This window comes from Vibrio sp. 10N.261.46.A3, assembly GCF_041472995.1.
GTDB lineage: Bacteria > Pseudomonadota > Gammaproteobacteria > Enterobacterales > Vibrionaceae > Vibrio > Vibrio coralliirubri.
The window spans coordinates 1-45942 of sequence record NZ_JBFRRH010000057.1 but is presented as its reverse complement, the minus strand read 5'-3'; the positions used below and the strand labels follow the sequence as shown (position 1 = coordinate 45942).

The 45942-nt window shown below is 44.3% G+C and carries 35 protein-coding genes and 1 riboswitch; of the genes, 16 read left to right on the top strand and 19 right to left on the bottom strand.

Annotation, left to right across the window (positions count from 1 at the left end; all coding sequences use genetic code 11):
• Positions 1–2: 2 nt before the first annotated feature.
• The 4 genes from rsmS to dinG all read right to left on the bottom strand — a co-directional run bounded on the left by rsmS (position 3) and on the right by dinG (position 3717).
• Positions 3–173, bottom strand: coding sequence for a pleiotropic regulatory protein RsmS (gene rsmS / locus AB4484_RS13785; protein WP_017055021.1), 171 nt, complete (start codon positions 171–173; stop codon positions 3–5).
• Positions 163–711, bottom strand: a complete 549-nt coding sequence (locus tag AB4484_RS13780; protein ID WP_372078727.1) for a primosomal replication protein — start codon at positions 709–711, stop codon at positions 163–165. The genes rsmS and AB4484_RS13780 overlap by 11 nt, the downstream gene beginning before the upstream one ends.
• Positions 712–733: 22 nt before the next feature.
• Positions 734–1513 carry a TSUP family transporter gene (locus tag AB4484_RS13775; protein ID WP_017062114.1) on the bottom strand — a complete coding sequence of 260 codons (780 nt, stop codon included), beginning with the start codon at positions 1511–1513 and terminating at the stop codon, positions 734–736.
• Positions 1514–1641: 128 nt separating this feature from the next.
• Positions 1642–3717 (bottom strand): ATP-dependent DNA helicase DinG, encoded by a 2076-nt coding sequence (gene dinG, locus AB4484_RS13770; RefSeq protein ID WP_372078725.1) that lies wholly within the window; start codon positions 3715–3717, stop codon positions 1642–1644.
• Positions 3718–4230: 513 nt separating this feature from the next.
• Here dinG and AB4484_RS13765 point away from each other — a divergent pair.
• Entirely contained in the window at positions 4231–5268 is a 1038-nt protein-coding gene (locus AB4484_RS13765) for a porin (protein ID WP_372078723.1), read from the top strand.
• 134 nt (positions 5269–5402) lie between these two features.
• Here the strand turns inward: AB4484_RS13765 and AB4484_RS13760 are convergent, their stop codons facing one another.
• On the bottom strand, positions 5403–6131 hold the full coding sequence (locus AB4484_RS13760) for a pseudouridine synthase (RefSeq protein WP_372078721.1): 729 nt from the start codon (positions 6129–6131) through the stop codon (positions 5403–5405).
• Positions 6132–6452: 321 nt separating this feature from the next.
• Between AB4484_RS13760 and AB4484_RS13755 the strand changes: the two genes are divergently transcribed.
• Positions 6453–8678 (top strand): NADP-dependent isocitrate dehydrogenase, encoded by a 2226-nt coding sequence (locus AB4484_RS13755; RefSeq protein WP_048612733.1) that lies wholly within the window; start codon positions 6453–6455, stop codon positions 8676–8678.
• 329 nt (positions 8679–9007) lie between these two features.
• Here the strand turns inward: AB4484_RS13755 and cspD are convergent, their stop codons facing one another.
• Positions 9008–9229 (bottom strand): cold shock domain-containing protein CspD, encoded by a 222-nt coding sequence (cspD, locus tag AB4484_RS13750; RefSeq protein ID WP_004736548.1) that lies wholly within the window; start codon positions 9227–9229, stop codon positions 9008–9010.
• Positions 9230–9814: 585 nt separating this feature from the next.
• On the opposite strand from cspD, the gene clpS reads away from it, so the two are divergent.
• Both clpS and clpA read left to right on the top strand, forming a co-directional pair.
• A complete protein-coding gene (clpS, locus tag AB4484_RS13745) occupies positions 9815–10135 on the top strand; it encodes an ATP-dependent Clp protease adapter ClpS (protein ID WP_004737430.1) in 321 nt (106 codons plus the stop codon).
• Between the two features lie 39 nt (positions 10136–10174).
• Positions 10175–12448, top strand: a complete 2274-nt coding sequence (gene clpA / locus AB4484_RS13740; RefSeq protein ID WP_372078719.1) for an ATP-dependent Clp protease ATP-binding subunit ClpA — start codon at positions 10175–10177, stop codon at positions 12446–12448.
• 194 nt (positions 12449–12642) lie between these two features.
• Here the strand turns inward: clpA and infA are convergent, their stop codons facing one another.
• From infA to aat, 3 genes are all read right to left on the bottom strand, one after another.
• On the bottom strand, positions 12643–12861 hold the full coding sequence (gene infA / locus AB4484_RS13735; protein WP_001040192.1) for a translation initiation factor IF-1: 219 nt from the start codon (positions 12859–12861) through the stop codon (positions 12643–12645).
• A gap of 81 nt (positions 12862–12942) precedes the next feature.
• Complete coding sequence (locus AB4484_RS13730) at positions 12943–13641, bottom strand: arginyltransferase (protein ID WP_372078717.1); 699 nt, start codon at positions 13639–13641, stop codon at positions 12943–12945.
• Positions 13641–14351, bottom strand: coding sequence for a leucyl/phenylalanyl-tRNA--protein transferase (gene aat / locus AB4484_RS13725; RefSeq protein WP_372078714.1), 711 nt, complete (start codon positions 14349–14351; stop codon positions 13641–13643). Before aat ends, AB4484_RS13730 begins: the two co-directional genes overlap by 1 nt.
• A gap of 53 nt (positions 14352–14404) precedes the next feature.
• Between aat and AB4484_RS13720 the strand changes: the two genes are divergently transcribed.
• Positions 14405–14860 (top strand): glycine zipper 2TM domain-containing protein, encoded by a 456-nt coding sequence (locus AB4484_RS13720; RefSeq protein WP_004736438.1) that lies wholly within the window; start codon positions 14405–14407, stop codon positions 14858–14860.
• Between the two features lie 162 nt (positions 14861–15022).
• Entirely contained in the window at positions 15023–16303 is a 1281-nt protein-coding gene (aroA, locus tag AB4484_RS13715; protein WP_372078712.1) for a 3-phosphoshikimate 1-carboxyvinyltransferase, read from the top strand.
• Between the two features lie 61 nt (positions 16304–16364).
• Here the strand turns inward: aroA and AB4484_RS13710 are convergent, their stop codons facing one another.
• A complete protein-coding gene (locus AB4484_RS13710; protein WP_017062104.1) occupies positions 16365–16610 on the bottom strand; it encodes a YciN family protein in 246 nt (81 codons plus the stop codon).
• A 439-nt stretch (positions 16611–17049) separates the two neighbouring features.
• Between AB4484_RS13710 and topA the strand changes: the two genes are divergently transcribed.
• The 4 genes from topA (at position 17050) to AB4484_RS13690 (ending at position 23961) form a co-directional block, all read left to right on the top strand.
• Positions 17050–19680, top strand: coding sequence for a type I DNA topoisomerase (gene topA / locus AB4484_RS13705; protein ID WP_048612738.1), 2631 nt, complete (start codon positions 17050–17052; stop codon positions 19678–19680).
• 524 nt (positions 19681–20204) lie between these two features.
• On the top strand, positions 20205–21434 hold the full coding sequence (glgC, locus tag AB4484_RS13700) for a glucose-1-phosphate adenylyltransferase (protein ID WP_080582251.1): 1230 nt from the start codon (positions 20205–20207) through the stop codon (positions 21432–21434).
• Positions 21424–22878 (top strand): glycogen synthase GlgA, encoded by a 1455-nt coding sequence (glgA, locus tag AB4484_RS13695; RefSeq protein WP_372078710.1) that lies wholly within the window; start codon positions 21424–21426, stop codon positions 22876–22878. Before glgC ends, glgA begins: the two co-directional genes overlap by 11 nt.
• Positions 22879–23163: 285 nt before the next feature.
• Positions 23164–23961 (top strand): alpha/beta fold hydrolase, encoded by a 798-nt coding sequence (locus tag AB4484_RS13690; RefSeq protein WP_372078708.1) that lies wholly within the window; start codon positions 23164–23166, stop codon positions 23959–23961.
• 131 nt (positions 23962–24092) lie between these two features.
• On the opposite strand, the gene AB4484_RS13685 is transcribed toward AB4484_RS13690, so the two are convergent.
• The 5 genes from AB4484_RS13685 to torD form a co-directional block, all read right to left on the bottom strand.
• Positions 24093–24410 carry a DUF2007 domain-containing protein gene (locus AB4484_RS13685; RefSeq protein ID WP_017062099.1) on the bottom strand — a complete coding sequence of 106 codons (318 nt, stop codon included), beginning with the start codon at positions 24408–24410 and terminating at the stop codon, positions 24093–24095.
• Between the two features lie 64 nt (positions 24411–24474).
• Complete coding sequence (locus tag AB4484_RS13680) at positions 24475–25155, bottom strand: TVP38/TMEM64 family protein (RefSeq protein ID WP_372078706.1); 681 nt, start codon at positions 25153–25155, stop codon at positions 24475–24477.
• A gap of 134 nt (positions 25156–25289) precedes the next feature.
• The gene (locus AB4484_RS13675) at positions 25290–25880 is read right to left on the bottom strand and encodes a TfoX/Sxy family DNA transformation protein (RefSeq protein ID WP_019820997.1); all 591 of its coding nucleotides are present in this window, start codon (positions 25878–25880) and stop codon (positions 25290–25292) included.
• Between the two features lie 127 nt (positions 25881–26007).
• A riboswitch (cyclic di-GMP riboswitch) is annotated at positions 26008–26093 on the bottom strand.
• 170 nt (positions 26094–26263) lie between these two features.
• Positions 26264–27268 carry an HTH-type transcriptional repressor PurR gene (gene purR, locus AB4484_RS13670; protein WP_017062096.1) on the bottom strand — a complete coding sequence of 335 codons (1005 nt, stop codon included), beginning with the start codon at positions 27266–27268 and terminating at the stop codon, positions 26264–26266.
• 319 nt (positions 27269–27587) lie between these two features.
• Positions 27588–28232 carry a molecular chaperone TorD gene (gene torD, locus AB4484_RS13665; protein ID WP_372078704.1) on the bottom strand — a complete coding sequence of 215 codons (645 nt, stop codon included), beginning with the start codon at positions 28230–28232 and terminating at the stop codon, positions 27588–27590.
• A gap of 285 nt (positions 28233–28517) precedes the next feature.
• Here torD and torR point away from each other — a divergent pair, with 285 nt between their 5' ends.
• Complete coding sequence (torR, locus tag AB4484_RS13660; protein WP_017067841.1) at positions 28518–29231, top strand: two-component system response regulator TorR; 714 nt, start codon at positions 28518–28520, stop codon at positions 29229–29231.
• A gap of 166 nt (positions 29232–29397) precedes the next feature.
• Here torR and elyC read toward each other — a convergent pair whose 3' ends face one another.
• The gene (elyC, locus tag AB4484_RS13655) at positions 29398–30249 is read right to left on the bottom strand and encodes an envelope biogenesis factor ElyC (RefSeq protein WP_372078702.1); all 852 of its coding nucleotides are present in this window, start codon (positions 30247–30249) and stop codon (positions 29398–29400) included.
• Between the two features lie 115 nt (positions 30250–30364).
• On the opposite strand from elyC, the gene cmoM reads away from it, so the two are divergent.
• The 5 genes from cmoM to fdhF all read left to right on the top strand — a co-directional run bounded on the left by cmoM (position 30365) and on the right by fdhF (position 42412).
• Complete coding sequence (gene cmoM / locus AB4484_RS13650; protein ID WP_017063509.1) at positions 30365–31150, top strand: tRNA uridine 5-oxyacetic acid(34) methyltransferase CmoM; 786 nt, start codon at positions 30365–30367, stop codon at positions 31148–31150.
• A gap of 125 nt (positions 31151–31275) precedes the next feature.
• The gene (mukF, locus tag AB4484_RS13645) at positions 31276–32613 is read left to right on the top strand and encodes a chromosome partition protein MukF (protein WP_017055049.1); all 1338 of its coding nucleotides are present in this window, start codon (positions 31276–31278) and stop codon (positions 32611–32613) included.
• Entirely contained in the window at positions 32594–33412 is an 819-nt protein-coding gene (mukE, locus tag AB4484_RS13640; RefSeq protein WP_372078700.1) for a chromosome partition protein MukE, read from the top strand. Before mukF ends, mukE begins: the two co-directional genes overlap by 20 nt.
• Positions 33409–37869 (top strand): chromosome partition protein MukB, encoded by a 4461-nt coding sequence (gene mukB / locus AB4484_RS13635; protein ID WP_372078699.1) that lies wholly within the window; start codon positions 33409–33411, stop codon positions 37867–37869. Before mukE ends, mukB begins: the two co-directional genes overlap by 4 nt.
• A gap of 313 nt (positions 37870–38182) precedes the next feature.
• Positions 38183–42412 carry a formate dehydrogenase subunit alpha gene (fdhF, locus tag AB4484_RS13630; protein WP_372078697.1) on the top strand — a complete coding sequence of 1410 codons (4230 nt, stop codon included), beginning with the start codon at positions 38183–38185 and terminating at the stop codon, positions 42410–42412.
• 109 nt (positions 42413–42521) lie between these two features.
• Here the strand turns inward: fdhF and AB4484_RS13625 are convergent, their stop codons facing one another.
• The 3 genes from AB4484_RS13625 to AB4484_RS13615 are packed head-to-tail and all read right to left on the bottom strand — an operon-like array spanning position 42522 to position 45769.
• A complete protein-coding gene (locus AB4484_RS13625) occupies positions 42522–43502 on the bottom strand; it encodes an alpha-L-glutamate ligase-like protein (protein WP_372078695.1) in 981 nt (326 codons plus the stop codon).
• Between the two features lie 3 nt (positions 43503–43505).
• Entirely contained in the window at positions 43506–45011 is a 1506-nt protein-coding gene (locus tag AB4484_RS13620; protein ID WP_029235905.1) for an inactive transglutaminase family protein, read from the bottom strand.
• Between the two features lie 17 nt (positions 45012–45028).
• Positions 45029–45769 carry an ATP-dependent zinc protease gene (locus tag AB4484_RS13615; protein WP_372078693.1) on the bottom strand — a complete coding sequence of 247 codons (741 nt, stop codon included), beginning with the start codon at positions 45767–45769 and terminating at the stop codon, positions 45029–45031.
• Positions 45770–45942: the final 173 nt, after the last annotated feature.

Sequence of the window (45942 nt, the reverse complement as noted above, 5' to 3'; positions counted from 1 at the left end):
TGCTAGATGCTAGATGCTAGTTTGGCTTGTAAATCTTGCTGGACAATTTTGATTGCTTCTAACGCGACTTTTGGATCGATTTCGTTGCTTTCGAGCAGATAGATCAGGTCGACAGCTAACTTAACTTCTTCTGGTGCATTATCCAGTGGTGATGGTGTGTTATCAGTGTTCATTTCGCTTAGGGTTCTCTAAGTTAATCAGTCTCTCAATATTTTTCATTGAGTCGTCACAGCGTTCTAATCGCTCTTTTGCTAACTGCCAAGCCTCTTCCGCTTTTTTCTTACTGTGGCGAGGCGCAGAATCAAACGCTAACTTTCGTACTCGTACTAAATCGACCAATCGCTTTTGCCAGTCTTGGTGCTGAGCGAGTTCGTTGTATAGGTCATTAAGGGTTTTCCCTGACTTACTTTTTCGGTCCAAGCGTAAATCGTGGTTGGCTAACTCTCTTTGGATTGCTGCAATCTGATTTGTCAGCTTTTCCGTGAGGTAGTTGGCTCTGGACGCGGTCAGTTGATTTGTGGTTTGTTCACGTACAATGGTGCGGTACGTTGCCTGAGTTTCAAGTGCATAGGGAAGTAAAACCGAGGCGCCACATTTAAATAAGGCTCGGTCAAATAAGGCTTGATGATATGCCCCTCGAGATTTATCAACCTGAGAGCAATGGCCAATTAAGGTATCAATGACACTTTTTAGCTTTGAAAATTGATTCATTTCACTTCCCGTTGGCTACTGCCTATAAGTTCACAAACCAAGCTTCGTATGCCAGTTTAATTGCAAGTACGCTTACTACGGTAACAAACACAGGTCGTATAAATGTAGCACCGAAACGAATGGCAGAGTGAGCGCCAACGAACGCTCCAGCCATTAAACAAAGACCCATGGTTAAACCTAGAACCCAATCAATATGTCCAAGAATCGCGAAGGTCACCAAAGAGGTAAAGTTACTGGTAAAGTTCATGGCTTTGGATAGACCAGAGGCAAGTAAGATGTTTAAGCGATAAAGCGCCATAGAGCTTACCGTCCAAAACGCGCCAGTTCCTGGGCCTGCAACCCCATCATAAAAACCAAGAATGAATCCTTGGTACTTTTGTTTTCTCTTAAGTACAGGGCAAGGCTTGGGAGACACATTATGGCTCACATCTGGAGTTTTATGAAAAATGGTATAGACCGCAGCGGCAAGAATGACTAACGGCAATACCTTCTCTAACCACTCTGTGCTAATAGCATCAACAGTGAGTGTGCCGATTGTCGCACCGATTAAAGTAGATATGAATGCATTGACCCAACACTCAGGCTTGAACAGCTTTTTACGGTAGTAAGTGAATGCAGCTGTAGATGAAGCGAAGGTTGCTGCAAGCTTGTTAGTACCCAATGCGATGTGTGGCGGTAAACCAAGTGACAGTAACGCTGGAACGGTTAACATCCCTCCGCCACCTGCGACAGCATCAATAAAGCCTGCTGCAAATGCAACCAGAGCAAGTATGACCAACATGGTTGGCTCAATCATTTCCATAAATAGCTAGTGTTCTCGTTATCGGCTGATAGGGCAGCCACATGAAAAACCGATGGGTTAGTCATGTTGGGTTGTGAATGCAAGGGCCTAGCGATGAAGGCCCATAACTACCTCAAGGGCAGGGGATATTAGTATTTTATTGTTCTTTTAAAAGGCGGTAGTGAATCGAGTAGGGACTTTCCGTATCGCTTCGTTACTATGCGTCTATCAAGGATCGTGACTTTACCAGAATCTCTTTCCTTACGCAGTAGTCTACCCACAGATTGAATAAGCTTTTTACTCGCTTCTGGAACAGTAATCTGCATAAAAGGATTACCGCCACGTGATTCAATATATTCTGAATGTGCTTGTTCTACAGGTGACGTAGGAACGCCAAAAGGAATCTTGGTAATAACCAGGTTTTCAAGAAGCTCTCCAGGTAGATCAAGACCCTCTGAAAAGCTGCCAGTTCCAAAAAGAACGCTTGTTTTACCTTGGTCTATGAGCTTTTTATGTTTTTTTAGGATTTCGGTGCGTGAAGTATCACCTTGAACCTGTAAAGCCCATGACTTTTTAACGAAATCTGTTGCCAAAGCTTCTGCAACTTTATTCATTTGCCAGTAAGAAGAGAATAGAACGAGATTGGCTTTGTTGTCTTCTATTACTTTAGGCAAAATTTCAATAAGATATTCGGTAAACTGAGGCGCTTGCGGTTCGTATTTCATGGCTGGCACGATCAGCTCTGCTTGATTCTGATAATCAAACGGTGATGCCAAAGCCAGAAATTGCACGCCGTCGTCTTCTTTTTGACTGATTCCTGCTTGGTGACAGAAAAAGCTGAAGGAGTTGAGTGCTCTCATGGTCGCAGAAACAAGCACCGCACCGACACAGCGGCTCCAGATTTGTTGGTCAAGTTGCCAGCCAACCTCAAGCGGAGAAACATTGACAACAAAATCGCCTTCGCTCTCTTTATTGAGTTCAAGCCAGCGCGCCAAAGGGGCTCCTTTTTCTCGTTTAGGTTCGGCCATTAAGCGCCAAACCTGCGCAAGGTTTTCTGTTCTTTGTATATAGAAGCCGATTTCAGCAAGCGCGGGCTCGGCTAATTTTGCTGAAAGTTCTCCATCTTTAACACGTTCAGCAATAAGGTCTGCAATCTTCGCAACCGCTTGGCTCGCCTTTTGTGTGAGTTGCTTGAGATCTTTAGATTCATTCTCTAGCCACTCAGGTAAGTCACCATGTTCAAAACGGTACAATCCATCTTCAAAATGGGTGGCGTCAAACTGCTTGCTTAGCTGAGTCAGAGTAGGAATTAGCTGTTGTACAGAATCCTGCAATTCATTTCTAAATCGACCCACTCGCTTTTCATCCGCCAAGCCCGAAAGCTTGGTGATGGATTGATTCAAGCGCTCTAACCAAGATGCGGCACCTTTTAAGCTTGCCGCTGCAGAAGAGTGATCTCTGGCTACGTGTGGTAAGTGGTGAGCCTCATCGAATATATAGATGCTGTTTTCTGGCTCAGGCAGTATTACGCCGCCACCTAAGTCAGCATCAGCCATCACTAAACTGTGATTGGCGATAATCACGTCTGCTTTATCTAGCTCTGAGCGCGCTTTTTGGAAAGGGCAGTCTCTGTGAGTAGGCATACTGTTATTACAGCTGTGCTTATCACTGACAATCATTTGCCAAATCATGTTGTCGATTGGTTTCGGCCATGAATCACGGTCACCATCCCATTTTCCTTGAGTTAAACTGCGGTACATGGTTTGTAATTGTTCGATGTCCTTTTGCTTTGGCTTGGATTCGAACATAGCCATCTGACCACCATCAACCCCACAAGCAGCGGCTAGTTTCTCGGCACAGCAATAACGCTGTCTGCCTTTCGCCAATATAAAAGAGAACTCCCTGTCAGTAAGCCTTCTATATAGAGGGAGATCTTTGTTTACAAGTTGTTCTTGTAGAGCAACCGTTGCGGTTGAAATAACAATTTTTCGGTTGTTTAAAACGGCAACAGGGATCGCTGCCATTAAATAAGCCAGTGATTTACCGATTCCGGTTCCCGCTTCAGCAACGATCATGCGATTACTTTTGTGGTATTGACCACAGAGTGTCTTCGCAATCTCTGCGACAAGGTAGTTTTGTGCACGCCTAGGTACAAAGTTATCCAACTGTTCTTGGAGGTTTTGATAACTGGTGCGAATAGAATTTTGAATTTTAGTAGTTAGCATACTGTGACCTACGTAACGGAGCGAGGATAGTAGCACATATCACTAGCCGGTACATTTACCGCAAAATAGCTTGCTTTTGAATCAAAGGTAGATCTCGTTCACAAAAAAAAACTGAACCATCAGGAACTTAACGATTTTATTTATCTTGCGAAATATAAACATTAAAAAAGACTGGCTTGTAGGTGTTAAGTTCTGTTACTGGGTTGTTTTGTGACTCAATTTCAGGTTTAAATTCTGTTTGTCACATTTTTTGGATTATTATATTTGCTAATAAAACTAAGGATAAGCTGCTCGTAAAATGATGAAAAAAAATGTAAGTGTTTGATTTTGAATGTTTTGTGTTTTTTTTAGGTTTGTTTTTAGTTTATTTGACACGCAGGATAATCTTTTGCAATCTAGACCTCGAAATTTAGTGACGGTGATTAACCAACAAAGAGTGGTAATGACCAGTCATAAAAATAAAAGGGAACCGGGCAAGGATCTCCCATTCTTAGAAAAGGCAGTGGATTTATTATGAAAAAGACTCTATTAGCGCTAGCTATCGCAGCGGTATCAACTTCTGCATTTGCAGTTGAAACAAGTTCTCAAAACTCTAAGCCAATGTTTGAGTTTGAAGACATGCACAAAGACCAATTCTCAGTATCTGGTGCTTGGGGTGTTGGTGGTTACTACGATTCATACTCTGGTGCATTCTACGACGATTGGGCAACTGCTCTAACACTAGCTGTAAGCTACAAAAACAACCGTTGGGTTGGTTACTTTGAAACTGACTTAATGATGAACTACATCTCTGACACAAACGAGTCAGCTAAAGTTTCAGAAGTATACGGCGGCATCGAGTCTGGTCCAAATACTGATGTAGACAAAGCATGGTTAGGTTTTGACACTGGTTTTGGTGTTGCATCTTTCGGTTGGGAAAATGATACAGCTCTAGATAAAGTTGATGGTGCTGGTGATATGACTTACGAGTTTGGTGCTTCTGCTGGCGATGCTTCTGACGCATTCAACGTTGTTAAGTTCCAAGGCGCTACTTCTGGTTTTGCGTACGGTGTTTCTTACTTTGAAACAGACGAAAGCCACTCTGCTGCTGATAAAGGCGTGAACGGTTACGTTGGTTTCGAACACGAAATCTTCAACATCTACGCTGGTTACGAAGATCGTGACGAAGCTGAATACACAGTAACTTCAGTTTCTGGTAACGTTAAAGTTGCTGACACAGTTAAACTAGGCTTCAACTCTTGGATTGACGAAGGCAACAAATCTGGTCGCGACTTAACTGATAAGAAAAACACTGGTTACTACCTATCAGGCGCATTTGATGCTTCTGAGCAAGTAACTGTTGCTGCTGGTTACGGTGCGAACACAACAGAAACAAACAATGAAGCTGATAAAGATTACAGCTACATGAACGTTGCTGTAATGTACAAGCACAGCGATCGTATGGACATGGGTATCGATATCAAACAAGAGCTAGACGTACCACAAGGTGTTCGTGCTGAAAGTTCTGATGAAGAGACATTCGTATTCGCAGCTGCTTACTACTACTTCTAATAGTCTAACTCTTAGTTAAGTAACGCTGTAAAAGCCAGTCTTATGACTGGCTTTTTTGTATCTGATATTTGTCAACGCATATAAAAATGACCGCTCAAACTAGCGGCCATTTTTATATTCTCGGTATTTAGACTTTAAATCTCTTTCCACTCACCAGGCTGCAGCTGCCCCACATTCATATTTCCCATGGAATAGCGGATAAGACGTAGGGTAGGGAAGCCGATATTGGCTGTCATTCGTCTTACCTGACGGTTACGTCCTTCAATTATTGTAACAGCTAACCATGTTGTCGGTATCGCCGCTCTGAAGCGAACTGGAGGATTTCTATCCCACACTTCAGGTTCTTGCATCACTTCTACTTCTGCAGGTAATGTCATGCCGTCTTTTAGTTCGACACCTTTTCTCAATTTATCTAAATCTTCCTCAGAAGGTGCGCCTTCAACCTGTACCCAGTATGTCTTTGGGGATTTTGAGTTTGGTTGAGTTAGCTTAGCTTGAAAAATACCATCGTTGGTCAAGACCATTAACCCTTCGCTGTCGCGGTCAAGTCGACCTGCAGCATAAACGTCTTTCACTGGAATAAAGTCCGCTAGCGTTTTTCTCCCTTCGCCATCAGTAAATTGGCTTAGAGTATCGAAAGGCTTGTTGAACAGAATTACTTTGCGATCTTCGAGCGCTACCTTAGGTTTTGTATTGGTAGGCTTGCTTTTATATCGGTGTTTACTGGAGTGAGATTTCTTGTGCGAATTGCCAGTGTTATTCTTATCACTGCTTCGGCTTTGTCTATTACCGCTTTGTTTTAATGTTGCACCAGAACGAGCCGGTTTGTTTGAACGAGATGCGCTGCGTGAGCGAGTAGACATGTTAACTACCTTGCAAAAATGTAAACGAAGTGTGCTGAAAAGTTTTCACTGAAACGGAATTGAGCTATCATTTGCGCGCCTAAAAGGCACAAAATAGAACAAGTTGATGGACTCTTAAGCCTGATTTGTTTAATTATACCTTCGTGTTTTATTATAACAACGCACTCACGGATTTGGTTCATGCTGTCATCAAGATTGCATGAAAAATAAGATAGAGTACGACTATCGAGTAAGCAGTTTTCACTCTTAGAGTGGCTTACTGGTCAATTTATAACACGCTCACTACTTTAAATGAGCTTGTAAGAACTATAGGGAAATTTCATGCCTACTGAAAAACCAACGATCATCTATACCATTACAGACGAAGCTCCTGCGCTAGCAACTTACTCTCTGCTGCCTATCATTCAATCTTTTACAGCTTCTTCTGGTATTAACGTTGATACTCGCGACATTTCACTTGCAGGGCGCATTATTGCCAACTTCCCTGACTACTTGAACGAAGAGCAACGTATTGGTGATGCATTAGCAGAACTAGGTGAATTGGCTAAGACACCAGAAGCAAACATTATCAAGCTTCCAAACATCTCTGCATCTGTACCTCAGCTTCAAGCAACAATCAAAGAGCTACAGTCAAAAGGTTACGCACTTCCTAATTACCCAGAAGAAGCAAATACCGACGAAGAGAAAGCTGTTAAAGCGACTTACGACAAAATCAAAGGCAGTGCAGTAAACCCTGTGTTACGTGAAGGTAACTCGGATCGCCGCGCTCCACTTTCAGTTAAAAATTACGCGAAGAAGAACCCACACTCAATGGGTGCTTGGTCTGCAGATTCTAAGTCGCACGTTTCAAGTATGGACGACAAAGACTTCTTTGGCAGCGAAAAGTCAGTAACCATTGAAGGTGCTACAGAAGTTAGCATTGAATTCGTTGGCAAAGATGGCGCTAAGAAAACATTGAAGCCAGCTTTTGCACTGCAAGATAAAGAGATCATTGATGCGTCAGTGATGAATAAGGCCGCTTTGGTTGCGTTCTTCGAAAAAGAAATCGCATCGGCTAAAGAGCAAGGTGTACTGCTTTCTCTTCACATGAAAGCGACGATGATGAAAGTATCTGACCCAGTGATTTTTGGTCACGCGGTTAAGGTTTACTACAAAGACGTATTTGCTAAACATGGTCAACTGTTTGAAGAGTTAGGCGTTGATGTAAATAACGGCATCGGTGATGTCTACGCGAAGATTGCAGCGCTTCCTCAAGATCAAAAAGAAGCAATCGAAGCTGACCTGCAAGCGGTATACGAGACGCAACCACCACTAGCGATGGTTGATTCGGACCGTGGAATTACTAACCTACACGTACCAAGCGATATCATTGTAGATGCATCTATGCCGGCAATGTTGCGTTCTTCTGGTCAAATGTGGGATCCAGAAGGTAAGCAAAAAGATACCAAAGCAATGATCCCAGATCGTAGCTACGCGAGCATTTACCAGGCGGTTATTGATTTCTGTAAAGAGAACGGCGCGTTCGACCCTACAACGATGGGTAGCGTACCAAACGTTGGCTTGATGGCTCAAAAAGCCGAAGAGTACGGTTCTCACGATAAGACTTTCATCCTTGAAGCTGCTGGTCAGGTTCAAGTTGTTGACGCTTCAGGCGCTGTGCTTCTAGAGCAAGACGTAGAGGAAGGCGATATCTTCCGTATGTGTCAGGTTAAAGATGCACCAATCCAAGACTGGGTTAAGCTTGCGGTAACGCGTGCTCGTGCATCGGGTGTCCCTGCAGTATTTTGGTTAGATGCGTCACGTGCGCATGATGCTCAGCTTATTAAGAAAGTTGAAGCGTACCTTCCTGAATACGATACCGATGGTCTTGAAATTAAGATCCTTGCTCCACTTGAAGCGACTCAATACTCATTGGTTCGTATCAAAGAAGGCCTAGATACTATTTCGGTTACAGGTAACGTATTGCGTGATTACCTAACTGATTTGTTCCCGATTCTAGAGCTTGGTACATCAGCTAAGATGCTATCGATTGTTCCACTAATGAACGGTGGGGGTCTGTTTGAAACAGGTGCTGGCGGTTCTGCTCCTAAGCACGTTCAACAAGTAGAGAAAGAAAACCATCTGCGTTGGGATTCCCTAGGTGAATTCTTGGCATTAGCTGCATCTCTAGAGCACCTGAGCGTAGTAACAGGTAACGCTAAAGCACAAGTTCTTGCTGATGCGCTTGATAAAGCAACGGGTGAGTTCCTTGATAACAACAAGTCTCCTTCACGTCGAGTAGGTGAGCTTGATAACCGTGGTAGCCACTACTACCTAGCGGCATACTGGGCTAAGGCGCTTGCTGAGCAAACGGCTGACGCTGATCTTGCTGCTGAGTTTGCAGGTGTGGCAAGTCAACTGGCTGAAAGTGAAGAAGCGATCGTTGCAGAGCTAAACAACGCTCAAGGTGTGGCTGGCGACTTAGGTGGTTACTACCTACTGGACGATGCATTGGTTTCAACACTAATGCGCCCAAGCTCAACGCTAAACGCGTTTATTGATGCATAATGATTGGACTCATCGTTAGTCAGTCATGAACGTGATTTGCTAACGATTTGCTTAGTTTGAAAGCTAAGTCATAGATAAAGTCAAAACGAGAGACGCTTTAACGATAACGTTAAAGCGTCTTTTTTTGTTCTTTTTTAATCCCCCCAAGACCTAGCTTAATAAGAATACACCCGCGAACGAATGGTCTAGTGAGCAACCTTATAGCCCCAAAACGAAAAAACCGCTCACGTAATCCTGTGTTACAGGTATTAAATGAGCGGTTTCAATATTCTGTTTACCTGTCAGCCGTTAATGACGACTGACGGAGGTTAACATGAGTCGGCATTCGCCTATTTTGCGGCGCTGCCTTCTACAGGAACAACGGAGCTAGCATGCGAGCCTTTAGGTCCACTTTCTACTTCATAGTCGACCTGCTGACCAGCCTTTAAGGTTCGATAACCTTCCATTTGTATTGTGGAGTAGTGCGCGAAAATATCGCCGTCTTCACCTTCTGGACAAATAAAGCCAAACCCTTTGGCATTGTTAAACCATTTTACTGTACCTGTAGCCATGCTATACATCCCTCATGCATTTTGTTACTAACGTTGTTATATCAATTGTTGTAAGTGCGATTGATATCATTCCTACTAGCTAAAGAATTTCAGCTAATAGCTTGAATCTCGTACATTGCTTACGGAAATTAACGCTACCCTGCGTAATTATTCCTTATTGTTAATTTTTGAAGCGTGTTACTGATTTTAATTCATGTTGCAAAAATGTATTAAAAAACCTTTTAGCTCCAATGTAGCTAATGATTGAGCCCAGTCAATAGTAAATTGGTATAAAAGTGATCAATTTTAATAACAAATCACATTCGAGATTAACTGCAAACTATTAACTAAATAGTAACTTAGCGGTAATCTTATCGTTAGTATCAATAGTTATGGCGTCTTTTTAATCAATCACATATGTTAATCCTGTTAATCGAGATCTTTTATTTGCAGCGATGGAAATGGTGGATTAGGCTCAGTATAGAGGAATATTTTTTGGTACTGTTTCTCGGTGCAGTTTCTTAGTACACCGTAAAGCGTGAATGTGGTAAATTTGAGTTAGGTAAACACTCACGACTTCCGAAAAATAACCCTTAGCAAAGCGATATGAGCAGAAACTTTGAATGGGCATCTCCAGGCTCAGATTTACTGGAGAAAGAAGCAACAAAAGTAAAGCCACCGGCGATGTATAACGTTGTGTTGAATAACGATGACTACACGCCCATGGACTTTGTAATCGAGATCCTAGAGCGATTCTTCTCACTAGATATCGAAAAAGCAACGGAAGTGATGCTCAAGGTTCATTATGAAGGTAAAGCTATATGCGGCACATACAGTGCTGAAATAGCGGAAACAAAGGTAGCGCAGGTCACGATGTACTCAAAGGAAAATGAGCATCCGCTACTATGTACAATGGAGCAAGTATAAATTGCTCGAACAACACTGTTGTTCCCTTAGGAGGTACTTATGCTAAATAAAGAATTAGAGACGAGTTTAAATGGCGCATTTGCTCGTGCGCGAGACAAGCGACATGAATTCATGACTGTCGAACACCTCCTACTAGCATTATTAGAAAATGATGCGGCCAAGGAAGCGCTCCAAGCTTGTCAGGCTGATCTCGATGCTCTTCGCAATGAGCTCGATATTTTTATCGATCAAACGACCCCACTTATCCCTGAAAGCGACGAAACTCGCGAAACTCAGCCTACGTTGAGCTTTCAACGAGTACTTCAACGCGCTGTTTTTCATGTTCAATCTTCAGGTCGCAGCGAAGTAACAGGTGCTAACGTACTTGTGGCTATTTTTAGTGAGCAAGAATCTCACGCGGCATATCTTCTTAAGAAAAACGACATTAGTCGCTTAGATATTGTTAACTTCATCTCACACGGTATTACTAAAGCCAGCAACGAAGGCGACAGTCCTTCATCATCTGATTCATTTGGTGGTGCAGAAAATGCTGAAGAAGCTAATTCCGAAGACCGTTTAGAAAATTTTGCTACCAACCTTAACGAAGTAGCGAAGCAGGGCAATATTGACCCACTAATCGGTCGTGACAAAGAGCTAGAGCGTACTATCCAAGTTCTATGTCGTCGTCGTAAGAACAACCCTCTGTTAGTGGGTGAAGCGGGGGTCGGTAAAACTGCCATCGCGGAAGGTCTTGCATGGCGCATCGTTGAAGGGCAAGTTCCTGAAATCATTCAGAATAGCGTGATTTATTCTTTAGATATTGGCTCACTGCTAGCAGGAACCAAGTATCGTGGTGACTTTGAGAAACGTTTTAAAGCGATTCTTAAGCAACTGGAGAAAGAAGAAGACGCGATTCTGTTCATCGATGAGATCCACACCATTATTGGTGCGGGTGCTGCATCGGGTGGTCAGGTTGATGCGGCAAACTTAATTAAACCACTACTAAGCAGTGGTAAATTACGTTGCATCGGTTCAACAACGTACCAAGAGTACAGCAGTATTTTTGAGAAGGAGCGTGCTTTAGCTCGTCGCTTCCAGAAAATCGATATTATCGAGCCATCGCTAGACGATACGACCAAGATCCTGATTGGCTTGAAGCCAAAATACGAAGCTCACCACGAAGTGCGCTACACCAACAAAGCTTTGCGTGCCGCTGTGGAACTGTCAGCTAAATACATTAATGAACGTCACCTTCCAGATAAGGCCATTGACGTAATCGATGAAGCGGGCGCTCGTAGCCGTTTGGCACCTGCAAGCCGTCGTAAGAAAACTGTAAGCGTGGCTGATATTGAGTCAATGGTTGCGAAAATGGCGCGTATTCCTGAGAAGTCAGTATCGTCTTCAGATAAAGATACACTGCAGAAACTGGATGACCGCATGAAAATGTTGGTATTTGGACAAGATCCTGCAATCGATGTATTGAGCGAAGCGATTAAGCTAACCCGTGCTGGATTAGGTGCAGACAATAAACCTGTTGGTTCATTCTTGTTTGCTGGTCCTACTGGTGTTGGTAAAACTGAGGTGACGGTTCAACTGTCTAAGTTGATGGGTATTGAGCTTCTGCGCTTTGATATGTCTGAGTACGGTGAGCGTCACTCTGTGAGCCGCTTGATCGGTGCTCCTCCTGGTTATGTTGGTTACGATCAAGGTGGTCTGCTTACTGATGCCGTAATCAAGAACCCGCACTCGGTTGTGTTACTGGATGAAATCGAGAAAGCTCACCCAGATATCTTTAACTTGCTACTACAGGTAATGGATAACGGCACGCTAACTGACAACAATGGTCGCAAAGCGGACTTCCGCAATGTGATTCTAGTGATGACGACCAACGCAGGTGTGGCTGAAACCGAGAAGAAATCGATCGGCCTGATCCAACAAGATCATGCGCCAGATGCGATGGGCGAAATCAAGAAGGTATTTACTCCTGAGTTCCGTAACCGTCTTGATAATATCATTTGGTTCAACAGCCTTGATCCAAGTGTGATTAGCCAAGTAGTCGATAAGTTCATTGTCGAGCTTCAGGTTCAACTGGACGCTCGTGGCGTGTCTTTAGAGGTTTCTGAGGATGCTCGTCACTGGTTAGCTGATAAAGGCTATGACAAGACCATGGGTGCTCGCCCAATGGGGCGTGTGATTCAAGAGAAGCTTAAGAAGCCACTTGCTAACGAGTTACTGTTCGGTAGCTTGGTTGATGGCGGTACGGTTAAAGTATCCCTGAAAAAAGACGAATTGGATTTCATCTATGTTGGTGCTAAAGAAGAGGTTATGCACTAACGAAGTGATTGATAACTCAAGGGCTTAAATTTAAAACGCATGACTTCGGTTGTGCGTTTTTTTATGTTTGAGAGATGAGAGATGAGAGATGAGAGATGAGAGATGAGAGATTGATGTGCTTGTGTAGTAAAAAGTTCAGGCAATAAAAAACGGAGCCTTAAGCTCCGCTTCTTATTGTATTCGCTAATTAAAAATTAACGAGCACGGAAGACGATGCGGCCTTTAGAAAGGTCGTATGGAGTCATCTCAACAGTTACTTTATCACCAGTAAGAATACGGATGTAGTTCTTACGCATTTTACCAGAGATGTGTGCTGTCACTACGTGACCGTTTTCAAGCTCAACACGGAACATTGTGTTTGGTAGAGTATCAAGGACAGTGCCTTGCATCTCGATTACGTCTTCTTTAGCCATCTAATCCTCTTTCGAAATTTGGCGGTTTTCAACGGCTTGATTGTGCCGTTAAAATCAAAATATGTAAAGTTGTCGCGTATTCTACCCTTGCCACCGCTGATTTACTAGCCTTTGATGACGTTGAAATCGTACTTTATAGTTCATCGCAGGGCATTCATCGATTTGATAACCCAAATATAACCATTGTTTTTGTTCTTTCTGGGCATGTTGGATCTGAAATAGAACGCCAAGTGTTCCCATAGAAATATCTATATCAGGATCGAAGAAGGTATAAAACGCGCTCGTACAGTGAGCCATGATGTCGGTTACGGCGATACCAACCAACTTGTTTTCATCATAGATGTGCATGAACTTTGTAGTAAGCCACTCATTTTTAGAGAATTGTAGAAACTCCTCTTTCTTGGGTGGGTACATGGTTCCCGAACGGTGACGAGCGGTGATATAGCGACTGTATAAATCAAACCAGTTGTCATCCATCTCATCTTTCAGCTCCCAACGCAGTGATTTTCCCTTGTTCAGGATCCGTCGTTGGCTTTTGGAAAGCTTTACCTCAGGAATTGAAAGGCGAATTGCTTGGCATGCTGAGCAATTATCGCAATGTGGCTTATAAATGGTTGAACCACTGCGGCGAAATCCATTCGCAAGCAGAACTTCATAGTTATCTGAGGTGTGCATGTGTTCGTCAAGCGTGACCGCCACTCTTTCTTCGAGGTGAGGTAAGTAGCTGCAAGCGCGATTGTCTGTTAATCCAATTCTGATTTGTTGTAAATCTGGATTCATTAAGGCATTTCCTTTAGCCATTGGGTTTTAAAGCATGCATCGTTAACGGAGAACTCTTTGAGTAATTGCAGAGAACCTAGGAATTCATCCCTATCAACCTCGATAGCGCCTAAGGATTCCAAGTGAGGGTTCATGACTTGGCAATCAATCAGTTGTCCGCCGAATTGTGTAAAGTGTTCACAAAAGTACCACAGCGCAATTTTAGAGGCATTGCTCTTCAGGCTGAACATCGATTCACCGCAAAAGACTTGGCCTCTTTGTAAGCCGTAAAGTCCGCCGATCAGTTCATCATCTTGCCAAACCTCAACCGAGTGGCAGAAACCTAATGAAGCGAGTTTGCGGTAGGCTGACTGCATGTCGCTGTTTAGCCAGGTTTCTTCTTCGGGTCTTAGTGAAGAGCAATAACCAATTACTTTGTCCGTCGCTTGGTTGATGCTGACTCGGTAATTGTGTTTTCTTTGAAACTTTTTAAGACTTTTTGACGGTTCGAATGTCTTAGGATTAAATACCGCTCGCGGTGCAGGGCTCCACCAAAGTATAGGCTCACCTGGGCCATACCATGGAAATATACCTTGGCTATAAGCGTTTAAAATTCGCATTGGTGATAAATCACCACCGAAGGCGAGCAGACCGTTGGGTTCATCAAGCGCGTCGAAAGGCGAAGGAAACTCTATACTGGTAGTATCAAGTTCGGTTAGGTTTATAGTCATAAGTACCGCATTACAGATTAATCACTGACCAAGAGGTCTTTAGGAGTTTTACCATGAAGAAGTTGCTTTGGATTTTACTTGTTTTGCCCATGTTGGCAAATGCAGCTTACAACAGAAACCAAGCTCGACCAGTAAACGAGGTGGTTTATGGTGAGATTGATACGGTCAGATACATCACTCAGCAAGAGATCGTTGAGTCGAAAGCGAATGGTTGGGAAACCTTGTTAGGCGCGGCGATTGGTGGCTTGATTGGTAATCAGTTTGGCGGCGGCACCGGTAAAGAAGTGGCGACAGCTGTCGGCGCAGTAGCGGGCGCGGGTATTGCTCGTAACCGAGGTAACACACAATATAAAGTAGAGTACAAACTGGTCGAGTTATTGGTCAAAACCAAAGACGACAAGCTGGTCAACATCATCCAAGATGTCGATAACTCGATGCTGTTCAACCGAGGCGATGATGTACGAATTCTCTATTTTTCAGATGGTGTTCGAGTTGATCTAGTGTACTAGTATATAAATACGATTGATTGGCTAATTAATCACCGGTTTGAGCGGGATTAGCTCTGGAGTTCGTTGGAAAAGTTCGTTAGTCTGCAAGTACGAAGAATTATTCATCACCCGAAAATAAATACGCGCCAGTGACTTCGGGTGGTACAAGGACTATAAGATTTAATGGAAAGCCTTACGTTACAACCAATTCAAAAAGTGAACGGGGAAGTTAACCTACCTGGTTCAAAAAGCGTTTCCAACCGTGCACTTCTTTTGGCTGCACTTTCTACGGGAACCACTCGCCTAACAAACTTGCTAGACAGTGATGATATTCGTCATATGTTGAATGCATTGACTCAGTTAGGTGTTGATTACCAGTTGTCTGCAGACAAAACCGTTTGTGAAGTGACAGGTGTTGGTGGTGCATTTTCAAGTGACAAAGCCCTCGAGCTTTTCTTAGGTAACGCAGGTACGGCGATGCGTCCGTTGGCGGCTGCACTATGTTTAGGTCGCGGTGAATACACTCTCACTGGTGAGCCGCGCATGAAAGAGCGCCCAATTGGCCACTTAGTAACAGCACTACGAGAAGCCGGTGCTGACGTTGAATACTTAGAGAACGAAAACTACCCACCATTGAAGATCACAGGTACAGGTCTGAAGAGCGGTACGGTTTCTATCGACGGTTCAATCTCTAGTCAATTCTTGACGGCATTTTTGATGGCTGCGCCCTTAGCTGAAGGTGAAGTGACCATTAAAATTGACGGTGAATTGGTTTCTAAACCTTACATCGATATTACGCTGCACATCATGAAGCAATTTGGTGTGGACGTGATCAATAACGATTACCAAGAGTTTGTGATTCCTACCGGGCAATCTTACTCGGCACCGGGTGATTTCTTGGTGGAAGGTGATGCATCATCTGCGTCATATTTCCTTGCAGCTGCTGCTATCAAAGGTGGTGAGATTAAGGTCACTGGTATTGGTAAAAACAGTATCCAAGGTGATATCCAATTCGCTGATGCGCTTGAGAAAATGGGTGCGGAAATCGAATGGGGTGACGACTACGTTATCTCTCGTTGTGGCGAGCTGAAAGGCATTGATATGGACTATAACCATATCCCAGATGCTGCGATGACTATTGCGACAACCGCATTGTTTGCGAAAGGCACAACGGCAATCCGTAATGTCTACAACTGGCGTGTGAAAGAGACAGACCGCTTGGCTGCAATGGCAACAGAGCTACGTAAAGTCGGCGCTGAAGTCGAAGAGGGTGAAGATTACATCATTGTTAACCCTGTGGCTGAACTGACTCACGCGGCGATTGATACTTACGATGATCACCGTATGGCGATGTGTTTCTCGCTGGTTGCTTTGAGCGATACGCCTGTGACGATTAATGATCCAGGTTGTACGTCAAAGACATTCCCTGATTATTTCGACAAGCTGAAAATGCTAAGTCTATAAAAATGCTTAGTATGTAAAGGTTTAGGAACAAAAAAGCTTGCCTAAGTGGCAAGCTTTTTAATTATTGCTGAATTGTAAATTCTTTCGAAAGGTGGTGCGCTAAGTATTTAAACATGTTAAATACCGCGGTTGTATTCTCGGTCGGCATTCCATTGCTGTCTAAGAAGTATTCACCTTTGAAGACGAGTACATCGTCTTTTTCTACTACGCTGTTTGCGCGCATGCCTTCAATGTAGTCATCATGTGATTGGATAATTTGGTTTGCGATAAGCAGTAAATCAAATTCTGCTATTACTTTCTTTGTCATGAGTTTATCTCTGATAACTGAATATAACGTTGAGTTTATGGTGTCGAACTAGAAATTCAATGATTTCACAACCGATTAAGAGAGTCTTTTCAAACATCCACAATTTATTTTGTGATTTACGGCAAAAATAATTGAATGGGGCTCGCGTTAGATTCGCGGACAAGCTTAGTATGAGCCCGTTTAGACGTAATGCCTGATGAATAGGCTCTTGCAAGTATTCTTCGTGAGTACTTTATAGCTTCTTTATATTGTGACCCTTTTCTCTATGAGTCGTCGAATTGTCGAGCGATCAGATCCAATTTTGAAAAAAGCGGTTGATCTTCTAGTAATCTCGCACAATAGTAAAAAAAGAAGCAATGAATTTAGAATATCATGCGTAAAAGCCCACAAGCTAAATTGTTGGTGCTGAAGCATCGTGATTAAGGACGTTAGAGTCAATATGGGTAAATCGCTCGTTATAGTGGAGTCGCCAGCCAAGGCTAAAACTATCAATAAATATCTTGGCAAAGACTTTGTCGTTAAGTCGAGTGTAGGTCACGTACGTGATTTACCAACGGCAGGTCAAAGTACTGGTCAAAAGGCTGCTGCAGTTTCAACCAAGGGTATGAGCCCAGAAGACAAAGCTCGTATCAAAAAAGAAAAAGATCGCAAAGCTCTTATCAAAAAGATGGGTATCAACCCATATAAAGAGTGGGAAGCGAACTATCAAATCCTACCTGGTAAAGAGAAAGTCGTCGCTGAATTGCAAAAACTGGCTGAGAACGCAGACCATGTTTATCTCGCAACCGATTTGGACCGCGAAGGAGAAGCTATCGCATGGCACCTTCGTGAGATCATCGGCGGCGATGAAACGCGATACAAGCGAGTGGTTTTTAACGAAATCACCAAGAATGCTATTCAACAAGCTTTCGAAACTCCAGGTGAGCTAAATATTGATGGCGTAAACGCACAACAAGCACGACGTTTTATGGACCGTGTTGTTGGCTTTATGGTGTCACCTCTGCTTTGGAAAAAAGTAGCACGAGGCCTGTCCGCTGGCCGTGTTCAATCAGTAGCGGTAAAACTACTGGTAGAGCGTGAGCGCGAGATCAACGCCTTTATCCCTGAAGAGTTCTGGGATGTGCATGCTGATACTAAAACAGCAGAGAAAACCGACTTCAGACTGCAAGTAGCACAGAAAGACGGTGTTGCGTTTAAACCTGAAAATGAAGCGCAAACACAAGCTGCTGTTAGCGTTTTAGAAAAAGCGCAATACGAAGTATGTAAACGTGAAGACCGCCCAACAAAGAGTAAGCCGTCTGCACCTTACATCACGTCGACGCTGCAACAAGCGGCGAGTACCCGTCTTGGTTATGGCGTAAAGAAAACCATGATGCTGGCTCAACGGCTGTATGAAGCGGGTTACATCACTTATATGCGTACTGACTCAACCAACTTGAGTTCAGAAGCTGTAGAAGCCGCTCGTGAATACATTGGTTCTGAGTACGGCGCGCAATACCTTCCACCTAAAGCACTTGTATACGGCAGCAAAGAGGGCGCTCAAGAGGCCCACGAAGCGATTCGTCCTTCAAGTGTAGATGTTAAGTCGGAAGATCTAAACGGCGTAGACGCAGACGCACACAAGCTTTACTCGCTAATTTGGAATCAATTCGTTGCGTGTCAAATGACACCAGCTCAATACGATTCAACGACAGTAAGCGTTAAAGCCGATGAGTACACGTTAAAAGCGAAAGGTCGTATCCTTAAATTTGATGGTTGGACTCGTGTTCAGCGTCCAATGGGTAAAAACGAAGATACGATCCTTCCAGCAGTACAGATCGGCGATAAGCTTGATCTGATCGCGCTAGACCCTAAGCAGCATTTCACTAAGCCACCGGCTCGTTTCACTGAAGCGGCGCTAGTTAAAGAGCTTGAGAAGCGTGGTATTGGTCGTCCTTCAACATACGCATCAATCATCTCGACAATTCAAGACCGTGGTTATGTAAAAGTTGAACAGCGTCGTTTCTATGCTGAGAAAATGGGTGAAATTGTTACTGACCGTCTAGACGGCAGCTTCAATGACCTAATGAACTACGACTTCACTGCTCGTATGGAGCAGAAGTTGGACCAAATCGCAGAAGGCGAAGCAAGCTGGAAAGGCGTGCTAGATAACTTCTTCGAAGACTTTACTGGCGATTTGGAAAAAGCAGATTTAGACGAAGACGCTGGTGGCATGAAGCCAAATCATATCGTGGAAACCGATATTGAGTGTCCGACTTGTAGCCGTAAAATGGGTATTCGTACTGCTTCGACAGGCGTATTCCTTGGTTGTTCTGGCTATGCACTTCCACCAAAAGAGCGTTGTAAGACAACAATCAACCTTGGTGATGAAGAAGGCATTATCAACGTGCTTGAAGAAGACGTTGAAACAGCAGCACTTCGAGCTAAAAAGCGTTGTCCTATTTGTGAAACGGCAATGGATGCTTATCTGATCGATGATAAGCGTAAGATGCACGTATGTGGTAACAACCCGAACTGTGAAGGTTATGTGGTTGAGCACGGCGAATTTAAAGTGAAGGGCTACGATGGTCCACTTGTTGAGTGTGACAAGTGTGGTTCTGACATGGTTCTGAAGAACGGTCGTTTTGGAAAATACATGGATTGTACCAATGACGATTGTAAGAACACTCGTAAGATTCTGAAAAATGGCGAAGTTGCGCCACCGAAAGAAGACCCGGTACATTTCCCTGAACTTCCATGTGAAAATTCAGACGCGTACTTTGTTCTTCGTGATGGTGCTTCTGGTCTATTTATGGCTGCGAGCAACTTCCCTAAATCACGTGAAACACGTGCACCATTAGTGGAAGAGCTGGTTCGTTTTAAAGACCGTATCTCACCTAAGTTCCAATACCTAGCATCAGCGCCAGTTGCTGACCCTGATGGTAAGCCGACAGTGGTTCGTTTTAGTCGTAAGACCAAAGAAAACTACGTTCGTACTGAAGTAGATGGAAAACCGTCCGGTTGGACTGCGTTGTACATCGACGGTAAGTGGGAAGTTACGGATAAGCGTAAAAAGCCTAAAGAGAAGTAACTGAACGTTATTGATGAAAAAGCAGCCTAATGGCTGCTTTTTTTTGATCTCAATATGACTAAATATGCAACTTGTTGATTTGGTTTTTCGTCGGCGAGAATTCATTAAATTCACACCGTAAAATAAATGGCGGCAATTAATCACATCTTCTTATGTAACTTTAACGAGAATGTAACTTAATTAAAATATTGTAACTCACAGATCAGCGTTTAGTTGTATACCTGATGTGTGTCGGGTGTTAATGTAATGTTTCGTCTGGACGGTGTAGTGTGAGCTGCTTTAAGTCTTAGGAAAGCAATCAGCTTACGTACCACAGAATGGCGTATTAAAAATTGAATTCGGCCGAAAAGTCGATAACGTATATAAAACCAAGTGCAAAGAATAGTGCACACATAACAACGTTTGGCTTAGGATATTGTCACTGTATGTGAATGGATATTCGCTAAATACCGAAATAAGTGTTGGTGCTCATCCCCCAGAGGAAGATACCTCTACGAGTACTAACATCGACAAGCTATAGATATATGGAGAATAAAATGGCTGGTGTATTGGGAATGATTCTTGCTGGTGGTGAAGGCTCTCGCTTAAGACCTTTAACTGAATCTCGCAGCAAACCCTCGGTTCCTTTCGGTGGTAGTTACCGCTTAATTGATTTCGCTTTGAACAACTTCGTTAATGCTGATCTAATGAAGATCTACGTATTAACACAATTTAAGTCACAGTCACTGTTCCACCATATGAAAAAAGGCTGGAATATCAGTGGTATAACAGACCGTTTTATCGACCCAATTCCTGCGCAAATGCGTAAAGGAAAGCGTTGGTATGAAGGCACAGCAGATGCTATCTACCAAAACATGGGCTTTATGGAGTTGGAAGAACCTGATCAAGTATGTATTTTTGGTTCAGACCATATCTATAAGATGGACATCAAACAGATGCTTGATTTCCATAAAGAGAAGAAAGCGGCTCTAACAGTATCAGCATTGCGCATGCCGCTTGCTGAAGCATCAGAATTCGGTGTTATTGAGGTTGATGCTGACGGCCGTATGATTGGCTTTGAAGAGAAACCTGCAAATCCGAAGTCGATCCCGGGCGATCCAGAATCAGCGCTTGTTTCAATGGGCAACTACGTGTTCGAAGCGAAAGAGCTTTTTGCTGAACTAACGGAAGATGCTGATAGAGAAGGTTCGACACACGATTTCGGCAAAGACATTATTCCAAATATGTTCCCACGTGGTGATGTGTTTGTTTATGATTTTAGCACCAACCGTATTACTGGTGAGAAAGAAGAAGTTTACTGGCGCGATGTAGGTACGATTGACGCGTACTGGCAAGCGCACATGGACCTTCTTAAGAAAGATGCGCCATTCTCGCTATACAACCGTAAATGGCCTCTACACACTTATTACCCGCCACTACCACCAGCTACGTTTACTGATTCGGCAAATGGTCGAATTCAGATCATTGATAGCCTTGTGTGTAGCGGTAGTTATGTACGTGGTTCGCGTATTGAAAAAAGTGTATTGGGCTTCCGCAGCAATATCGCATCAGCGTGTGATATCAGCGAAAGTATCTTACTCGGTGACGTAAAAGTGGGTGAAGGTTGTATCTTGCGCCGTGTTATCATTGATAAAGATGCAGACATCGCACCGGGTACACAAATTGGTGTGAATCTGACAGAAGACAAAAAGCATTACCACGTATCTGACGATGGTGTTGTAGTGATTTCTAAAGGAGCACGAGTTGGTTACTAAGACTCTCTCGGTACTTTTTGTAGCGTCTGAAGTTGAAGGCTTGATTAAAAGTGGTGGCTTGGCTGATGTAGCCAAGGCACTGCCGAAAGCGTTGCAAACACTCGAACAGGACGTTCGAGTGACTATCCCCGCATATAGAAACATTCCAAACATTGATTCAGCAGAAGTTATTTTATCGACTGAACTCGATCATTGGCCTCATACGGCTTATCAAGTTAAAAAACTGAGCGTAGAAGGCGTTCCAGTTTTTGGTATTGAATGTGCCAAGTATTTCGACCGCCCGGAAATGTACGCAGAAAACAATCAAGCTTATGCTGATAACGGAGAGCGCTTCTCGTTCTTTAGTGCAGCCTGTCTTGATATGCTTCCTAAACTTGGTTTTCAGCCGGGTATCATTCATGCAAATGACTGGCATACTGGTTTCGTTCCTTTCTTGCTTAAATCGCGTTATCAACAACACGATTTCTTCGAAAATACGCGCAGTGTTATCTCGATTCACAATGCGGTATTCAAAGGTGTGTTCGCATACGATGAACTGCAATTCCTGCCAGAGATGCATAGTTACCATGTACCTGAAGCTTCAGTGAGTGACACTCATGTCACTATGCTAAGAGCTGGAGTGATGTGCGCGGATAAAGTGAACGCAGTAAGTCCTACCTATGCAGAAGAGTTGAAAACGGAATTAGGTAGCCACGGTATGGCTGCAGAATTCCAACACAGATCAGCTGATCTGTTCGGCATTTTGAATGGGTGTGATTACGGGGCTTGGAATCCGGAAACTGATGCTTTCCTACCTCGTAAATACAAAGCGACCAAGCACAGCATGGCTCGCGGAAAATCAGCTTGTAAGCAAAAGCTGCAACAAAATGTTGGTTTACCCGTTGCCGATTGCGCAGTTTATGGCATGGTATGTCGCCTGACGAATCAAAAAGGTGTTCATTACTTACTGCCTATCATCGAACAGTTTTTGAAAAACGATCTTCAGATCGTGATTGTCGGTACTGGCGATCCGGTTTTGGCGAGTCAATTGAAAGAGCTATCAGCGCTTCACTCAGATAAGTTCTCGTTCGTGGAAGCGTACAATAATGAACTTGCGCACTTGGTTGAAGCAGGCTCTGATTTCTTCTTGATGCCTTCGGAATTTGAACCGTGTGGCTTAAACCAAATCTACAGCATGGCTTACGGTACTTTGCCGATTGTTCGTTCTGTGGGAGGTTTAAAAGACAGTGTGAATGATTACGATCAGGATCCTGAAGTCGCGACTGGGTTTGCTTTTGAAGAGCCAACACCGCAAGCGTTATTGGCTGTGTTACATCGTTCATTACTGCTTTACGCACAAAACCCATCTGAAATTAAGCGTGTTCAGCTTTATGCGATGCAGCAAGATTTTAGTTGGGAAGATGCGGCTAAAGAATACCTAGCTATGTACCATTCAGCACTTTAACTTGTTGACTTAGCATTAAAATTAGCTGGCGAGCGACAACCGCTCGTAATAAATGAAGGCGCTCTAATTGTAGAGTGCCTTTTTGTTTCCTGGTCAGAGCACATCACGTTTACGAAGACAAAGCTTGCAAACTCATTTTAGTCAGGTAGAAAAGGTGAGGTAGGTATTCACATGACTAATGATAGGTTTGACACTATTATCACTTAAAGTTCTTAATAGCGTGATATCCTTAGTCATCGCCTCGTGATGAGGCATAGCTCCATTCCAATAATTAAAGCGATAGGTATGTCTGAGAGTTTACTATTTCATAAAACATTTACTCACCCTACGAGCGATGAGTGGGTTGTATTTGTGCATGGCGCAGGAGGCAGCTCCTCCATCTGGTTCAAGCAGATCAAAGCGTATAAACAGCATTTCAACTTACTTCTCATTGATCTGAGAGGGCACGGTAAATCAGACAATATACTTAAAGGGCTGATTTCGAATCGTTATACGTTCAAATCGGTGACGCTTGATATTCTTAAAGTGTTAGACCATCTTAAAATTCGTTCTGCACATTTCGTCGGCATGTCTTTGGGCACGATTATTGTGCGTAACGTTGCAGAGCTCGCGGCTGGCCGTGTACGTTCAATGGTACTGGGTGGTGCTGTCACTAAGCTAAACACTCGCTCTCAAGTGTTAATCAAGTTGGGTAACCTCAGCAAGCACATCATTCCTTACATGTGGTTATACAGCCTTTTTGCTTATGTTGTGATGCCACAAAAGAGTCAGAAAGAATCGCGTCACCTGTTTATCCGCGAAGCTAAAAAGCTGTGCCAGAAAGAGTTTAAGCGCTGGTTTATCTTAACGGCTGATGTAAACCCCTTGATGAAATATTTTAAAGATAGAGAGCTACCAATACCGACTCTTTATTTGATGGGCGAACGCGACTACATGTTTATTAAGCCTGTAAAAGAAATGGTCGCAGCGCATGAATCGAGCGAGCTAGTAGAGATTCCGAATTGTGGGCACGTATGTAACGTGGAAAGCCCTGAAGAGTTTAATCAGCGTTCGATTGCGTTTATTCAAAAACAAATCCAATGATTTTCTAGGCGCGAAATCAAAGATGATGATTGAATCGAATTGAAATAAAAACGGGAAGCTAACTTTAGCTTCCCGTTTTTGTTTGGAGGAGGTATCTGACCGAATCGTTCTATCAGATCACTGAAACCTTGCTATTCAGGTGAGGCAGCACCGCACTGCCAGCAAGAGCCGAATTGAGCTTCGTTGACTTCATGACACTCACCACAACGCCACTCTTCATAGATGATCGAATCTTGCTGTTTTTGGTAGTCATTTACTAGCATGCGAGCTTTACTGGCCAATTCTGGCTCATATAACCATACGTAAGGGTCAGTTTCTTCAGTGAATGGGATTTCCCCCTTCAATCCGAACAATCCCTCACCACGGACTTCACAGGCAATATTCTCGCTTTCTAATAATCCACAGATGATATGAGCTTCTGTCGGATTCGATGCACTGAAGATTTTCATTGAAATAGAACCTTATTCGGCTATCTGTGTTATTTAGCTATTATAAATTATTCAGCTATACACGTTATTCAGCTACGGGCGCTGAACGAAACTTACCCATCAACCATTTAGCCACTATTGGGAATATCCCCAATAACGCAAATGACAATAGTACTGAAGGGGAGACGAGGCCCGAAAGTGAATCAATTTCTGCGAGCTGAGTACCAGCATTCAAAAAAACCGCCGTCCCCGGTAACATCCCGATTTGACTCGTAATGTAGTAACGACTCACTGACATCGGTGTTAGACCCATCAATAGGTTGATAAGGAAAAATGGGAATACAGGAATCAGACGCAGAGAAAACAGGTAAAATGCGCCGTCTTTTTCAACCCCCTTGTTAATCGTCGCCAATTTGTCACCAAACTTGGTTTGAATCCAGTCACGCAACAGGTAACGGCTACTTAAGAAGGCTAAGGTCGCACCGATGGCACTTGCGAAAGATACCAGCAGCAAGCTATTCCAGAAGCCAAATAGCGCGGCGCCTAACAGGGTCACAACAGCGGCACCAGGAATGGAGAAAGCCGTAATCATTACATACGCGACAAAATAGATAGCGGCAGCCGCTATAAAGTTGCTGTCAATGTAGTCATTCAACACAGCTTGTTGGGCCTTAGCATTTTCAAGCGTTAAGTACTGGCCGAAATTGATGCCTAACAACACGATGGTTACAACCAACACAATACCCAATATCATTTTCTTACTCATTGATACTTCCTCTAAATTTTCAATGCATACCGATAGTATAGATAGACAGGCAAAGCATAGTTTAACTTTCACCAGATATAAAAAAAGCCGCAGTAAATGCGGCTTAGTTATGTATATAGATTGCACTGACAATGTTAATTGACGCGATTGATAAGCTCTTCGCGACGCTGCTGCGGTATAACAGACCAATGTGTACCATTGATCGCGCCTTCTAGCGCCCAAAGTAGTTCAATACTGACAGAAGACGCATGCGATTCTTTGATGGCGTTAAATGCGTTTACAGAGCCAGATTCATATAAACGTTCTACAGAATCGATCCCTGCCTTTTTCAACATACGCTCGGTAGCGAGTCGAAGATTCGGCAGATCTTTGAGTCGGGTCGGCTTAGCAGAAGACTGCTCAGCTTTTTCTTCTTTAGCAAAACCTAGAGACGTGGTTGCAAGCTGCAAGATTTTCTCTTGGTCTTGCCAGAGGCCTTCAGGTAAAGCGAAATATTTAGTAACGACAGGGAAACCACGTTTTTTGTAGACGTACGGTTGAAACCCTTGTTGTTCGAATTGTTTCGTTGTGCCTTTGTCTGCGCGTATGTGCAGCTGGTCATTTACAACCAGAGCAAACATAGTGTCATCAGCAAAAAGACCGAAGCCACCAAACATTGAGCGTGATTTTATTTTTCCTAGGGACTCAAATAACTTCATCGAGTCCTTTAGTATCGGTTTATCCATGTTATTTATCTCGGTGTATTTGAACTACGCCACCAAATAAGCAGGTCCGAGAGATTAGCAAAATGTTGCAATTAAATTGTCAATAAGCCGTAAATTACTAAATTATTAGTAGTTACTGCATTTTGCCATCGGTAACCCCGCTACCATACCAACGAGTGGTTTAGGCCGGAAGCTTTGCGTCTCACTCTTTCGAGTGGTTTGCCCTGTGCGTGACTGATTGAATAGAATAAAGTTTTTGTTGAATGAAGCTCACAGTTGATATTTCAAAATGTGATATTGCTTCAATTAATGATCTTTCTATTGTGCATCTGGGTTCATTATAGTTGCTGATAAAAAAAGCGCACCTAAAGGTGCGCTTGATGAAATTAAACTCGAATTGTCAATTAATTTAACGTTTTAACTGTACTTCGTTCAACAATTTCAGGGTGCATTTCGAAGACGCGTTTTTCGTGGTCTTTATCTTTGATGCGCTCTAATAGAATTTCGAATGCATTCTTACCAACACGACGTTTTGGTTGGTGAACGGTCGTTAGCGGCGGAGAGAAGTATTCAGCCAGTTCGATGTTGTCGTAACCGATGACTGAGATATCTTCAGGAATGCGAATGCCTTTTTCTTGCAGGCGGCTCATTAAGCCGAGTGCCATTGTATCGTTAAAGCAGAATACCGCTGTTGGACGATCTTCCATCTCAACGATTTGTTCTGCAGCAAGAACAGCCGTATCACACTCAAAGTTGCCTTCGATGATCATATTTTCATCAGCAGAAATCTTTGCTTCGTTGAGTGCGCGCTTGTAACCGGCAATACGTTCAACACATGCTGCTTTGTCTAAGTGGCCACTTAAACATGCAATCTTAGAGTGACCGCGTTCAATAAGGTATTTGGTCGCTAGGTAGCCACCTTCTTCAGAGTTATCGATGATCTTATCAGCCTGAGAGCTCTCAGGGCCCCAGTCCATGATAACTTTAGGGATGTCAGCGTGACGATCTAACATCTCTCTTAGTTCTTCAGTTAGGTCAGAACACATAACTAAGATGCCATCTACACGTTTCTCTGCAAGCATTCGAATGTAGTCACGTTGCTTCTCATAGATGCCGCCCGTATTACACAGGATCAAAGTGTAACCTTGACGGTAGCAGTAGCTCTCAACACCATCGATAACTTCAGAGAAGAATAGGTTAGTTGATTGAGTCACTAGCATGCCGATAGTGCGTGTTGTATTACATTTCAAGCTACGAGCAACAGCACTTGGTGCATAGTTCAGTTCATCTACGGCTTTGTTTACTTTTTCTTGAGTTGCTTCTGCAACAAAGCGAGTTTTGTTGATTACGTGAGAAACGGTTGTTGTTGATACGCCGGCTAAGCGAGCGACATCTTTTATAGTGGCCATGGTTTTATCCTATTAGAAGCTACTTTCCCAAAGTACGGAATAAAGTAGCCGTTAAGCTACCTAACTAAGAGCTTAAATTTGTAGGGCTCTTTGGGTACTAAAGTGCTAAAAAACAAAAAACCGCTATTGAGCGGCTTGTCTTAACACCGAAATGCTCTGAACTTTAATAAGCATAGCATTTCGTGAATGTTTCATATTTTATCGTTTGCGGTCACAATTTTAGACTGACTAGAAATTACTCGCAATAAAATTCACCCAGAAATCCGGGTGAATTGTCACATTCTACTGAATTTATTTACCTAGTCATCAAATAAGCTATTCACCAGCAAAAATATTGAGTGTCTAATTGACAGAATGCGAGTAGCAAAGATGAGACGGAGGCGTAGAAACCGAATTCATCAACGTCATGACATTTCACGTTGAACTTTGGTACCCAAGTCAGCAATTGTTGTTCGATAAACTGCTGTTGAACGGCAAATGAATTCTCTAGCTCTTCTTCAATATCCGTTTCGTTTGAACGAATGATCAAGTTACCAAGGAAATCGAGTTCGATAGCAATGTGGTCTGCTGGCTCTTTTAGATCTTGGTTCACGACTAAGTTGTGCTTGGCCATGATCTCTTCCATATCTTTTGCTGGCTTATCATTCAAAAGGCCAGTTTCGCCGATATACATAGAAGCGTAAGGAAGAGCACCGTGCTTATCTGTTTTTAAGAAAAGATCGCAAAAGTCTGCAGACAGTTCTAGCTGGGCATCTTCACGTGTTTGTAGACGGTTCAGCGCATCTACTAACTTATCAATCGCTGGCTTTAGTGTTTCATTTTCGCCTAAACCAGTTAGGAAAGAACGAATTTCAACAGAGTGGTAGTGATCGAGTTCTTCTTGAGTGAGCTCTTTGGCAAATAAGCTTGATAGCCACCAGTATATTTCTGCTCTTTGCTCGTTGAACGCTTTCGTATCTTTCATTTGTTAGATCCTGACTTAGTCTTGTGATGTTGCTTATATGCATCTTGAAGTCACTTGGGCATAAGCACACCAAGGCCGAATAACAAGGTTATTTGCGAAACGCAAAGTTACTCGTTAGTAGTAATGCCTATATTGAATTGCGATGGACGATAAATAGCAAGGTTTAAGATTGTCTTGTATCAAAAAAAATTCATGTTTCTGGCTTTTATCTTCTGTACCACTAGAATTGTTACTAGTTATGAATAGAATAGTCACTGAAACTATTAAATAAGAAAAGTGGTGTAGATGAGCTATCACGTATTAGTCGTAGAAGATGATGTGGTAACCCGCAGTAAACTGGTTGGATACTTCCAGAACGAGGGTTACACAGTGAGCGAAGCAGAAAGCGGCGCTCAAATGAGAAACGTGTTAGAAGAGAACAACGTTGACCTCATTATGCTGGACATCAACTTACCAGGCGAAGATGGATTGATGCTAACTCGCGAATTACGCAGTCAATCAGACATTGGAATTATTTTAGTTACTGGACGCACGGATAGCATCGACAAAATCGTTGGCCTTGAAATGGGCGCTGACGATTACGTTACTAAACCCTTCGAACTTCGCGAGTTATTAGTTCGAGTTAAAAACCTACTTTGGCGTATTTCTGCCGCTCGTAAAACAGCAGCGGGCGCAGTAGAAGAAACATCAGATGAGTCTGTGGTTCGTTTTGGTGAGTGGACATTTGATATCCCTCGTCGTGCGTTAAGCAAAAACGGCGAACCGGTGAAACTGACCAAAGCAGAATACGAACTGCTAGTGGCGTTGTCTTCTTACCCTAACCAAGTATTAAGCCGCGAACGTATTCTGAATATGATCAGTCACCGAGTGGACGCGCCTAATGACCGTACTATCGATGTGCTGATTCGTCGTATGCGTGCAAAAATGGAGTTCGATCCTAAGAACCCACAAATCTTTGTGACGGTTCACGGTGAAGGTTACATGTTCGCTGGTGATTGATTTCCTTCGGGAGTGATTAATTAACAACGACATTTAAACGTAAAAAGCCGAGACATCATTGATGTCTCGGCTTTTTTATTACTCAGCTTTTACTGTTAACGACCAGAGAATCTACAAATACTTGGCGACTCTGTATGCTTAAGATGAGTTTAAAGATTCAATGGGCTTACTGAGGCTGAGCCGCAGAAACCTCACCGTCATCTTCAATTAAGCTGGAAGCCTCTGGAATAACCGGTTCTTCAACAATGTCATTGCTTGTATCTAGCCAGTCACGCAGGCTTTGCCAAACCAATCCCATGGTTTCGTGCCAGTAACGCTCTGTCTGCTCAAGGTAAAGAGCTTTTGGCATGTACTTGTTCCAAGGCTCAACAATACCTTCTTGTGCAAGGAAGTTAGTTGGTGCCGGCAGTGGTTTCATACCAGCTGCATGGAATTCATTGAGTGCACGAGTCATATGGCTCGCTGAAGTCACCAGTACCATTTTTTTATTTTTAACGAACGCAGCGGCTTGGCGAGCTTCTTCCCAGGTGTCTTTTGCTGTTTCAAGCAGAATGATATCGGGCTTTGCTACGCCAAGAGCTAACGCTACTTTAGCCATCATTCTTGCGTTACTTACTTCAGTGCCTGCGCCATAGCCAGACAAAATGAGTTTTGCACCAGGGTAAAGACGTAGAATACGAATCCCTTCACTTAAACGCATCAGGCCGGTGCGGCTAAGTTCTGATGTTGGTGGAATTTGGTCGTCTACGACGTGACCACTTCCGAGAACCATCACGTAATCGACGGTTTCATCGACAGGTAAAAATGCGGTGTGTTGCCTTTCCATTGGCATTAAAAGTTGACTAGAAACTGGTTGGAAAGCGATTAGGAAAATACCACATAGGGCTGAAAGGGTGATTAGGCAACCAGTCTTCCTTTTGGTAGTAAACATCACTAGGGCTAAACCCAGAAAAGCGAGAATTAACATTGCTGGCAGTGGCATCAATAGCGAAGACACTACTTTTTTCAGCTCAAACATATCCGAATAGTCCGAAAAAACATCACTTAGTAGTAAAAAGAGACATCGCCTCTTTATTCCTGAAATTCCTGTGACAGAATAGCAGGCACGATAGGACATAATAACTCAAGTAGCCGTGACTGAAGACCGTAATTTCGACGATATTGCCCACAAATTTGCAAAAAATATTTACGGCTCTGACAAAGGAGAGATCCGTCAGATCATCGTATGGGAAGATTTAGAACAAGCTTTGAGCAAATTTGAGCAATCAGCTTCGCCGCTGCATGTGCTTGATGCTGGAGGCGGCCTTGCGCAGATGTCGCAAAAAATTGCGTCGCTTGGGCATAACGTTTCTCTGTGTGATCTCTCTTCTGAAATGCTGAAGCTCGCAGAAGAAAGTATCAGCGAAGCGGGTTTGCTAGAGCAATATCGATTTATTCATTCACCGGTACAAAAAGTCGCAGAACATCTCGATGAGAAAGTCGATTTTGTGATGTTTCATGCCGTAATGGAATGGTTAGCCGATCCTAAAGAGGCGCTTGATTTATTGCTTGAACAAGTTAAACCGGGTGGCGTTGCCTCGATAATGTTTTACAACCACCACGGATTAGTCCTGAAAAATGTGATTTGTGGCAACATTCCTCATGTATTGAATGGGATGCCACATCGAAAACGGTTTAAGCTGCAACCACAAAAAGGCTTGAAGCCGGAAGAGGTTTATCAATGGATAGAAGACGCTGGTCTAGAAATCTGTGGTAAATCAGGCATTCGCTCTTTCAGTGACTACATAGGTAATATGGAGTACATGGGCGATTACCAATTTGAAGATGTATTGGAACTGGAAAAACAGCTATGTCGCCAAGAGCCATATCTGTCACTAGGCCGTTATATTCACGTTTGGGCTCAAAAACCTGCACAATAACAGCGGTGAATGTGGTAAAAGAAGCCACAACATGCGCTATGCAATCGTAAGAAGCCCGCGTCATAAAGAAATAGGCGTCATATCTAATACACTCGATATGACGAAGAACAGTAACAGGAACCACAATGAGTGAAATGACTCAAACTGCCGAAGAGCAGCCAATTGATGAGTTGGTGGGCTGGGTCAAGCAGCATGATTTTTCATTAAACTTGCCACCAGAGCGCTTAGCATTTTTGATTGCTATCGCAGTACTAAGCAATGAAAGGTTCGATGAAGAGTTGGGCGAGGGTGAACTGCACGATGCATTTACCATCGTCACTCGACTGTTTGAAGATACTGGCGAAGCGTCCGCGTTTCGTGCCAACAATGCCATCAACGAGTTAGTTAAACAGAAGTTGATTAGCCGCTTTACCAGCGAAATCACCGATGGTGCGAGTATTTATCGCTTATCACCACTGGCGATTGGTATTTCAGATTATTACTTACGCCACCGTCAGTTCTCTAAGTTAAAACTGTCTATCCAGCTTTCTATGGTTGCGGACGAGATGGCAAAAGCCATTGAAGCAGCACAAAAAGGCGGAACTCCAGGACATTGGAGAAAGAATGTTTACGGCGTGCTCAAGTATTCTGTTGGTGAAATTTTCGATCAGATTGATCTTAACCAACGTGTTATGGATGAGCAGCAGCAAACCGTTAAACAGCAAATTGCCGACCTTTTAAACAAGGATTGGCGAGAGGCGATTAACAACTGTGAAACCTTGCTTTCAGAAACCTCGTCCACGCTAAAAGAATTGCAAGACACCTTGCAAGCGGCGGGTGATGAACTGCAAACACAGATCCTCGATATTCAAGAAATTGTTTACGGTGACGATGAACTCGAGTTCGTTGGCGAAACCCTGTTCGGCTTGCAGATGAAGTTAGACCGAATCACCAGTTGGGGTCAACAAGCCATCGATTTATGGATCGGCTACGACCGCCATGTTCACAAGTTCATCCGTACCGCGATTGATATGGATAAAAACCGTGCCTTTAGCCAGCGCTTGCGTCAGTCAGTCACTGACTACTTTGATGCACCTTGGCTTTTGACCTACGCCGATGCTGAGAAGCTGACGGATCTTCGTGATGAAGCGCTTGTGCTTCGTGATGACGAAGTGATGGGACAAGCACCAATCGACGTCGAGTACGAAGAATTTGAGCAAGTGAATGACCTGCTTTCAGATCGAATTGCAGAGATGTTAAAAGCTCACAAACAGCAAGGTGCGCCAATTGATCTTGGCCTTGTGCTACGCGATTACCTCGCTGCACACCCTCGCACACACCATTTTGATTTAGCCAGAATTGTTGTCGACCAAGCCGTGCGCTTAGGTTACTCAGAGTCTGACTATCAGGCTATTCAGCCAGATTGGCAGGCAATCAACGATTTCGGTGCAAAGGTACAAGCAAATGTCATTAACAAGTACTGATGATTACATGCCAGAGAAACTGGTAAAAGCGATAGCGAACCCACTGTTCCCTGCGCTAGATAGCATGCTGCGTTCAGGAAAGCATGTTTCAACAGAAGATCTAGATAACCACGCATTGCTGTCCGATTTTGAAGTTGAGCTTCAGCATTTCTATCAACGCTACAATACGGAACTGGTAAAAGCACCGGAAGGTTTCTTCTACTTGCGTCCGCGCTCTACGTCTCTGATTGGTCGTAGTGTGTTGTCTGAGCTCGACATGTTGGTTGGCAAGGTGTTGTGTTTCTTATACCTAAGCCCAGAACGTCTGGCTCATGAAGGTATCTTCACCAACCAAGAACTGTTTGATGAATTGATGTCGTTAGCGGATGAGAAAAAACTCATGAAGCTAGCAACCAACCGTGCGTCTGGTTCTGATTTAGATAAAGAAAAGCTCTTCGAAAAAGTACGTACTTCTCTGCGTCGTTTACGCCGTATCGGTATGTTGATTGCGATTGGCGAGACGGGCAAGTTCCGTATCAGCGAAGCGGTATTCCGTTTTGGCGCCGACGTTCGTGTTGGTGACGACATGAAAGAAGCGCAATTGCGTCTTATCCGTGATGGTGAAGCTGTGGTGCATACCCAAGAGCCTAACCAAGGTAGCTTGTTGAATGAAGAACAAGCGGAAGCCACATCAGAAGTAGATGCAGACGTAGACGTAGACGTAGACGAAAACGGTCAACAAGACATTTTTAACGATCAAGCTGACTTTGACCTTGAGTCAAACGATGGCGAACAAACAAAAGTAGAAGGTGAAGCATGATTGAAAGAGGTAAGTATCAATCATTAACCATGGTCAACTGGAACGGCTTCTTTGCGCGTACTTTTGATATTGATGGATTGGTTACAACGCTTTCTGGCGGTAACGGTGCGGGTAAGTCGACCACAATGGCGGCATTCATCACAGCGCTGATCCCTGACCAAAGCCTTCTGCATTTCCGTAACACGACGGAAGCGGGTAGCTCGCAGTCATCTCGTGATAAAGGCCTTTACGGTAAGCTTCAGCCAGGCGCATGTTATGCCGCGCTAGATGTGGTGAACTCTCGTAATCAACGTCTATTGTTTGCAGTAAAACTGCAGCAAGTTGCGGGTCGTGATAAGAAAGTCGACATTAAACCGTTCGTTATTCAAGGCCTTCCAAGCCATGTGAAACCAACGGATGTGTTGATTCAGAACGTTTCAGATAGCCACGCTCGCGTATGTCAGTTGAACGACGTGAAAGCGGCGGTTGCACAATACGAAGGCGCGCATTTTAAAGCGTTTTCTTCGATTGTTGATTACCACTCGCAAATGTTTGAATACGGTGTGGTACCGAAGAAACTGCGTAACAGCAGCGACCGTTCTAAGTTCTACCGTTTGATTGAAGCATCACTTTACGGTGGTATTTCTAGTGCGATTACGCGTTCTCTGCGTGATTACCTTCTACCGCAAAATGGCGGTGTGAAGAAAGCATTCCAAGACATGGAATCAGCACTACGCGAAAACCGCATGACGCTAGAAGCGATCAAGACGACTCAGTCGGATCGTGACTTGTTCAAGCACTTGATCACTGAATCTACGAACTACGTGGCAGCAGATTACATGCGCCATGCAAACGATCGTCGTAACAAGTTAGATCAAACAATGAAGTTCCGTGGTGAACTGTTCGGTTCTCGCGAAACCTTACTTGATCAAAACAACTTGTTGAACCGCGTTCAAGAAGAACTAGAGTTACTTGTCGATCAAGAATCAGCACTAGAGCAAGATTACCAAGCTGCTTCGGATCATCTTCAATTAGTTCAAACTGCACTTCGTCAGCAAGAGAAAATTGCTCGCTACAGCGAAGATCTAGAAGAGCTTAACGAGCGTCTAGAAGAGCAAATGATGGTGGTTGAAGAAGCTCAAGAGCGAGTACTTCTTGCTGAAGAGCAGGCAACCATCACTGAAGAAGAAGTGGATAGCCTGAAAACTCAGCTTGCTGACTACCAACAAGCGTTGGATGTTCAGCAGACTCGTGCGCTTCAATACCAGCAAGCGGTTCAAGCATTAGAGAAAACTAAGCAGCTACTTGGTGATGAATCTATTACGGCAGAAAGCGCGTTAACATTGGTTTCTGAGCTAAAAGCACAAGAAGAATCAAGCACTCAAACGCTACTGTCTACTAAGCACAAACTAGACATGTCTTCTGCTGCTTCTGCGCAGTTCGACAAAGCGCTGTCTTTGGTTAAGAGCATCGTTGGTGACGTTGAGCGTAAAGAAGCGTCTAGCAGCGCTAAGCAAGCTTTAGAAAAAGGCCGTAACGCAAAACACGTTGTTGAAAATGAACAGCAGTGGCGTGCTCAGCACCGCGATATGGCTCGTGATGTGGCTCAGCAGCGTCAAGCAAAAGAGCTAGCGACTGAATACCAAAAGCAACACAATATCTCACTGACTGACGAAGCGGTTTTCGATGAAGAACGTGAACGTCACGCTATGCAGATCGAATCTCTTGAGTACGCTCAAGAAGAGTTGCGTGAAGCGAAGAGTGAGCAACGTCGTGTACAACAAAACCACGATCAAGAGATTCAAAAACTTGAGTCCATTGCTCCCGCGTGGATCACGGCAAACGATGCGCTTGAAGCATTAAGAGATCAAACCGACGCTGAGCTAGAAGATAGCCAAGCGGTGATGACTCAAATGCAGCAAGTACTTGAAGACGAAAAGTCTCAAGCGGTAGCAAAAGATCAGTTGGCAACGCGCCGAGCTGAACTTGAGCAAGAGATTGAGCGTTTAGCTTCTCCAGGTGGTTCTAACGATCCTCGCCTGAAAGGCCTAGCGGATACGCTTGGTGGCGTGCTGCTTTCTGAGATCTATGATGACATCACAATCGGTGATGCACCGTACTTCAGTGCGATGTACGGCCCGGCTCGTCACGCAATTGTGGTTTCGGATCTTGATGGTATTAAAGAGAAGCTGGTGGATCTTGATGATTGTCCAGAAGACCTTTACATCCTAGAAGGCGATGTAGACGCATTTGATGACAGCTCGTTCAATGCCGATGAGCTTGAAGGTGCGGTGTGTGTTCAGCTGAACGATCGCCAAATGCGTTACTCTCGTTTCCCTGAGATCCCACTGTTTGGCCGTGCGGCTCGTGAACAGCGTCTTGAGAAATTGCGTGAAGAGCGTGACGTTGTTGTTGAGAACCACGCGAAAGCCGCGTTTGACTCTCAAAAGCTGAATCGCCTATACCAAGCATTCAACAGCTTTGTTGCGAAGCACCTGCACGTTGCGTTTAACGCAGATCCAGAACAAGCACTTGCTTTGATTCGTGATAAGCGTAATCAAATTGTTCGTTCTCTGGCTGAGCTTAACTCTAATGAGCAGCAGCAACGCAGTCAGCTTCTACAAAGCAAGCAGGCACTCGGTGCGCTAGATAAATTAGCACCTATGGTTCGTATTTTAGAAGACGAAACATTGGCTGAGCGTTTAGCTGAATTAGAAGCGCAACTAGAGCGTTTAAGTGAAGCTAAGTCTTACTTGAATACGCACGGTAAAGCGCTTACTTCTCTAGAGCAAATCGTATCTGCACTAGACGCTGACCCAGAGCAGTTCGAGGCTTTGGAAGCCGAATATCGTCAAGCTGATAACGCGCTACAAACGCTAAAAGGCAAAGTGTTCGCACTGTCTGATCTGATTGAGCGTCGTCACTACTTTGCTTACGCGGATTCTGTTGATTTGCTTAACAAGAGTAGTGAACTGAGCGAGCAATTAAAAGCGAAACTGGTTCAAGCTGAACAAGCAAGAACCAAAGGCCGCGATGGTTTGAAGCAAGCTCGCGAACAGATGAACCAATATAACCAAGTATTGGCGGCACTGAAGAGCTCACATCAAGCGAAGCAAGAAACGGTTCAAGAGTTCAAACAAGAGCTACAAGAGTTCGGCGTAAATGCTGACGAAGGCGCTGAAGAGCGTGCTGTACGTCGTCGTGACGAGCTTCAAGAGCGTCTGCACACATCTCGCAGCCGTAAGAGTGAATACGAGCGTACGATTACGTCTACAGAACTTGAGATGAAAGCCCTAGCTAAGCGTCTTAAGAAAGTTCAAAAAGAGTACACCGAGCTTCGTACCTTCGTTGTTGCAGCAAAAGCTGGCTGGTGTTCAGTACTTCGGTTAGCTCGTGAAAATGATGTTGAACGTCGTCTTCATAAGCGTGAACTGGCTTACCTGACGGCGGGCGAACTTCGCTCTATGTCGGATAAATCACTGGGTGCGCTACGTCTGGCTGTAGCTGACAATGACGACCTACGTGACTCGCTGCGTCTATCTGAAGACAACGCACATCCAGAGCGTAAGGTTCTGTTCTACATTGCGGTTTATCAACACCTTCGCGAGCGTATTCGCCAAGACATCATTCATACGGATGATCCGGTTGAAGCAATCGAAGAGATGGAAGTTGAGCTAGCTCGACTAACAGAAGAATTGACTCAACGTGAAAACCGCCTAGCGATCAGCTCTGAGTCGGTAGCAAGCATCATCAAGAAAACGATTCAGCGCGAGCAGAACCGTATTAGAATGCTGAACCAAGGTCTGTCTAACATCTACTTTGGTCAGGTTAAGGGCGTACGTCTGAACGTTAAGATTCGTGAAAGTCACGAGATCTTGCTATCAGGGTTAGCGACTCAGCAAGAGCAACATAAAGACTTGTTTGAATCAACGCGCTTTACCTTCTCAGAAGCGATGGCGAAGTTGTTCCAACGTGTGAACCCACATATCGATATGGGTCAACGTTCTCCGCAAGTCCTGGGTGAAGAGCTACTTGATTACCGTAACTACCTAGAGCTAAGTGTTGAAGTTAACCGTGGTTCAGACGGTTGGTTACAAGCAGAGTCGGGCGCACTGTCTACGGGTGAAGCGATCGGTACTGGTCAGTCTATCCTGTTGATGGTTGTTCAGAGCTGGGAAGAAGAGTCTCGTCGACTTCGTAGCAAAGACATCGTTCCATGCCGTTTGTTGTTCCTTGATGAAGCAGCTCGTCTGGATGCGAAATCCATCTCTACCTTGTTCGAACTGTGTGACCGTTTAGGTATGCAACTTCTGATTGCAGCACCAGAGAACATTAGCCCAGAGAAAGGCACAACCTACAAACTGGTTCGTAAGGTCTTTAAAGATCACGAACACGTGCATGTTGTTGGCTTGCGCGGTTTTGCTCAAAACAAACTTGCATCTCCAGTTCAAGAGCTTATCGAAGAAGCTGAGCAATAACCTTGATAGCCGAGTTTTAAGCTCGAAAGCGACTCAATGATATTTGTTCAAAGCCCCTAATCAATAGGGGCTTTTTTATATCTTGAATCTAACTTCCTCAACTGAACACCTCCCGCTTAATCCTTTCTTCGACACTGATAAGACCACTCATACCTTATGGTTATTATCAATGGAACTTGTTTGAGGTCACACGCACAAAACCACAAATAATGTATGGTAATGACATAGATTTAATAATATTAATAATATTGTATTACTTAAATTTTAATTGTTGATAACTCGCGTGTGCGAAAGGTAAAGGTAGGACTTAGGTATGATTCAAATCGTTATTGATGGGAAATATCGAATCGTCGAGCAAGGACAAACCGTTCTTGAAGCGGCAAAAACATGTGGTTTGGAAATCCCATCTTTATGTGGTTTGAATAAAACAGCGGATAAAGTGCCTTGTGATTTGTGTGTCGTTGAAGTTGATGGCGTTGGTGTTACTCGCTCTTGTGAGCTTGAAGTGTCTAATGGGCTGAATATTACCACTCAGTCAAAACAGTTAACGAACCATCGACAAGAAGCGCTGAATCGCATCATGACTGATCACTACGCTGACTGTGAGGCGCCATGCCAAACAGCCTGTCCTGCTGGGGTCGACATCCAATCTTACCTGCACCATATTGCTCAAAATGATCACATCAAAGCGATTGAAGTGATCAAAAAGACATTACCAATGCCGCTTTCAATTGGTCGTGTGTGTCCTGCTTTCTGTGAAACCGAATGTCGTCGTAACTTGGTCGATGAGTCCATCGCGATTCGCCAACTCAAACGACACGCTGCCGATGCAGATTTAGCGGCTCAAGAGAGCTACATGCCAGCTAAGAAACCAAATAAAGGCAAGAGCATTGCAATTGTCGGTAGTGGCCCCGGTGGTCTTACGGCGGGTTATTACCTATCTAACGAAGGCTATGAAGTCAGTGTCTATGAGTCGATGCCGCAAGCGGGTGGCTGGCTGCGTTACGGTATCCCGGAGTATCGCTTACCGAAGTCGATTCTAGATAAAGAAATCGAGCTGATGTGTCGCAACGGAATGGTGGTTGAGTGCGGTAAAAAACTCGGTGTTGATTTTACACTGTCTGATTTAAGTAACGATTTTGATGCAGTTTGTTTAGCGGTTGGTGCATCGCAAGCGGTCGAGATGAATTACCCGGGTAGTGAACTCAGCGGTTGTTATTTGGGTGTCGATTATCTGAAAGATTACGTGACCGATCAGCAGTATGTCACTGGTAAAAAGGTTGCCGTGATCGGTGGCGGTAATACCGCGATTGACTGTGCTCGAACAGCGGTTCGTGATGGCGCGGATACCACGCTGATTTATCGTCGTACTCGAGATGAGATGCCAGCAGAAGATTACGAAATCGAAGAAGCTGAACATGAAGGTGTGAAGTTCCACTTCTTAACCAACCCTGCAGAAAACATAGCCGATGAAAATGGCCATGTATCAGAAATACGATTAGAACGAATGGCTTTGGGGCCGGCTGATGCTTCAGGTCGCCGCAGCCCTAAACCAACTGGCGAGTTCTTTGTTGAAGCGTTTGATACGGTTATTGCTGCCGTGTCGCAAAAGCCTGATCTGAGCTTTATGGACAATGAAGCAATTGATATTCCTCTTACTCGTTGGAATACCGCAGATGCTGATCCACAAACCATGCACACCGGAACCGGAAATATTTTCAGTATTGGTGATTTCCGACGCGGCCCTGCAACTGCAGTCGAAGCGGTAGGGGATGGGCGTATTGCTGCACAAGCGATCGATCGCTTCTTCCATGGTGATATGGAAAATATTCCGGCCAAACCATTTAACTCACGAAAGCACAAACAGCTCAAAGCGGTGGATCCTGAGCAATACAAATCCATACAGAGTATGGCGCGTAAGATCATGCCAGAGCTAACACCCGAGCAGCGTGAACAAAGCTTTGACGAAGTAGAAACAGGATTTGATAATGCCGATGCAATTGCGGAAGCAGCAAGATGCCTAGAGTGTGGCTGCCAAGCCAATACCGATTGCGACCTACGAGACTACTCGACCGAATACAAGGCAACGCAAACGCATCCAGAGTACAAAATCGATGTGGCTTCGAATGAGAGTTGGCAGGCGATTCGTGCAGAAGAAGCGAAGGTCGGGTTAACAAGACAAAAATTTTCGGTCGATGACAGTTCTGAGTTCATTATCTTTGATGCTAACCGCTGTATCAGTTGCGGCCAGTGTATCCAAGCGTGTCGCGAACAGAATGTCCATGGCGTTCTAAGCTTCATGAACCAATCGGATGGCAAACCTGCATCAAGACCCGAATGTCGTCCTAACTTTGGCGCAGACAAGACCTTAATGGGCGACTCAAACTGCGTTCAATGTGGATCGTGTATTCAGGCGTGTCCAACTGGTGCAATGGTCGATGCTCGCGACAGAAAGCAGGGAGACACAGATGTACTCAAGAAAGTCGATACCATCTGCACTTATTGCGGTGTGGGCTGTAAGCTAACCATGCATATCGATGAGCAGAAAAACAAAATTCGCTATATCGAAGGCGGTGATTCTCCGGTTAACGAGGGCATGTTGTGTGTTAAGGGGCGGTTCGGCTTTGATTTTGTGGGCAGCGATGCGCGTTTAACCACACCATTAATTCGTAAAGATGGCTGGTTGCAACCTGCAAGTTGGGATGAGGCAGTTAAGCTCATTGCCGAGAAGTTTACTGCGATTAAGCAAGGCTTTGGCAGTAACGCTTTAGCGGGGTTCTCGTCGGCGAAAACCACCAATGAAGATAACTATGCCTTCCAAAAATTCATACGTCGTGAACTCGGCACCAATAACGTCGATCACTGTGCGCGCCTTTGTCACGCATCGACAGTTACTGGTTTAGAAGCTTCGCTGGGCAGCGGGGCGATGACCAATGATATTCCAAGCATCAAGCACTCAGATGTGATCTTTATTATTGGCTCAGACACGACTTCAGCACACCCAATTATTGGCTCGCATATCAAGCAAGCTGTGAGACATGGTGGAGCGAGATTGATCGTTGCCGATCCAAAACGAATCGATATTGCTGACCATGCTGAACTTTATTTAGCGCACCGACCGGGTACCGATGTAATGTTGATCAATGGTGTGATGCAGCAGATCATCAAACACGGTTGGTACGACCAAGAATATATCGAAGACCGTGTGGATGGCTTTGATACCTTGCTTCAAGAGGTCATGTCACCAAGTTATTCGCTAGATAAAGTGGAGCTGGTGACAGGTGTTAAAGCCGAAGACATTTTTGCGATGGCGCGATTAATTGGTACTGCAGAGCGAACAGCGGTGTACTACTCGATGGGCATTACGCAACACACCACGGGTCACGATAACGTTCGCTCTATCGCTAACCTACAGCTCTTGTGTGGCAACATCGGAATTGAAGGCGGCGGTATCAACCCATTACGTGGTCAATCCAATGTTCAGGGCGCGTGTGACATGGGCGCATTGCCAAATAACCTTCCGGGTTATCAGAAAGTGTACAACCCAATGGTTCGTCAAAAATTTGCGATGGAGTGGGGCGTTTCTGACTTACCGGCTGAAACAGGCTTAACGTTGACCGAAATTATTGATGGAGCGTGTCATCGAGATGTTCGTGGTCTGTACGTAATGGGCGAGAACCCAGTGCTGAGTGACCCGAACCAAGCACATGTGATTGAAGGTCTTGAAGCGTTAGATTTCCTCGTGGTTCAAGATATTTTCTTAACCGAAACCGCGCAGTATGCCGATGTGGTGTTGCCATCTTGCTCGTTTGCTGAGAAGTCTGGTCACTTTACTAATACCGAGCGTCGTGTTCAGCGTATTAACCCGGCGGTATTGCCTCCAGGTGAAGCGAAAGAAGATTGGGTGATTATCCAAATGTTGGCTAATGCGATGGGAGGTAATTGGGAATATGGCTCGGTTGCTGATATCACCAATGAGATAGCACGGGTCACGCCACAGTATGGTGGTTTACGTTGGGAGAACATTACGGTGAACGGCGTGCAATGGCCAAGTAATAAGAACAACCCTGATGGCACACGCATCATGCACCAGACCCAATTTACACGTGGGCGTGGTCAAATGGAGGCGATTCCGTTTAGATACGCTGCTGAGCTACCGGATGCGGAATACCCGTTAGTATTAACGACAGGCCGCATTCTAGAACAGTTCCACACCGGAACCATGACACGTAAAACCAAAGGGCTGGATAACTTAGCAGGGCCACGTGCCATGGTGAGTGTTCATGATGCTGAAGCGTTAGGTATCTCAAATGGTCAGATGCTCAAGGTCTCAACACGTCGTGGTGAAATCGAAATCGCGGCGTTTGTGACTAAACGAATGCAAAAGGGTGTGGTGTTCATTCCATTCCATTTCGTGGAGTCTCCTGTGAACCGTTTGACTACCACAGCGACCGATCCGCATGCCAAGATCCCAGAGTTTAAGGTTGCGGCAGTACGTATTGATCCAATTCGAGAGCCTGAAATTGAAGCGACAGAGGCTTAGCCCAACCAGTTAACTTACTGGCAGATACCAAAAGCCGCATAACTCTCAGAGTTATGCGGCTTATTTATTGAGCTCTATTAGGTATCAAGTGACCTAGTTAGCAAATAGCTCAGTTCGGAACAATCTCGTTACCGTGAACACCGAATTGCTTAGCTGCGTATGCCACGCGCTCTGCAGGTTTCGGGTATTCAGCCGGCGTACCAAGGTTCTCAATATGGTGTAATCGAGGAAGCAGACCAGCACCGTTCGCGATTTGGATAGCCAAACCTGGACGTGCGTTAAGCTCAAGTACCATTGGGCCTTCTTCTTGGTCTAAAACCATGTCCGTACCCATGTAGCCAAGACCTGTCATTTCCCAAGCGCTTGATGCCAGTGTTAGCAGTTTTTCCCAATGCGGCACTTGAAGTAGCGCCAACTCTTTACCCGTATCTGGGTGGTGAGTGACTGGGTGGTCAAACTGAACCGCACGAACGGCTTTACCCGTCGCAATACAAATACCTACACCTACAGCCCCTTGGTGCAAGTTAGCCTTGCCGTCTGAAGCTGAAGTAGATAAGCGCATCATCGCCATTACAGGGTAGCCCTTGAATACAATGATTCGTACATCTGGTACACCTTCGTAACTGAAGCCATCGAAACACTCATCAAACTTGATGAGGTTTTCAACTACAGCAACATCGTTCTTACCACCGAGTGAGAAAAGACCCGCGAGAGCGTTACTGATGTGACGCTCTACGTCTTCTTCATTGATAGTCGAACCCGATGGCTTGGTGTAAACGCCGTCCTTGTGAGAAATCACAACAAGGATACCTTTACCACCACTGCCTTGAGCTGGCTTGATTACGAAACCCGGCCACTCTTTTACCATCTTATGGATTGTTTTTACTTCAGCTTGATGACCAATCACGCCAATCAGTTTTGGTACAGTAGCACCAGCCTGTTCAGCAATGATTTTCGTCTTAAGCTTGTCATCAACGAGTGGATACTTGGAACGATCATTGTAGCGACCAATATAACTATGGTTACGCTTGTTCATTCCCATTATGCCTTTGTCTTTCAACCTAAACGGTGAAGTAAACTGATCAAACATAACTTAGTCCTCCGCTAGCGGTTTAAAGCGACGAAGCTCGGTTAGACGGTATCCTGTGTAGTTACCTAGTAGCAAGATGGTCGCTAGAATAACAAGTTGTAAACCAATAAAGTTAAACGTTAAGTGCTGAATGAACGGGTTAGTCATGCCTAAGTAAACAAGGACCGCAGTGAATAGAGAACCACCACCTTGTAGCATTACTTCTTTCGCGCCTTCTTCTTCCCATAGGATAGACATACGTTCGATAGTCCAAGATAGGATAATCATTGGGAAGAACGTAATAGATAGACCTTCAGTCAGACCGACTTTAAACGCGACCACAGTAAACACAGAGATAATCATGATTACCGTGATGATTACGGCGGATATCCTGGCTACCAGTAGCAAGTTGAGTTTGGACAAGTAACTTCGAATAATCAGACCCGTACCTACGATCAGTAGGAAGCCAACAATACCCGTTACCAGTTGTGTTTGTACGAAGGCTACCGCAATCAGTACTGGCATGAACGTACCAGACGTTTTCAGACCGATGATGACACGTAGGAACACAACAATCAGAGCACCGATAGGAATCAGCATGATGGTTTTAAACATCGCTTGCTCTTCTAGCGGTAGGCTGTGAATTGAAAGGTTTAATAGTTGATCAGCAGAGACTTTACTATTGGTTGCTTCCGTTGGTGAAACCTCTTGAGCAATCATAGAGAAGTGAACTTTACTGTTCTGACCGCCAACAACATCCAGTAGAGAAACGTTTGATTCGTCCCAGATGAGTAGGTTTGGTTGAACTTGTTGTTCGCTTGATTCAGGAGAGAATAGAACCCACTCGTCGTTATCCCAGATCTGAATCATGTTTTGAATCGATTGACGACGACGACCATCTTCTAGCTCGATAACACCAACCACTTTGTTGTGTATTTTCGCCGCTGAAAGTAGCTTGTGTGTCGCTTCCACTTTGGTCATGTTGTTCAGAATCAGCGCTGAGTTTTGGCTGTCTGGATCATTAAGTGTTTTGATGAGCTCACGGGTAAAAGTGATATTGTCTGCAGAACGTTTTGTCGCTCTATCAATCAATGCAAGAGAAGCCGCTTCTTCAGGGCCGTCGAAGCTTGGTTGCGAGACTTCACCTTCTGGTGCAATAGCATCAACTTTTGCTTGGTTGTCGACTAGGAATTGTGTTTTGTAGTAGATGGTTTGAGGGCCATCTGCGTATCGAATAGACCACTCTGCGCGGCGACCTGATTCGGTATTCAAGTAAGAGATACCGTAACCTGGCGATGAAGCCGATTCGCCGATAAGTGTGTAGTTAGACTGAGTATGAGGAGCTGCTAAGGAAACTTTTGCTTCTTTGCCTACTGCGTTGAACTCGATGCGAGCTTCAACGTCCCAGACCTGTCTGGTTTCCCCTGGAGTCCAAGGTACACCGTAGGTCGTATGTCTGAACATACTCAGTGTTATACCTGCCACGATAAGCAGGAATATAGAGATATAAAATGGAATTCTTGACGTCATAGCTTACCCTACTATTGTTATTTAACTTCCGTTTGTACGTACTTTTTACTTACATCTACTAGCGCTATGTCTTTGATAAATTCGCGCCCTAGTAATACAGGGTGACTCATTTGAGAGCGATCCGCCAATGTAAATTGCGCTTTTTCATGGATTTTTCCAACTTTCACCCATAATTCGATCACAGCTCGACGTTCTGCTTGATCATTGGTTGATTGACGGATTTTTACATAACGTACAACAGGCGCTTCAATCCATTTTTGGTCTTCTTCAGCTTGGGCTTTGTCGTCTAGGTGAAATTTAACCCAGTTCTTGCCGTTACGTTCGAATTCTTTGATATCGACAGCGTTTAAAGAAGAGGTGGTTGCGCCAGTATCAACACGAGCATCAAAACTTTGGGAGATCGAGTCGATAGACACTTTTTCGATGCCGCCAAGGATAGTCGGTTGTGATGTAGGAGCGATAGGAGCAACGGCAACAGCGACAGGTTCTTCTTCCTCTAGCTCTTCGATAACCTTGTGTTCCATGTTCGTTAGATGGGTATCTAATTGATTAGAAAGGGTAGTGATTTCGTCTTCTAAGCTTTCAATATAGTCACTTTGATTGCTTAGTTGCAGTTCAAGATTTTGAACCTTATTTGCGATGTTTGTCTCTGAGCGGGAAATAGCGTCGAGAGTTTCTTGGTGGTAGGTAGCACCGTTCGTAAGGGTACAACCAGAGAGCAAACCAACCGCCACAATAGGCGATAATCGCTTAAACATAAAAAAAACCTTTGAGAATTAGAGAATAGTTCAGACTATTTAGAAGTTTAGCCCACAAAAAAGGATGCGTGAAGCATCCTATTGTAAGAGTCTGGTCATATTGAATCGCAATGTGAGCGCTACACCAATTATTGCTATTTGAAATAGCTCACTTATTATACCCGTGATCATTG

Coding starts and splice junctions, on each gene's coding strand:
- rsmS (WP_017055021.1), bottom strand. CDS start 173: ATGAACACTGATAACACACCATCACCACTGGATAATGCACCAGAAGAA.
- AB4484_RS13780 (WP_372078727.1), bottom strand. CDS start 711: ATGAATCAATTTTCAAAGCTAAAAAGTGTCATTGATACCTTAATTGGC.
- AB4484_RS13775 (WP_017062114.1), bottom strand. CDS start 1,513: ATGGAAATGATTGAGCCAACCATGTTGGTCATACTTGCTCTGGTTGCA.
- dinG (WP_372078725.1), bottom strand. CDS start 3,717: ATGCTAACTACTAAAATTCAAAATTCTATTCGCACCAGTTATCAAAAC.
- AB4484_RS13765 (WP_372078723.1), top strand. CDS start 4,231: ATGAAAAAGACTCTATTAGCGCTAGCTATCGCAGCGGTATCAACTTCT.
- AB4484_RS13760 (WP_372078721.1), bottom strand. CDS start 6,131: ATGTCTACTCGCTCACGCAGCGCATCTCGTTCAAACAAACCGGCTCGT.
- AB4484_RS13755 (WP_048612733.1), top strand. CDS start 6,453: ATGCCTACTGAAAAACCAACGATCATCTATACCATTACAGACGAAGCT.
- cspD (WP_004736548.1), bottom strand. CDS start 9,229: ATGGCTACAGGTACAGTAAAATGGTTTAACAATGCCAAAGGGTTTGGC.
- clpS (WP_004737430.1), top strand. CDS start 9,815: ATGAGCAGAAACTTTGAATGGGCATCTCCAGGCTCAGATTTACTGGAG.
- clpA (WP_372078719.1), top strand. CDS start 10,175: ATGCTAAATAAAGAATTAGAGACGAGTTTAAATGGCGCATTTGCTCGT.
- infA (WP_001040192.1), bottom strand. CDS start 12,861: ATGGCTAAAGAAGACGTAATCGAGATGCAAGGCACTGTCCTTGATACT.
- AB4484_RS13730 (WP_372078717.1), bottom strand. CDS start 13,641: ATGAATCCAGATTTACAACAAATCAGAATTGGATTAACAGACAATCGC.
- aat (WP_372078714.1), bottom strand. CDS start 14,351: ATGACTATAAACCTAACCGAACTTGATACTACCAGTATAGAGTTTCCT.
- AB4484_RS13720 (WP_004736438.1), top strand. CDS start 14,405: ATGAAGAAGTTGCTTTGGATTTTACTTGTTTTGCCCATGTTGGCAAAT.
- aroA (WP_372078712.1), top strand. CDS start 15,023: ATGGAAAGCCTTACGTTACAACCAATTCAAAAAGTGAACGGGGAAGTT.
- AB4484_RS13710 (WP_017062104.1), bottom strand. CDS start 16,610: ATGACAAAGAAAGTAATAGCAGAATTTGATTTACTGCTTATCGCAAAC.
- topA (WP_048612738.1), top strand. CDS start 17,050: ATGGGTAAATCGCTCGTTATAGTGGAGTCGCCAGCCAAGGCTAAAACT.
- glgC (WP_080582251.1), top strand. CDS start 20,205: ATGGAGAATAAAATGGCTGGTGTATTGGGAATGATTCTTGCTGGTGGT.
- AB4484_RS13690 (WP_372078708.1), top strand. CDS start 23,164: ATGTCTGAGAGTTTACTATTTCATAAAACATTTACTCACCCTACGAGC.
- AB4484_RS13685 (WP_017062099.1), bottom strand. CDS start 24,410: ATGAAAATCTTCAGTGCATCGAATCCGACAGAAGCTCATATCATCTGT.
- AB4484_RS13680 (WP_372078706.1), bottom strand. CDS start 25,155: ATGAGTAAGAAAATGATATTGGGTATTGTGTTGGTTGTAACCATCGTG.
- AB4484_RS13675 (WP_019820997.1), bottom strand. CDS start 25,880: ATGGATAAACCGATACTAAAGGACTCGATGAAGTTATTTGAGTCCCTA.
- purR (WP_017062096.1), bottom strand. CDS start 27,268: ATGGCCACTATAAAAGATGTCGCTCGCTTAGCCGGCGTATCAACAACA.
- torD (WP_372078704.1), bottom strand. CDS start 28,232: ATGAAAGATACGAAAGCGTTCAACGAGCAAAGAGCAGAAATATACTGG.
- torR (WP_017067841.1), top strand. CDS start 28,518: ATGAGCTATCACGTATTAGTCGTAGAAGATGATGTGGTAACCCGCAGT.
- elyC (WP_372078702.1), bottom strand. CDS start 30,249: ATGTTTGAGCTGAAAAAAGTAGTGTCTTCGCTATTGATGCCACTGCCA.
- mukF (WP_017055049.1), top strand. CDS start 31,276: ATGAGTGAAATGACTCAAACTGCCGAAGAGCAGCCAATTGATGAGTTG.
- mukE (WP_372078700.1), top strand. CDS start 32,594: ATGTCATTAACAAGTACTGATGATTACATGCCAGAGAAACTGGTAAAA.
- mukB (WP_372078699.1), top strand. CDS start 33,409: ATGATTGAAAGAGGTAAGTATCAATCATTAACCATGGTCAACTGGAAC.
- fdhF (WP_372078697.1), top strand. CDS start 38,183: ATGATTCAAATCGTTATTGATGGGAAATATCGAATCGTCGAGCAAGGA.
- AB4484_RS13625 (WP_372078695.1), bottom strand. CDS start 43,502: ATGTTTGATCAGTTTACTTCACCGTTTAGGTTGAAAGACAAAGGCATA.
- AB4484_RS13620 (WP_029235905.1), bottom strand. CDS start 45,011: ATGACGTCAAGAATTCCATTTTATATCTCTATATTCCTGCTTATCGTG.
- AB4484_RS13615 (WP_372078693.1), bottom strand. CDS start 45,769: ATGTTTAAGCGATTATCGCCTATTGTGGCGGTTGGTTTGCTCTCTGGT.